The 57,671-nt window shown below is 52.6% G+C and carries 59 protein-coding genes, 1 tRNA gene and 1 other annotated feature (2 of these 61 only partly in view); of the genes, 48 read left to right on the forward strand and 12 right to left on the reverse strand.

What is annotated here, in order from left to right:
* Nucleotides 1-730, reverse strand: partial view of a DNA phosphorothioation-dependent restriction protein DptF gene (gene dptF, locus KNP02_RS07655; RefSeq protein ID WP_214708026.1) — the beginning only. Its footprint begins 1,595 nt before the window's first position; only the first 730 of its 2,325 coding nucleotides appear in the window; its start codon is at nt 728-730; its stop codon lies beyond the left edge, outside the window.
* 190 nt (nt 731-920) lie between these two features.
* Here dptF and KNP02_RS07660 point away from each other — a divergent pair, with 190 nt between their 5' ends.
* From KNP02_RS07660 to KNP02_RS07680, 5 genes are all read left to right on the forward strand, one after another.
* Nucleotides 921-1,247 carry a nucleoside triphosphate pyrophosphohydrolase gene (locus KNP02_RS07660; RefSeq protein WP_214708028.1) on the forward strand — a complete coding sequence of 109 codons (327 nt, stop codon included), beginning with the start codon at nt 921-923 and terminating at the stop codon, nt 1,245-1,247.
* On the forward strand, nt 1,240-3,597 hold the full coding sequence (locus tag KNP02_RS07665; RefSeq protein ID WP_214708030.1) for a DEAD/DEAH box helicase family protein: 2,358 nt from the start codon (nt 1,240-1,242) through the stop codon (nt 3,595-3,597). The genes KNP02_RS07660 and KNP02_RS07665 overlap by 8 nt, the downstream gene beginning before the upstream one ends.
* Nucleotides 3,598-3,610: 13 nt before the next feature.
* Complete coding sequence (locus KNP02_RS07670; RefSeq protein ID WP_214708032.1) at nt 3,611-4,054, forward strand: hypothetical protein; 444 nt, start codon at nt 3,611-3,613, stop codon at nt 4,052-4,054.
* Between the two features lie 8 nt (nt 4,055-4,062).
* Nucleotides 4,063-4,320 (forward strand): hypothetical protein, encoded by a 258-nt coding sequence (locus KNP02_RS07675; protein ID WP_214708034.1) that lies wholly within the window; start codon nt 4,063-4,065, stop codon nt 4,318-4,320.
* 127 nt (nt 4,321-4,447) lie between these two features.
* The gene (locus KNP02_RS07680; protein WP_214708036.1) at nt 4,448-5,986 is read left to right on the forward strand and encodes a hypothetical protein; all 1,539 of its coding nucleotides are present in this window, start codon (nt 4,448-4,450) and stop codon (nt 5,984-5,986) included.
* A gap of 111 nt (nt 5,987-6,097) precedes the next feature.
* On the opposite strand, the gene KNP02_RS07685 is transcribed toward KNP02_RS07680, so the two are convergent.
* From KNP02_RS07685 to KNP02_RS07705, 5 genes are all read right to left on the reverse strand, one after another.
* The gene (locus KNP02_RS07685) at nt 6,098-6,454 is read right to left on the reverse strand and encodes a DUF1304 domain-containing protein (protein ID WP_214708038.1); all 357 of its coding nucleotides are present in this window, start codon (nt 6,452-6,454) and stop codon (nt 6,098-6,100) included.
* Between the two features lies 1 nt (nt 6,455).
* Entirely contained in the window at nt 6,456-6,749 is a 294-nt protein-coding gene (locus KNP02_RS07690; protein ID WP_214708040.1) for a putative quinol monooxygenase, read from the reverse strand.
* A gap of 15 nt (nt 6,750-6,764) precedes the next feature.
* Nucleotides 6,765-7,403, reverse strand: coding sequence for a nitroreductase family protein (locus tag KNP02_RS07695; protein ID WP_214708041.1), 639 nt, complete (start codon nt 7,401-7,403; stop codon nt 6,765-6,767).
* Between the two features lie 23 nt (nt 7,404-7,426).
* Nucleotides 7,427-7,837: a MarR family winged helix-turn-helix transcriptional regulator gene (locus KNP02_RS07700; RefSeq protein WP_214708043.1), complete on the reverse strand. Its 411-nt coding sequence runs from the start codon at nt 7,835-7,837 to the stop codon at nt 7,427-7,429.
* Nucleotides 7,838-7,959: 122 nt separating this feature from the next.
* Nucleotides 7,960-8,694 carry a hypothetical protein gene (locus KNP02_RS07705; protein ID WP_214708045.1) on the reverse strand — a complete coding sequence of 245 codons (735 nt, stop codon included), beginning with the start codon at nt 8,692-8,694 and terminating at the stop codon, nt 7,960-7,962.
* 179 nt (nt 8,695-8,873) lie between these two features.
* Between KNP02_RS07705 and KNP02_RS07710 the strand changes: the two genes are divergently transcribed.
* The 16 genes from KNP02_RS07710 to mnhG all read left to right on the forward strand — a co-directional run bounded on the left by KNP02_RS07710 (nt 8,874) and on the right by mnhG (nt 22,607).
* A complete protein-coding gene (locus KNP02_RS07710; protein ID WP_214708047.1) occupies nt 8,874-9,275 on the forward strand; it encodes a GntR family transcriptional regulator in 402 nt (133 codons plus the stop codon).
* Nucleotides 9,250-10,131, forward strand: a complete 882-nt coding sequence (locus tag KNP02_RS07715; protein ID WP_214708049.1) for an ABC transporter ATP-binding protein — start codon at nt 9,250-9,252, stop codon at nt 10,129-10,131. Before KNP02_RS07710 ends, KNP02_RS07715 begins: the two co-directional genes overlap by 26 nt.
* On the forward strand, nt 10,121-11,248 hold the full coding sequence (locus tag KNP02_RS07720; protein WP_214708051.1) for an ABC transporter permease subunit: 1,128 nt from the start codon (nt 10,121-10,123) through the stop codon (nt 11,246-11,248). Before KNP02_RS07715 ends, KNP02_RS07720 begins: the two co-directional genes overlap by 11 nt.
* Nucleotides 11,249-11,261: 13 nt before the next feature.
* Nucleotides 11,262-11,729 (forward strand): DUF4825 domain-containing protein, encoded by a 468-nt coding sequence (locus tag KNP02_RS07725; RefSeq protein WP_214708053.1) that lies wholly within the window; start codon nt 11,262-11,264, stop codon nt 11,727-11,729.
* A gap of 137 nt (nt 11,730-11,866) precedes the next feature.
* Complete coding sequence (locus KNP02_RS07730; RefSeq protein ID WP_214708055.1) at nt 11,867-13,540, forward strand: AMP-binding protein; 1,674 nt, start codon at nt 11,867-11,869, stop codon at nt 13,538-13,540.
* An 80-nt stretch (nt 13,541-13,620) separates the two neighbouring features.
* Nucleotides 13,621-14,199, forward strand: coding sequence for a fatty acid metabolism transcriptional regulator FadR (locus KNP02_RS07735; protein ID WP_214708057.1), 579 nt, complete (start codon nt 13,621-13,623; stop codon nt 14,197-14,199).
* A gap of 80 nt (nt 14,200-14,279) precedes the next feature.
* On the forward strand, nt 14,280-15,053 hold the full coding sequence (locus KNP02_RS07740) for an electron transfer flavoprotein subunit beta/FixA family protein (protein WP_114165739.1): 774 nt from the start codon (nt 14,280-14,282) through the stop codon (nt 15,051-15,053).
* Between the two features lie 13 nt (nt 15,054-15,066).
* Entirely contained in the window at nt 15,067-16,032 is a 966-nt protein-coding gene (locus KNP02_RS07745; protein WP_114165740.1) for an electron transfer flavoprotein subunit alpha/FixB family protein, read from the forward strand.
* Nucleotides 16,033-16,138: 106 nt separating this feature from the next.
* The gene (gene trxA / locus KNP02_RS07750; RefSeq protein ID WP_034776769.1) at nt 16,139-16,453 is read left to right on the forward strand and encodes a thioredoxin; all 315 of its coding nucleotides are present in this window, start codon (nt 16,139-16,141) and stop codon (nt 16,451-16,453) included.
* 371 nt (nt 16,454-16,824) lie between these two features.
* On the forward strand, nt 16,825-19,254 hold the full coding sequence (locus KNP02_RS07755) for a Na+/H+ antiporter subunit A (RefSeq protein WP_214708059.1): 2,430 nt from the start codon (nt 16,825-16,827) through the stop codon (nt 19,252-19,254).
* On the forward strand, nt 19,238-19,675 hold the full coding sequence (locus KNP02_RS07760; protein WP_214708061.1) for a Na(+)/H(+) antiporter subunit B: 438 nt from the start codon (nt 19,238-19,240) through the stop codon (nt 19,673-19,675). Before KNP02_RS07755 ends, KNP02_RS07760 begins: the two co-directional genes overlap by 17 nt.
* On the forward strand, nt 19,675-20,016 hold the full coding sequence (locus KNP02_RS07765) for a Na(+)/H(+) antiporter subunit C (protein ID WP_021066825.1): 342 nt from the start codon (nt 19,675-19,677) through the stop codon (nt 20,014-20,016). The genes KNP02_RS07760 and KNP02_RS07765 overlap by 1 nt, the downstream gene beginning before the upstream one ends.
* Complete coding sequence (locus KNP02_RS07770) at nt 20,009-21,493, forward strand: Na+/H+ antiporter subunit D (RefSeq protein WP_214708063.1); 1,485 nt, start codon at nt 20,009-20,011, stop codon at nt 21,491-21,493. The genes KNP02_RS07765 and KNP02_RS07770 overlap by 8 nt, the downstream gene beginning before the upstream one ends.
* 7 nt (nt 21,494-21,500) lie before the next feature.
* Nucleotides 21,501-21,980: a Na+/H+ antiporter subunit E gene (locus tag KNP02_RS07775; RefSeq protein ID WP_114165744.1), complete on the forward strand. Its 480-nt coding sequence runs from the start codon at nt 21,501-21,503 to the stop codon at nt 21,978-21,980.
* Entirely contained in the window at nt 21,980-22,270 is a 291-nt protein-coding gene (locus KNP02_RS07780) for a Na(+)/H(+) antiporter subunit F1 (protein ID WP_114165745.1), read from the forward strand. Before KNP02_RS07775 ends, KNP02_RS07780 begins: the two co-directional genes overlap by 1 nt.
* Entirely contained in the window at nt 22,248-22,607 is a 360-nt protein-coding gene (gene mnhG / locus KNP02_RS07785; RefSeq protein ID WP_138859771.1) for a monovalent cation/H(+) antiporter subunit G, read from the forward strand. The genes KNP02_RS07780 and mnhG overlap by 23 nt, the downstream gene beginning before the upstream one ends.
* Nucleotides 22,608-22,648: 41 nt before the next feature.
* On the opposite strand, the gene KNP02_RS07790 is transcribed toward mnhG, so the two are convergent.
* Nucleotides 22,649-23,962 (reverse strand): dihydrolipoyl dehydrogenase family protein, encoded by a 1,314-nt coding sequence (locus KNP02_RS07790; protein WP_214708065.1) that lies wholly within the window; start codon nt 23,960-23,962, stop codon nt 22,649-22,651.
* Between the two features lie 73 nt (nt 23,963-24,035).
* Between KNP02_RS07790 and uvrC the strand changes: the two genes are divergently transcribed.
* Nucleotides 24,036-25,820 (forward strand): excinuclease ABC subunit UvrC, encoded by a 1,785-nt coding sequence (gene uvrC, locus KNP02_RS07795; RefSeq protein WP_214708067.1) that lies wholly within the window; start codon nt 24,036-24,038, stop codon nt 25,818-25,820.
* A gap of 41 nt (nt 25,821-25,861) precedes the next feature.
* Here the strand turns inward: uvrC and KNP02_RS07800 are convergent, their stop codons facing one another.
* Nucleotides 25,862-26,254: a YslB family protein gene (locus tag KNP02_RS07800; RefSeq protein WP_251129175.1), complete on the reverse strand. Its 393-nt coding sequence runs from the start codon at nt 26,252-26,254 to the stop codon at nt 25,862-25,864.
* Nucleotides 26,255-26,477: 223 nt separating this feature from the next.
* On the opposite strand from KNP02_RS07800, the gene KNP02_RS07805 reads away from it, so the two are divergent.
* The 24 genes from KNP02_RS07805 to KNP02_RS07920 all read left to right on the forward strand — a co-directional run bounded on the left by KNP02_RS07805 (nt 26,478) and on the right by KNP02_RS07920 (nt 51,176).
* The gene (locus tag KNP02_RS07805; protein ID WP_214708071.1) at nt 26,478-27,095 is read left to right on the forward strand and encodes a succinate dehydrogenase cytochrome b558 subunit; all 618 of its coding nucleotides are present in this window, start codon (nt 26,478-26,480) and stop codon (nt 27,093-27,095) included.
* Nucleotides 27,096-27,111: 16 nt separating this feature from the next.
* Nucleotides 27,112-28,869, forward strand: a complete 1,758-nt coding sequence (gene sdhA, locus KNP02_RS07810; protein ID WP_114165750.1) for a succinate dehydrogenase flavoprotein subunit — start codon at nt 27,112-27,114, stop codon at nt 28,867-28,869.
* Between the two features lie 8 nt (nt 28,870-28,877).
* Entirely contained in the window at nt 28,878-29,666 is a 789-nt protein-coding gene (sdhB, locus tag KNP02_RS07815) for a succinate dehydrogenase iron-sulfur subunit (protein ID WP_198662245.1), read from the forward strand.
* Between the two features lie 9 nt (nt 29,667-29,675).
* Entirely contained in the window at nt 29,676-30,116 is a 441-nt protein-coding gene (locus KNP02_RS07820; RefSeq protein ID WP_114165752.1) for an acyl-CoA thioesterase, read from the forward strand.
* A 71-nt stretch (nt 30,117-30,187) separates the two neighbouring features.
* Nucleotides 30,188-30,451, forward strand: coding sequence for a phosphocarrier protein HPr (locus KNP02_RS07825; protein WP_021066838.1), 264 nt, complete (start codon nt 30,188-30,190; stop codon nt 30,449-30,451).
* A 116-nt stretch (nt 30,452-30,567) separates the two neighbouring features.
* On the forward strand, nt 30,568-31,374 hold the full coding sequence (racE, locus tag KNP02_RS07830) for a glutamate racemase (protein ID WP_285800822.1): 807 nt from the start codon (nt 30,568-30,570) through the stop codon (nt 31,372-31,374).
* A complete protein-coding gene (rph, locus tag KNP02_RS07835; RefSeq protein WP_034776797.1) occupies nt 31,367-32,116 on the forward strand; it encodes a ribonuclease PH in 750 nt (249 codons plus the stop codon). Before racE ends, rph begins: the two co-directional genes overlap by 8 nt.
* Nucleotides 32,113-32,703: an XTP/dITP diphosphatase gene (locus tag KNP02_RS07840; protein ID WP_034776799.1), complete on the forward strand. Its 591-nt coding sequence runs from the start codon at nt 32,113-32,115 to the stop codon at nt 32,701-32,703. The genes rph and KNP02_RS07840 overlap by 4 nt, the downstream gene beginning before the upstream one ends.
* A 5-nt stretch (nt 32,704-32,708) precedes the next feature.
* A complete protein-coding gene (locus tag KNP02_RS07845; RefSeq protein ID WP_034776800.1) occupies nt 32,709-33,221 on the forward strand; it encodes a metallophosphoesterase family protein in 513 nt (170 codons plus the stop codon).
* A gap of 59 nt (nt 33,222-33,280) precedes the next feature.
* A tRNA-Arg gene (locus KNP02_RS07850) sits at nt 33,281-33,354 on the forward strand.
* Between the two features lie 122 nt (nt 33,355-33,476).
* Complete coding sequence (locus KNP02_RS07855; protein ID WP_214708073.1) at nt 33,477-34,382, forward strand: hypothetical protein; 906 nt, start codon at nt 33,477-33,479, stop codon at nt 34,380-34,382.
* Nucleotides 34,383-34,470: 88 nt separating this feature from the next.
* The gene (tig, locus tag KNP02_RS07860) at nt 34,471-35,763 is read left to right on the forward strand and encodes a trigger factor (protein ID WP_034776805.1); all 1,293 of its coding nucleotides are present in this window, start codon (nt 34,471-34,473) and stop codon (nt 35,761-35,763) included.
* A gap of 210 nt (nt 35,764-35,973) precedes the next feature.
* Complete coding sequence (gene clpX, locus KNP02_RS07865; RefSeq protein WP_034776808.1) at nt 35,974-37,242, forward strand: ATP-dependent protease ATP-binding subunit ClpX; 1,269 nt, start codon at nt 35,974-35,976, stop codon at nt 37,240-37,242.
* 70 nt (nt 37,243-37,312) lie between these two features.
* Nucleotides 37,313-39,613, forward strand: coding sequence for an endopeptidase La (gene lon, locus KNP02_RS07870; RefSeq protein ID WP_214708075.1), 2,301 nt, complete (start codon nt 37,313-37,315; stop codon nt 39,611-39,613).
* Nucleotides 39,614-39,616: 3 nt separating this feature from the next.
* Complete coding sequence (yihA, locus tag KNP02_RS07875) at nt 39,617-40,213, forward strand: ribosome biogenesis GTP-binding protein YihA/YsxC (RefSeq protein WP_214708077.1); 597 nt, start codon at nt 39,617-39,619, stop codon at nt 40,211-40,213.
* Nucleotides 40,214-40,327: 114 nt separating this feature from the next.
* Nucleotides 40,328-41,503: an AI-2E family transporter gene (locus KNP02_RS07880; protein WP_214708080.1), complete on the forward strand. Its 1,176-nt coding sequence runs from the start codon at nt 40,328-40,330 to the stop codon at nt 41,501-41,503.
* A 185-nt stretch (nt 41,504-41,688) separates the two neighbouring features.
* Complete coding sequence (hemA, locus tag KNP02_RS07885) at nt 41,689-43,032, forward strand: glutamyl-tRNA reductase (protein ID WP_214708082.1); 1,344 nt, start codon at nt 41,689-41,691, stop codon at nt 43,030-43,032.
* Between the two features lie 59 nt (nt 43,033-43,091).
* Nucleotides 43,092-44,009, forward strand: a complete 918-nt coding sequence (gene hemC / locus KNP02_RS07890; protein ID WP_214708084.1) for a hydroxymethylbilane synthase — start codon at nt 43,092-43,094, stop codon at nt 44,007-44,009.
* Nucleotides 43,966-44,667, forward strand: a complete 702-nt coding sequence (locus KNP02_RS07895; protein ID WP_251130735.1) for a uroporphyrinogen-III synthase — start codon at nt 43,966-43,968, stop codon at nt 44,665-44,667. The genes hemC and KNP02_RS07895 overlap by 44 nt, the downstream gene beginning before the upstream one ends.
* Nucleotides 44,664-45,644 (forward strand): porphobilinogen synthase, encoded by a 981-nt coding sequence (hemB, locus tag KNP02_RS07900; protein WP_214708088.1) that lies wholly within the window; start codon nt 44,664-44,666, stop codon nt 45,642-45,644. The genes KNP02_RS07895 and hemB overlap by 4 nt, the downstream gene beginning before the upstream one ends.
* The gene (gene hemL / locus KNP02_RS07905) at nt 45,641-46,945 is read left to right on the forward strand and encodes a glutamate-1-semialdehyde 2,1-aminomutase (RefSeq protein ID WP_214708090.1); all 1,305 of its coding nucleotides are present in this window, start codon (nt 45,641-45,643) and stop codon (nt 46,943-46,945) included. Before hemB ends, hemL begins: the two co-directional genes overlap by 4 nt.
* Before the next feature lie 47 nt (nt 46,946-46,992).
* Nucleotides 46,993-47,213: a binding site (T-box leader), on the forward strand.
* A gap of 55 nt (nt 47,214-47,268) precedes the next feature.
* Complete coding sequence (locus KNP02_RS07910) at nt 47,269-49,920, forward strand: valine--tRNA ligase (RefSeq protein WP_214708093.1); 2,652 nt, start codon at nt 47,269-47,271, stop codon at nt 49,918-49,920.
* Between the two features lie 94 nt (nt 49,921-50,014).
* Nucleotides 50,015-50,788, forward strand: a complete 774-nt coding sequence (locus KNP02_RS07915) for a hypothetical protein (RefSeq protein ID WP_214708095.1) — start codon at nt 50,015-50,017, stop codon at nt 50,786-50,788.
* 40 nt (nt 50,789-50,828) lie between these two features.
* The gene (locus KNP02_RS07920; protein WP_214708097.1) at nt 50,829-51,176 is read left to right on the forward strand and encodes a short-chain dehydrogenase; all 348 of its coding nucleotides are present in this window, start codon (nt 50,829-50,831) and stop codon (nt 51,174-51,176) included.
* A 200-nt stretch (nt 51,177-51,376) separates the two neighbouring features.
* On the opposite strand, the gene KNP02_RS07925 is transcribed toward KNP02_RS07920, so the two are convergent.
* From KNP02_RS07925 to KNP02_RS07935, 3 genes are all read right to left on the reverse strand, one after another.
* On the reverse strand, nt 51,377-51,577 hold the full coding sequence (locus KNP02_RS07925) for a hypothetical protein (protein WP_214751490.1): 201 nt from the start codon (nt 51,575-51,577) through the stop codon (nt 51,377-51,379).
* Nucleotides 51,574-51,750 (reverse strand): hypothetical protein, encoded by a 177-nt coding sequence (locus KNP02_RS07930; RefSeq protein WP_158001045.1) that lies wholly within the window; start codon nt 51,748-51,750, stop codon nt 51,574-51,576. The genes KNP02_RS07925 and KNP02_RS07930 overlap by 4 nt, the downstream gene beginning before the upstream one ends.
* Before the next feature lie 87 nt (nt 51,751-51,837).
* Nucleotides 51,838-53,274 (reverse strand): protein adenylyltransferase SelO, encoded by a 1,437-nt coding sequence (locus tag KNP02_RS07935; protein ID WP_214708101.1) that lies wholly within the window; start codon nt 53,272-53,274, stop codon nt 51,838-51,840.
* A 108-nt stretch (nt 53,275-53,382) separates the two neighbouring features.
* On the opposite strand from KNP02_RS07935, the gene KNP02_RS07940 reads away from it, so the two are divergent.
* Together KNP02_RS07940 and KNP02_RS07945 are read left to right on the forward strand one after the other, a co-directional pair.
* Entirely contained in the window at nt 53,383-54,627 is a 1,245-nt protein-coding gene (locus KNP02_RS07940) for a bifunctional folylpolyglutamate synthase/dihydrofolate synthase (RefSeq protein WP_214708104.1), read from the forward strand.
* A gap of 44 nt (nt 54,628-54,671) precedes the next feature.
* Complete coding sequence (locus KNP02_RS07945) at nt 54,672-56,255, forward strand: hypothetical protein (RefSeq protein ID WP_214708106.1); 1,584 nt, start codon at nt 54,672-54,674, stop codon at nt 56,253-56,255.
* 44 nt (nt 56,256-56,299) lie between these two features.
* Here KNP02_RS07945 and KNP02_RS07950 read toward each other — a convergent pair whose 3' ends face one another.
* Nucleotides 56,300-57,671 carry the 3' portion of a hypothetical protein gene (locus tag KNP02_RS07950; RefSeq protein WP_214708108.1) on the reverse strand. It continues 290 nt past the right edge of the window, so only the last 1,372 of its 1,662 coding nucleotides appear in the window; its start codon lies beyond the right edge, outside the window; it ends in the stop codon at nt 56,300-56,302.

A 57,671-nucleotide genomic window follows, 5' to 3' on the forward strand; every position in this document is an offset into this window, starting at 1 on the left:
AACTATCCGCATTGACGACTGATTCTTTCGAAGAAGATTGAAGCATCTTGAGCTTTTCGAGTAGCTTGCTAGTTGTGGTGTTACGATTGATACTTAAAGGAGAAATACCACTTCCGATGAGTATATTTTCTTTACTCGAGTGTGTCTCGCTATCAAGTGGCTCCATTACGCTGACATCATTTTCTACCGTTTCTTCCTCAGGAGTTTGTTCGTGTATTTCTTCAGTCGATGGTTCTGTTGTTATAATTAGTTCCTTCTCATTCTCTTCAACGTAATTTATCGGTGTTTCTTCTTTTGTAAGGTCATGGAGATGTGATGAGGTTGTCGTTTCATTGAGATATACCTCAGCCAAACAAATCAATTTTTCAAAAGCTTCTACCGTCTCAACCCTTAAAAGATTGCGCTTTGTATATAGATTGCTTAATTCTATGTAACGATGAGCCCATTTTAACTCTTTCATGGATGCATTTAATTCCACTTTTAGTTTTTGCCAACCGAGCTTGATAACGTGGCGCTCAAAATATCGTTCGGATAATGCCGGACGATTAGTGGAATTTGCAAGTGTATGCATGCGTTTCAGAGTGAGGGATTGGAAAATACCATCTAGGTAAACCATGGCTTCTGTAGGGGAATCGGTCATCCACTTTTTAAACTCTTCGTAAGTGAATTTCGTGTCTTCCTCAGGAACTAGGTTTGTAACTAAAAAAGACCAGATTTTTTGGGTGTTCATTGTTATTTCCCTTCCTGTATTAAAATGATATTTTACAAACATTGTAACAAACTATAGAATCATTAGCATTGATTCTGAATAATCTCTTAACGACCATAAAAAATATTCTCTAAGGTGTAAGACTTATAATGATTTTCTTCTTTTGGTTATGTAAAATAAAGGATAAATAATTATAAATGGGGGTAATACCATGATTTATAATAAATTGGTGAGGGATAAAATTCCTACAATCATTGAGCAGTCTGGGAAAACGGCAATACATAAACAACTTTCTAATGAAGAACATATTAAATTTGCAGGTTACAAACTATATGAAGAAATCAAAGAGTACGAAGAGACGAACATCGATGAAGAATCACTCGAAGAACTTGCTGACATTCTGGAACTCGTTTATACGCTTGGAAAAATGCATGGTGCGAGCTTCGAAGAGTTAAATCGCATCCGTGAGGAGAAGCGTGAGAAGCGAGGCGGCTTCGAAAAAGGTCTCTTCTTGGAAGAGGTCCTTGATCATGAGTGAGATACGTCTTCATACAAGCCATTTACGAATTCCATTACAACACCAAATCAATGCGGCGACTGAAATCTATATGGTCGTCGCGTTTGCGCAAGTATCGGGTGTTCAAGAACTCGTCGCTTCACTTAAGCAAGCAGTCCATCGCGGTGCCCAAGTCCGCATTCTGATTGGAGATTATCTCTATTTGACGAACCCGGACGCGCTTGAAATGTTAATGAACATTCAAGGCGTGGAACTACGGCTCTATCGATCGAAAGGTCAGTCATTTCACCCGAAGGCATATTTGTTCCGCACACAAGATGGAGGGACGTTCTTTGTCGGCTCGTCCAACCTGTCGCATAGCGCCTTGAATCGAGGTGTCGAATGGAACGTCGAGATACCGGCGAGCATCTCGGAGGACGTGTTTGAACAGTCGGTCGATGCGTTTCATGAGCTCTTTTATAGCGACTATGCCCAAATCATGAACGCCGTCTCGTTGCAGCCTTATCGTGAAGAGTATTTGGCTCGACAAGATCGGATGAAGGAAGCTGAGCAAATTGCAGCGCCGGGCCCGGTTTATATCGAGGACGATACAATCACTCCCAACACTGTGCAAGACGCTGCTTTGAAGGCGTTACGCGAGACGATGGACGAAGGCAGACGCAAAGCGATGCTCGTGCTCGCTACCGGACTAGGAAAGACGTACTTGAGCGCCTTCTTCGCCCGTCAATTTAAACGAGTGCTTTTCATTGCCCATCAAAAAGAAATTTTGCTTCAAGCTGAGGTATCGTATAAGAAAGTCGCGAGCGAATGGAAGACGGGATTATTGCTCGGAGGTGACTCGAGAGATGAGGAATCGGCAGATGTCTTATTCGCTTCGATACAAACGTTGGCATCGAAACATCGGATGCAACAGTTCACACCAGATCAGTTCGATTTGATTGTCGTCGACGAGTTCCATCATTCGGCGGCACCTTCCTATCGGCGTGTCCTTGACTACTTCGAGCCGAAGTTCTTGCTCGGATTAACGGCAACGCCGGATCGGTTGGACGGGGGAGACGTCTATGCTTTATGTGATGACAACGTTGCGTATCAGATGCACTTCACCGAAGCGATTGAAGAGTCGTATTTGACACCATTCCATTACGTTGGGATTTATGATGAGATTGACTATTCGCAGATTCGACTGATCAACGGTCGTCGCTATGATCAGGACGAACTGTTGGCGGAGCAGTTGAAGGAAAGCGTCGCTCAAAAAATCTTTGATGCCTGGCGGATGCATCACCAGACCAGAGCTCTTGGCTTCTGTTCGTCGGTCACTCAGGCTGAATACTTGGCCGACTATTTCCGCCTGCAAGGTGTTCAAGCCGTAGCTTTACATAGTCAGGCAGAATATGATCGTGCTGATGTGATGCGTCAATTGAAGCAAGGACATCTCGATATCATCTTCGCGGTCAACTTGTTCAATGAAGGTGTTGATATCCCGGAAATTGATACGCTATTGTTCTGCCGCCCGACCGAATCGTTGACGGTCTTCACGCAACAGATTGGTCGTGGATTACGTCTATTGAGTGGGAAGACGCACTGCACCATCATCGATTTGATTGGGAACTATAAGAACATCGATAAAAAGTTGGCGCTGTTGACGACGAAGCGGCAGCCGATTGTCAAAGCACTTCCTACAGATGTGGATTTACCAGGCGAATGTACCATCGAATTTGATTTACATGCCATCGATTTATTGAAGCGAATGGTCACTCGTTCTTCGACACGGCGACAACAGTTGGAGCGGAATTACTTCATGGTGAAAGAAGAACTCGGAAGACGGCCGAGTTATCTAGAGTTGATTCAACGAGGCGAATACTCGATGGATGCCTATCGCTCTGAATGGAAGAAAGATGGAGGGTTTTACGGGTTCCTCAATCGGATGGGGGAGCTGGATGAGGAAGAGAGTCACCTGTTTGAAGAGGCGAAGTCGCTATTGCTTGAAGTAGAATACACAGACATGACGAAGAGCTATAAGATGATTGTGTTATCCATCATGTTAAGTCGTGGGGTCGCGGGATGGCTTCAACCACTCTCAGCTAGCGAGGCGGCTCGTCCATTCTATGAGTTCATCAATGAATTCCCATATCGTCAGCAGATTGACGGACAGACGAAAGACTTCCAATCCCCGTTCCATCAACAAAAGATTGAAAAGTTACTGTTGCGGATGCCATTTGATAAAATAGCTAAAGGACCGTTCTTCGTATCAGAGGAGTCATTACACATCGAGCATAATGAAGCATTTGCTCATCCTTTAGTTTACGAATGGATCAGTCAAATCGTTGAAGTGCGGCTACATCACTACTTCAGTCGTAAGGCTTCAGAATGAGGGTGGCGTAATTATGGAAGATCGGCTTGAGCGGTTAATTCAGTACATAGATGAGTTCGATAGACAGGGACCTTACAAGATGAACGTACTGAAAATAATGTTAGAGCGAGGTTCTCAAGATTGGTATGCGCCAATTTCGATAACTGAACTCGCAAAACCTTATTATGATTTAGTGAACGAGCAACTCCGTTCTTATACCCTTAAAAATATAAGTGCGGACTTTACAACGAGCTTTTCACAAGCAAAAATGGAACGGCATTTAAGAACACTGCCATTAAAATATCTATCAACAACTTCTACTAGAGTAAGCAATATTTCTCCACCCTTTGAATTAATTGATGATATGTTTTATGTGAGGGAAGAGTACCGTATTGAAGGTCAAGCGGCTCATGATAGAATCATTAAAGCAGTGGAACAAAAGTTTGAAGAGTACTTAGAAGTATTTAGTGAAAGGTGAGGGATAATTTGAAACGCGCACTACTTCGCAAAATCCAATTCGCCCTCCAGCATCATGGCGGGACGGCTTCATTGAAAGAAATCAACGCATATATCGAGCGGTCATACTATCAACTCGAGCTCGATCGGTATAAAGATTGGAAGGCTCACGTCAATAAACAGATTCGGGCCCATTCAAGTGATTCGGCCAGCTTCGCGGGGAAAGAAGACTTGTTTTATTCCACAGGAAATAAAGGCATCTGGGGTCTTCGCCAACCGAATAATTAACCGAAAGCGGAACCATTTCAGTTGGTTCCGCTTTCAATGTTTACAAAACATCACACCCCCTTGTCACAGAATGTTCAATCCTGTAAACTTCGAAACAGTGTGAAAAAAATGTATAAGGGGTTTATCCATGGAAATCGTTCAGCAATTATCGCAAGTACAATTACTCAACCAATTCTGGTTGCTCATGGCCTTCGTCATCCCGATGGTCATTTTATCGCGGATGGTCGTGGCCGGTTCACGGTTCTCACCAATCCTCGTCATCGTCATCTTCGGTCTCGGACTTGGCTTCGCCATGGTCGAGATGGGCATCGCGACACCGGGTCTCCCTGAATTCCCGCTCGTCGACTTTATGTCACGGACGACGATCATCGCGCTCGTCGTATCGTTCTTCGTCGGTGGACAAGAACTTCGCAAGATCTTAAGCAAGCAAGAGCTCGACATGAAAGACATCGTCGTGCCATCGAAAGAAGAGATGTTCCTCGGAACAGGACGGACACAGTTCATCTTCATCCTCCGTTCATTCTTCTTGCTCGTCGGTCTCGAAGGGTTCTTCCGCATGATGATTCAACCGGGCGCGGCAGAGGGCATCATGCTCTATTACCCGATCCTCGCGTTGATCGGTCTCGCGGCATCGTTCCTGTTGATCGACCACAAGGCGCAAATCGACGACAAGAAGGTATACATGCGTAAAGGCGTCATCGAGACAGTCTTAATGCTCGTCATCTTGTTCGTGTCGTACGGCATCGCCGTGGCGGTTCAACCGATTATCGCGCTTCCGCAGATTTTCTTCGCCATGTTAATCTCGTCAGCACTCGGTGCCATCTTCCACAACTGGACGTATGGACCGACCGTCCGTGCGCTTCTGTTCGCCGGGATTCCGGTCGTCTTGGCCGCCAACTTCATGGTCGGTGGCTCGCGAATCGGTGATGCGTTCGCCATCGAAGGCATGAACTCGATTCTCGTGTACGGTTTCTTCGGTCAGTTGTTCTGGATGTTCGGTGGGATTGCGCTCCTCATGTGGTTCGCCCGCACAGGACACATCCGCAACCTCGCACCAGGTATGGCCGGCTCGCTCTCGCACAGTGGTCTCACAGGCGCATGTACGGCTGGTGACTTCGGTCAAGTGGCCGCGAAACGTGCCCCGATCATGATCAACATCCCGTTCTTCGGTCACATCTTCGTGTTCTCGATTTTGGCAGTCAGTGCCGACAACGGGGCGCTCTGGATTTGGCCGACGGCGATCATCGTCTTGGTTGGTCTCACGTTGACTGCCCTCTCGCTCAAAAATTTGCGCGGTGCCAACGGAGAAGACTTCAAAGAAGTAAAGGCGCTCATGCAGTTCTCGTTCGGTTGGCAGATGATGGCGGTCTTCGGTGGACTCGTCCTTCTCACGTTCAGCACGATCGCGTTCGACTACACGACGATGGCTCAATCGTCAGCCATCTCGCACTTCGGTCTCTTTGCAGCTGTGCAAGGTGGCATGTTCGGGACGGAAGCGTCGCTTCTCATCCCGCTCATCTTCTCGATGCCATTCCTCGTCCACCCGATCGTGTTCTACATGTTCGGGAAGGCGCTCGATAATAACGGTGAAATGCCACGCGTACCGGTTTACGCGATGGCGCTCATCGGTGTCGTCGGAGTCTCGTTCGCGATTCTCGGCGTATAACAAACAGCCGCTTCTACAAATGCGTAGAAGCGGTTTTTTTGTATGCCGAAACATCGGACCAATGAATCGATGGGATAAAAAACGGGCGACACGAGGTCGACCGCTTCAAGCTCACCACAACACGGACAACAGCGTCAAAATCGCCAATCCGCCTTGCGTGAGGATAATCTTTTTGTTGCTCGTGATACTGCCGTACAACGCGACGAGCACGATATAGATGAGAAGCATCGTGACGATTTCGATCGACTGGCTGACGAACAGACCGTACAGCAAGCCGACGCCGATCAACCCGTTATAGACGCCTTGGTTCTTGAACAGCACCGATACGGAGTCGCGTGCGAGCTCTTGTTCCGTCATGTTGAAGACACGGGCCGTCGTTCTCGAACGCGTGGCGAACGTCTCTAAATACATAATGTAGAAGAACTCGAGTGCGACGAGCGTTCCGAGGACGAGGGTGAGCCCGGACACGTTAGTTGGCCGTCGCGACTTCCGTCACATGGATAACCGGCTTCGCCGTCACGTAGTTGCCTACGCTTTGAGCGAACGCGATGAGGTCCGGGTTTTGGTTGTGTTGCTCGACGGCCGCTTGATCGGCCCAATTCTCGATCATGACGAAGCGGTTCTCCGAAGTCGTCGATTGATAGAGCTCATAGCCCAAGCAACCGGCTTCTTGTTTCGACGAATCGATGAGCTTGTTGATGTCTGCCAAGAAGTTTTCAAATTCTGTTTCTTTCACATCGAAAATGGCGTTGATTAAGATCATGTGGGTGTCCTCCGATTATTTGAATGATGTGATTTTTTCAGCGTCGAGACGTACAGATTGGTAGCCTTCTTCTGCCGCTTTACCGACCGAGAGGATCATGACCGGCACGTAACGGTTTTTGTCTAATCCGAACGCTTCCGCGAGTTGGTCTTTCTCGAAACCGCCGATTGGGTTCGTGTCGTAACCGTGGGCACGAGCGACGAGCATGAATTGCATCGCGGCGAGACTCGAGTCGATTTTGACGATGTCGTTCATTTCTTGTTTCGACAAGTTTTTGTAGTAGGGAAGGATGGCGCCGAGCTGTTGGTCGCGCACTTCTTGCGGCATTTTACCTTCCGCGACAGCTTGATCGTAAATCTCTTCACCGAGCTCGTAGCATTCCATATCACCGAAGATGAGGACCATCGCAGCCGACGTGTCGTTTTGACGGACGTTGAAGCGGATGAGCGGCTTGAGCGCCTCTTTCGCCTCTGGGCTCTCGACGACGACGAAGCGCCACGGTTGCATGTTGACTGAAGAAGGGGCTGTTGTCGCTTCCTCGATCATTTGAAGCATTTCAAGTTGTGAGATTTTGACGTTCTCGTCGTAGACGCGGATCGATTTGCGACCGAGCATCACGTCAGTGAATGTGTTGTTTTCGAATGTAGTTGCCATGGATATTACCTCTTTCTCTCTTGTTATAGTTGGTTCAGCTTTTGCAGCAGACTCGACAGCTGATTGATTTCTGACTCGGACAGCACTCTCGTAATCAAATGCTTGCCGTGGTCGTGGTCTTGTTCACAGCTCGTCAAGTCATGTTTGGCTTCGTCGGTCAAATGGACGAACACTTCACGATGGTTCGCGGTGTTCCGTTCCCGGCGGACGTAGCCTTTTTCTTCAAGGATCTTCAAATGGCGGGTGATGGCCGCATTGTCGATTTTCATCGCCTGCTGAATCTCGCTTTGAGAACAGACGCCCTTGTCATGCACAATCATGAGCATCTCGTAGCGGGTCAGGCTGAAGCCCGTCTCTTTCTCGAACGAGGTCGCGACGCGTTGGTCCGCCAGTTTGATTTGGTACAGCAGTCGGCTGATATCTCGTAATTCCATCTGTGGTGTCTCACCCCTCTCATTTGATAAGTCAATTATTGACTCGTCAAATGTAAAACATTCATGCCGTGCTGTAAAGGAGAATGCTCACACAAAAAACCATCCGCTCGTGCGAATGGCGATCAGTCTTCATATTTTGTACCGTCAAATCGGTACTCGGTGATGAACGTCGTCTCGTCAAACCCATATAGGCGATCGTGGCGGTTCAAGTCGTCAATCGTCTGGAGCGAATCGAATGACGGATCGCCGGATTGGGACGTGCGTGACACGTTCAAGTAGCGCTCGGTGAAGTCGTCATCCTCATTCGGTGTCCCGTCGAACGAGAAATGAATCGACGTGACGTCGTCCTCGAGTAGGCGGATGACGTCGAGGACGCGCTGCTTCTGAGCATTGGTGTCGTTCCATGCTTCATGCAACATGACGGAGACACCTAAAAACGTCTCTGGATTCAACTCGAAGACGGACGTCGGTTGTCGTCTGTTTACGTCTCGCATGCGTACGACGTCTACAGGCACGTTCGCCCGGACCGTCTCTGTACGTGATAAGACGTTCGCCGTGACGAGTCGGTCGTGTAGCGTCGTCTCTGCCTCTTTAACCCAGTACGTCGGCATCACGTCGTCAAGGATTGTGCCGTCACCATACGTCCGCGCGGAATACGTCCCGCGAAGTGGTTGCCTTTCGAGCTTGAACGTCGCCTTGTACCCAGTCAGTTTCCAGTCTTGTGACACGTCGACATCGACACGTTCTCCGTACGTGGCATCGATGTAGTCCGTATAGCGTTCGGTCGCTTCGCTTCTTCCGTACATCGATCCGGCGACGAGCAAGCCGACGGCCCCAAGCAACAATCTTTTTTTCATTTTTGGTTCACCTCTCGTCCAATGTACCTGAAAAACACGACGCGCGTCTCAGTCCAAAGTCGTATTCAATTTATTCCCAATTCCCTGTAAACTGAAAGTGCCCTTTAAGAACTATTGTATTTACGTGTACTAATACGTATAATACACTTATACCACGTACACAAGAGAGGGTGTGACCCATGTTATATAAAATTGATATGAAAAGCGCAGATCCGTTGTATGAACAAATCGTAAATCAGACGAAGGCGCTCGTCGTCCGCGGGATATTACGGCCGGGCGACAAGGTCATGTCGGTGCGCGAACTCGCGACCGATCTCGTCATCAATCCGAATACGGTCAGTAAGGCGTATCAGGAACTCGAGCGACTCGGCTTGCTCGAGATGCATCGCGGGCGGGGGACGTTCGTCTCCGAGGATTGGATCGATCAGGACTCGCCGCGCGCACCGATTTTAGAAGCAATCAAGAAGCTCGCCATCGATTGCCATTACGCGAACATCGCGCTCACCGAAGCGCTGACGCTATTTGAGACCGAATATAAGAAAGTAGGGGAGAACCATGCTGACAGTCCAACAACTGAGTAAGACGATCGATCGACAGCGCGTCTTAGACGACATCGACTTCACCGTCGGCGCCGGAGAAATCATCGCCCTCGTCGGACGGAACGGGGCCGGGAAGACGACGCTCTTACGCACGATGGTCGGGATCATCCGACCGGATACGGGCGACGTCCGTTACGGCCCAGCGAGCATTTTTGAGAAGTCAGAATTAAAACGTGACGTCATCTTCGTCCCAGACTCGGCCGACGCGCTCAAACATTATACAGTCAACGAGGCGGCCGCGCTCTACGAATCGATTTATCCAACGTTCAACCGGTCAACCTTCAGAGAGACGCTTACTCGTTACAACATCGACAACAAGAAGATCCGTCAGCTCTCGAAAGGACAGAAGGCGATGGTGACACTGTCGCTCGCGTTCGCCGTCCAAGCAAAGTACTATCTGCTCGACGAGCCGACGGACGGGCTCGACGTCGTCGCCAAGTCGGACGTCTTGAAATTGATGATCGCCCAAGTCGAGGCGCGCAACTGTTCGATCATCGTCTCGAGCCACCAATTACATGAGCTCGAACGCATCGCCGACCGCATCATCATGATCGAGAAGGGACGCGTCAAAGCGATCATGTCGCTCGAGGAGGCACGTGAGACGAGCGTCAAACTGCAAGTCGTCTTCAACGACCAAGTACCGGTCGAACTGCTTGAACGGAAAGATATCGAAATCATCAACGTCACAGGCCGGGTCGCCTTGTTCATGGCGAAAGAACGGACGAAGGAACTCGATACGTTCGTCGATGCGCACGACCCGATGCTCGTCGAAGAGATTCCGATGTCGCTCGAGGACATCTTCCGGGTCCAATTAGGAGGTGAGGCAAGTGTCTTTTAAAGTGCTGTTAAAGAAAGACTGGAAACAAGTGTCGTTGTTATGGATGTTGCTCGTCTTCCTTGGGATTGTCGCCTACACGCTTCCAGTATGGACGCAAATGCAGACGTTCGATGAACAAGTTCGAGAGATTCAAGCGAACCCCGAGGAGTATGCCGAATGGTATGGCGACAATGTGACGAATCCGTCGGTTGAAGAATTGTTCAGCCCGGAGTACAGCTACTTTATCGGCGATTTACAGACACTCATCCCATATGGCGGCGTCATCTTCCTCTACATCATCTTCGGCTTCTTGATGGCATCCGTCTTGATTGGCAGTGAACGCAATAGCCAAATGTCTGACTTTGCGATGTCCCTCCCGTTCAACCGCAACCAGCTCTACATATCGAAATGGTTGATTGGGACGAGTGGCATCATCGTCTCGTCTCTCCTTGGCGGGCCGCTCATGCTTTGGATCATCCATACATCACGCTATTCGTTTTTGATGGACGGACACACGTTACAAGTCGCGGGGCTTGTTGGGTTTATGTTGTTGACCGGCATTGCCGTCTTCTCATTGGCGTTATGGATGGGTTCATTCGGCGGGGAGGCTGTCTCGCAAGTGCTCTGGTCGGTCGTCGCCTTATTGTTCCCTGTCGGCATCATCCTGTTGATTCAAGGGTCGATTTACGCGGTCGCTCAAAATACGTCGGGCGTCTACGGTCTGTTCGAACGGGCTATGGAAAGTGTGTTCTTGCGAGTGATTTCACCGCTTGCGAACGTATTTAATGTCGATACGTTCAACATGTTCACGGACAATACGGTGTGGGAAGACTTTATGACGGTGGCGATGCTTAGCGCCATCTGCTTTATCATCCTCTCGTTCGTTCTCGGCTTATGGATGTTCAACCGGGCCCCACAAGAGAACAACGGCCGCTTCTTCATGTTCACGAACTGGCTTTGGCTTGTCCACGTGATCATGGTCGTCTGTTTCGCCATGCTCGGCGGGATCATTCTGGCCAACCTCTCGTACCCGACAAACAGCATCCTTTACGTTGTCGGCTTTGTCATCGGCGGTTTCCTCGCTCATTTACTTGCGAAACGCCTGCTCTATCGCTTGAACTTGAAACTAAAATCTTGATAGGAGGATTTTCATGAAACGGCTCAGTCTGCTCGTCGTCTTGCTCATCGTGCTCGCTGGATGCGGGGACACCGAACGATCGAACGCTTTCCAATACAAAGGGTCTTACGTCGGGGACAACAGCGCCGTCGCCGGCATCGCCCAGACGTTGCCGATGCACGACTGCTACAAGTCGATCGAGTTGCAGACGAAAAAACGTCCTTACGGGCTGACGATTCGTTACAGTGATCCTGAGATTGAACGGATCGAACAGGAGCGGCTCGCGATTCGGAATGCGGCGACGTACTTCACACTCGTGCAAAATACGGAGATTGTCCGCTTCGCTTTCCCGAACCGGACATATTCGTTCTCGCGCCCGGAGATGGAGGCGTGGCTCGACATCGACTTCTCGACGATCAAGTGGGAAAAAGAGTTAAAGGATCACTTAGACGAGAAAATCAGCAACCAAGAGCAGACCGAAGCCTATTTCAAGAGAATCTGAACGTGTGCGGAAACTTTCATCCGCGCACGTTTTTTCGATATTTTCTGAAAATTATCGGGTAAAGGGTAGATGAAAGCGTTTTCTTGGCATTATAATAGAGTTAACTGAATGACTATTCATTCCAAGGAGGAAAAGCGATGAACAAACCGTGGTTGCAAGATTATCCAGTTGACATGCCAGAAACGATTGATTACGAGGTGAAGCCGCTCTATGAGGCGCTATCCCGGGCCGCTTCCGATTATCCGGACCGGACCGCCGTCTCTTTCATCGGCAAAGAGTTGACGTTCGCCGAGGTAGATGACGCGGCGAAGCGACTCGCGACGATGCTCCAATCGAAAGGCCTGCAAAAAGGGGACCGCGTCAGCCTGATGCTCCCGAACTGTCCGCAATACGTCATTTCATTCTACGCCGTCTTGTACGCTGGCGGAACGGTCGTCCAGACGAACCCGCTCTACACCGAGCATGAGCTCGAGAATTTGATCACCGACTCAGGTGCGAACATCCTCATCACGCTCGACCTCCTCTATCCGAAATCGCTTCGTGTGAAACAGAAGACGGACATCAAGACGATCATCACGACGAGCATCGCCGACTATCTTCCGTTCCCGAAGAACAAGCTGTACCCGATCAAAGTGAAACGTGAGAACAACATCGTCATCGACACGACAGGTTCGGTCGCATTCAAAGACTATAAGAACTTCGGGCCGATCACCCCGATCGCAATCGATCCGAAAGAGGATGTCGCTGTCTTGCAATATACGGGCGGGACAACGGGGTTGCCAAAAGGCGTCATGCTGACCCACTTCAACTTGACGGCGAACGTCGACCAAATCTCGAACTTCTTCTATAGATATAACCGAGGCGACCTAAAGCGTGTCTTGAGCGTCGTGCCGTTCTTCCACGTCTACGGGATGACATGCTGTCTGAACTTCGGGATGGCGAACGGATATGAGCTCGTCCTCGTCCCGCGCTTTGATGTCACCGACGTCTTGAAGACGATTCACAAGAAGAAGCCACACTTCTTCCCAGGTGCACCGACGATGTATGTCGGCATCCTCAACGACCCGAAATCGAAGAAATATGACCTGTCGTCAATCGAGGCGTGTATCTCCGGGTCGGCGCCGCTCCCGGTCGAAGTGCAGGAGCAGTTCGAGAGCATCACGGGCGGTCGCATCGTCGAAGGGTACGGGTTATCGGAGACATCACCGGTCACGCACGCGAACTTCCTATGGGATAAACGGATCGTCGGCTCGATCGGCGTGCCGTTGTCGGACACATCTGCTAAAATTGTAAAGGCAGACGGGGAGACGCCAGCGGATGTCGGTGAGATTGGTGAAGTCATGCTTCATGGCCCGCAAGTCATGAAAGGATATTGGCAGAAGCCGGAAGAGACGGCTGCCGTCTTGAAGGATGGATGGCTCGCGACCGGTGACCTCGGCTATATGGGCGAGGATGGTTTCTTCTATATCGTCGACCGGAAGAAGGACATGATCATCGCCGGAGGCTTCAACGTCTATCCGCGTGAAATCGAAGAAGTACTCTATGAGCATCCGGCCGTCAAGGAAGCGGTCTGTATCGGCGTCCCGGACCCATATCGCGGCGAGACGGTCAAGGCGTTCATCGTGACGCGTGACGGCGCCAGCGTGACAGAAGAGGAGCTCGACAAACACTGTCGCGAGAAGCTCGCGGCGTACAAAGTGCCGAAGCTGTACGAGTTCCGTGAGGAGTTGCCGAAGACGTTCGTCGGTAAGATTTTACGTCGTATCCTCGTCGACGAAGAGAAGGCGAAGCAAGTGAAACAAAGCAGTTGACACAACCGTGTCACATGATAGAATAATAAATGAATGAACCATCATTCATTTTTCTGCAGCGGTAAGGAGCTTGGGTGTTTATGACAAAGAATGGATCAAAAAGTGACCGCATTATCGATGCGGCAGTGAAAGTGATTGCGGATCATGGCTATCACGGTGCAAAGGTGACGGCCATCGCCAAAGAGGCGGGTGTCGCCGACGGGACGATTTATCTGTACTTCAAAAACAAGGAACATTTGTTGATTGAATTGTTCCAGACGAAGATGGGCCTGTTTATCGACTACTCGAAGCAACAGATCGAGCAGGAGACGACGGCCGGCGACAAACTGTATCAATTGATCGAGTCGCATCTTAAACAACTGTCGGCCGATTACGACCTCGCCGTCGTAACACAAATCGAGCTCCGGCAGTCGAACTTGGCACTCCGTCAAAAAATCAGCGAAGTGCTCAAACCGTACTTGAACTTGATTGACGCGGTCGTACGACACGGAATCGACACCGGCGAATTTGATAACGAACTCGATTATCGACTCGCCCGGCAGATGATTTTCGGCACGATCGATGAAGTGGTCACGAGCTGGATGGCGAGCGGCTTTAAGTATGACTTGATGTCGACGCTGCCAAAAGTACACCATATGTTAAAAAAAGGGCTTGCTTAACCGTAAGCCCTCTCGCTAGCTCAAAAAATGAATGCTGATTCATGAATGATGGTGCGAACAACTTATAAGGGGGAACTACGATGAATATTTTTGTATTGCTGAAGCGTACGTTTGATACAGAAGAAGCGATTCAGCTCGAGAATGGGGAAATTCAAGAAGACGGCGCGGAGTTCATCATCAACCCGTATGACGAATATGCAGTCGAGGAGGCCATCCGCAAACGTGACGACCTCGGGGGAGAAGTCACGGTCGTGACGGTCGGACCGGAAGACGCGGACAAAGAACTTCGCACGGCGCTCGCGATGGGTGCGGACAAAGCGGTCCGGATTTCAATCGAGGATGACGTCGAGGACGCGGACCACGTGACGATCTCGAAAGTGCTCGCCACGTACTTGAAAGAGCAAGCGCCTGACCTCGTCTTCGCCGGGAACGTCGCGATCGATGGCGGCAGCGGTCAAGTCGCGCCGCGCGTCGCGGAACTGCTCGATATGAACTACGTGACGACGATCACGAAGCTCGACATCGATGGGACGACGGCGACGGTCACACGCGACGTCGAAGGGGACACGGAAGTAATCGAAGTGCCGCTCCCGCTCCTCGTGACGGCGCAGCAAGGATTGAACGAACCGCGCTACCCGAGCCTTCCAGGCATCATGAAGGCGAAGAAGAAGCCGCTCGAAGAACTCGAACTGTCGGACATCGACCTCGATGAGGACGAGATCGAAGCGAAGATCGAGACGATCGAACGCTTCTTGCCGGAAGAAAAGAAAGCAGGACGCATCCTTGAAGGGGACACGTCGTCACAAGTGAGCGAGCTCGTTCAATTACTTCGCACGGAAGCAAAAGTCATTTAAGGGGGACACATAGATGAAAGCTTTAGTACTCGCAGAAGCGCGTGAAGGCGCCTTACGGAACGTATCATTTGAAGCGATCGCCGCGGCGAAGCAACTGACGGACGACGTGACGGCGGTCGTCATCGGGGATGATGTCAAAGCACTCGCCAATGAACTCGGGGAATACGGTGCGGGCCGCGTCCTCGTCATCGAAGACGAGCGTCTCAAGCACTACACGCCAGACGGCTACGGGCAAGTGCTCCGCCAAGTCATCGAGCAAGAATCACCGGACATGATCGTGCTCGGCCATACGGCGCTTGGGAAAGACATCGCCCCGAAACTCGCGGCTCGTCTGGACGCGGGACTCATCAGTGACGTCGTCTCAATCGAAGGGTCTGGCAAAGATGCCGAGTTCGTCCGCCCGATTTACTCAGGGAAGGCGTTCGAGAAAGTGAAATTCAAAGACTCGGTCATGTTCTTCACGATCCGTCCGAACAACATCGACGCCCTTCCACGTACGGCTGGAGCGAGCGCATCGGTCGAGACACCGAGCGTGGAGCTCAAGGACCTTGCCATGATCGTCAAAGAAGTCGTCCGCAAGGCGACGGGGAAAGTCGATTTGACGGAAGCGAAAGTCATCGTCGCCGGTGGCCGCGGCGTCAAGAGCGAAGATGGCTTCAAACCGCTCGAAGAACTCGCCGAGCTTCTTGGCGGGGCCGTCGGTGCCTCACGTGGAGCGTGTGACGCCGACTACTGTGACTACGCCCTTCAAATCGGGCAGACCGGGAAAGTCGTCACGCCGGACTTGTATATCGCCTGCGGCATCTCGGGCGCAATCCAGCACTTGGCCGGGATGAGCAACGCCAAAGTCATCGTCGCCATCAATAAAGACCCGGAAGCGAACATCTTCAGCGTGGCCGACTACGGCATCGTCGGCGACTTGTTCGACGTCGTCCCACTGTTAACAGAAGAGTTCCGCAAACACCTCGTCAACAGCTGATATGCAGAACGTTTGGGGAAACGTACCCTCCGTGGTATACTCTGAACATGAAATGCATGAGAGTCCTTAATCGGCTCTCACATCTTACTGGGGAGGTATTTATCAAATGGCTATTAAACACGCAACGACTCAAACATTCGAACAAGAAGTAAAAGAGGGCGTCGTCCTCGTCGATTTCTGGGCAGCTTGGTGTGGACCGTGCCGCATGATCGCACCGGTACTCGAAGAGCTTGACCAAGAGATGGGCGATCAAGTCCAAATCGTGAAACTCGACGTTGATGAGAACCCAGAAGTAGCGGGCGCTTTCCAAATCCAAAGTATCCCGACACTTATGATGTTCAAAGACGGACAACCTGTCTCAAAAACAATGGGCTTCCAACCAAAAGAAGCACTCAAAGAGTTTATCGCGACAGCAAAATAATGCGTACAGCCGACCTGGAAACGGGTTGGCTGTTTTTTATTGGGCGCGATAGGGAAGAAGGAGTTTAGTCGTTTCGCATGGAATAACAACGGTTAAGGTTTGGTTTGAAGTGAGCGGGAAATGCGTGAAAAGCACCATCCGAAAGCGGATACATATCAGGCTTGATTAGAATTTTTTTTCGTCGTTTTTAGTCGTCTCCCTTCATATTTAACAGTCCAAGTTTTTTTGACGAGGCTCGAAAATACGGGAAGGTTTTATCATGGAAACGGACTGAAAATGTACGCTATACTCATGAGGAAGACATGATGGCGTCAAATGAACTTAATAATTGGCCCATCACTTGTAAGACTCTGCTCGAAGGAGGAATTTTCTTGTCGGTGTTACATTTAGCTATCTTATTGCCGCTTCTCGCGGCACCGTTCATCCCGTTCTTGTTCCGGGCGCTGAAGCGAATCCATACGGGTTGGTTCGTGTTAATCGTTCCGGTCGTCCTGTTCGTATACTTCTTCCGCTTCATCGGAATCACGAGCGCGGGAGACGTCGTGACGGAGACGGTCGAATGGATGCCATCGCTCGGCATCAACTTCACGGCCTACGTGGACGGGCTCGGACTATTGTTTGCCCTCCTCATCACAGGGATCGGGGCGCTCGTCGTCCTGTATTCGATTTACTATTTGAATAAAGACAAAGAGTCGCTCGGTCACTTCTACGTGTACTTGCTCCTCTTTATGGGTGCGATGCTCGGTGTCGTCCTCTCGGACAACATGGTCGTCATGTACATGTTCTGGGAACTCACGTCGATTTCGTCGTTCCTGTTGATCGGGTATTGGTACGAGAAAGAGCGCTCACGCTACGGGGCGCGTAAATCGATGCTCATCACCGTGTTCGGTGGTCTGTCGATGCTCGGGGGGATTGTGATTCTCGAGTCGATCATCGGTTCGTTCAGCATCCGCGACATGGTCGCCAATCAGGCGATAATCGCGGAGAGCCCGTTCTTTATCGCGGCGATGATTCTCATCTTGCTCGGCGCCTTCACGAAGTCGGCGCAATTCCCGTTCCACATCTGGTTGCCGGACGCGATGGAAGCACCGACCCCGGTCAGTGCGTACCTCCACTCGGCGACGATGGTCAAGGCCGGTCTCTATCTCGTCGCACGGATGAGCCCGGTGTTCCAAGAGTCACCGATCTGGCTATGGACGATCGCCGCTGTCGGGACGTTCACCTTGTTCTGGGGTTCGTTCAACGCGGTCAAACAGACCGATTTGAAAGGGATTCTCGCCTTCTCGACGGTCAGTCAGCTCGGTCTCATCATGTCGCTCCTCGGCCTTGGAGCCGCGGCGCTGCATTATGACGGCATGGATGACAACATCTATATGGTCGCGACGATCGCGGCAATCTTCCACTTGATTAACCATGCGACGTTCAAAGGGTCGTTGTTCATGATGGTCGGGATCGTCGACCACGAGACGGGGACACGTGACATCCGCAAACTCGGCGGTCTGATGACCGTCATGCCGATCACGTTCACGATCGCCGTCATCGGCTCGTTGTCGATGGCAGGGTTACCGCCGTTCAACGGCTTCCTCAGTAAAGAGATGTTCTTGAAGGCAACCACGAAAGTGTTCTCGATGGACTTCTTCGCGCTCGATACGATCGGCATCTTGATCCCGGTCGTCGCGTTCATCGCGAGCGTGTTCACATTCATCTACAGCTTGATCATCTTCACCCGGACGTTCATGGGCAAAGCCCAGTTCGACCAGTTGCCGAAACAGCCGCACGAGGCACCAATCGGGATGCTCATCCCACCGGCGATTCTCGCCATCCTTGTCGTCGTGCTCGGGTTCGTACCGAACGTATTGTCGAACTCGCTCATCAAGCCGGCCGTCGAGTCGATTTATCCGACGCTCGTCGCGAGCGGTCAGGATGTGAAAGTCGACATCTACTTCTGGCACGGCATCACACCTGAGTTGCTAATGACGATTGGTATCGTCTTACTCGGGACGCTCATGTTCTTCACGATCAACAAGTGGATGGGGATTTACAACCACATCCCGCATCGCTTGACCTTGAACGGGATGTACGACGGAACGCTCGTCTGGTCGAACAAGGCGGCGTACCGCTTTAAAGACAACTACATGACGGGCTTCATCCGCTCGTACTTGGTGTACATCTTCTTGTTCTTGTCAGGCATGATGTTGTTCTCGATGTATCGCTTCGACTTGTTCGACTTCTCGTTCGGCGAGATGGAAGCCGTCGCACCGTATGAATACGTCCTCGGGGCCGTCATCATCTTGGCGTCGCTCGCGATTCTGTTCATGCGTTCGCGTCTCCCGTCGATCATCTTGCTCGGTGTCGTCGGATACTCGGTCGCGTTGTTCTTCGTCTTCTTCAACGCACCGGACCTCGCCTTGACGCAACTCGTCATCGAGACGGTATCGGTCGCCTTGTTCTTGCTCGTCTTCTACCACATGCCGGAAATTAGCAAGAAAGAAGTGCGTGTCAAATTCAAGATCGAAAATGCGATCGTCTCGATTTTCGTCGGGGTGACGGTCATGCTCCTCAGCTTCATGGCACTATCGAACCGTTCGCTATCGTCGATTTCTGAGTACTATAAAGAAAATGTTTATGATTTGGCAGCCGGAAAAAACATGGTCAACGTCGTCCTTGTCGACTTCCGTGGTTTTGATACGCTGTTTGAGATCGTCGTTCTTGCCATCGCGGCCATGGGGATTTACACGATGATCAAATTTAGAACGACAGAACGTACGAAAGGAGCACGCGAACATGAACCGAAAAAATGATCAAGTCAATGACGTCATCTTGCAGACGGCCGCGGTGATCATCTTCTTCATCATCATCGTGTTCTCGATCAACCTGTTCTTTGCCGGGCACTACTCGCCTGGCGGAGGGTTCATCGGTGGGTTGATGACGGCGGCGGCGCTCGTCCTCTTGCTCCTCGCCTTTGATTCGAAGACGCTTGCTGACGTGCTCCCGTTCGATTATCGGAAGATGACGGCGCTCGGTCTCGTCATCGCGATGCTGACGTCACTCCATAGCGTCTTTTGGGACCGTCCGTTCCTAACTCACGCCTATGACAAATTCGATTTGCCGCTCTTGGGCGAACAGACGCTTCACACGGCGATCGCTTTTGACCTTGGCGTTTACCTTGTGGTCATCGGTGTGACGATGACGATCATTCAAACGATTGGAGAGAGTGAATAATGGAAATCTTCGTTAGCATCATCATCGGTGTCCTGACGATGAGCGCGGTCTATATGATTCTCTCAAAGAGTTTGTTGCGCATCATCATCGGCACCGGGTTGCTCAGCCACGCTGCCCACTTGCTCGTCTTGACGATGGGTGGACTGAAAACCGGAGCGGCACCCGTCCTCGTCGATGGGGTCACGGAATATACTGACCCGCTCCCGCAGGCGCTCGTCTTGACGGCGATCGTTATCAGCTTCGGGGTGACCGCGTTCTTCCTCGTGCTCGCGTATCGGGCCTATCAAGAGCTGAACACGGATAATATTGAGGAAATGAAAGGAACGGAATCGAATGATTAACTTACCGATCTTTCCGATTGTCATCCCGGCGCTTGCGGCCATCTTTCTTCTCTTCGCACCGAAGCAAGTTCGTCTGCAACGCGGAGTGGCACTCGGGGCTTTACTTGTAACGTTTATAGTGACGGTGTTGCTCATCTTCACCGTGTCTCAAGACGGTATCATGACCGTCGACTTAGGGAACTGGCCGGCACCGTTCGGAATCACGCTCGTTTCGGACATGCTGTCGGCACTGCTCGTCGCCACGTCGACGTTGCTCGTCTTCTTCATCGTCTGGTTTGCGACTCATTACTTCTCAGACGCCTATGAATCGAACTACGTCTACGTCGCGATGCTGTTCCTCCTCGTCGGGGTGAACGGGGCCTTCACGACAGGCGATATTTTTAACTTGTTCGTCTTCTTTGAAGTCTTCCTCATCTCGTCTTACGTGTTAATCGTGCTCGGCGGGAAAGGGGTCCAGTTGCGCGAGTCGATCAAGTATTTGCTCGTGAACATCATCGCCTCGGCGCTATTCGTCATGGCCGTCGCGCTCCTTTACGGAACGGTCGGCACGCTCAGCTTGGCGGACCTCGCGCAAAAGATTCCACTCGTTGAGAATCAGAGCGTCATCACCGTCATCGGTGTGTTCTTTGTCATCGTCTTCGGCTTGAAAGGGGCACTCGTGCCACTTCACTATTGGCTCCCGGGCTCGTATGTCGTGGCGCCGACCCCGATTCTCGCCATGTTCGGGGCGCTGTTGACGAAAGTCGGCGTCTACTCGATCCTACGGACGTATACGCTCCTGTTCGACGGAGGGAGTGCGTTCATGCAAAACTTCTTGATCATCCTTGCCGTGTTGACGATCGTCATCGGAATGATTGGGGCGATCGCTTACAACGACGTCAAGTTGATCATCATCTACAACATCATGATCGCCGTCGGCGTCATCTTGTACGGGATCGCACTCAACACGCAGACGTCGCTTGAAGGGGCGCTCTACTATTTGATTCATGACATGCTGATCAAGGCCGCCTTGTTCATGCTCGTCGGGATGATGATCGGCATCACAAAATCCGGTCAACTGCGCGACATGGGCGGTTTGATCACCCGCTTCCCATTGTTCGGTTGGACGTTCTTCATCGCAGCGTTGTCGCTCGCTGGGATTCCGCCGCTCAGCGGATTTTTCGGGAAACTGTTGATCGTCCAAGGCGGGGTCGAGGAAGGCAGCCTGTTCGGGCCGCTCCTCATCTTGCTGTCGAGTCTGTTCGTCCTCTTCTCGGTCATCAAAATCTTCTTGTACGGATTTTGGGGAGAAGAGAAACGCGTCTATGACGGCCCGCTCGTGCCGTATGTGAACCGTCTCATCGTGCCAACGTTCTTGCTCGTCGCCGTCGCCGTCGCCTACGGGTTCGGCGCTGAGGCGATGCATCCGTTCATTACCCAGGCAATCGAACCGCTCGTGCAACCCGAAATCTATATCGATGCCGTGATTAAGGAGTGATTTAGAGATGGCTTACCAACTACTCATCAACTTTTTCCTGGCGTTCATTTGGATGTTCTTCACGGGTACGTTCACGACGAGCGGATTTCTAATCGGCTATTTGCTCGGATTACTCGTCATCTTCATGATGCGCCGCTTCTTCAAAAACACGGATTTTTATTTCATCCGTGTGTTGAAACTGTTTAAACTGTTCTTGATTTTCTGTCGTGAGCTCGTCGTGGCCAACATCGAAGTGCTTCGGCTCGTCTTGAGCCCGAAACTAAAAATCCAACCAGGCATCTTTCGGTATCACACCGAACTCGATGCCGGTTGGAAAGTGAGTTGGCTATCGATGCTCATCACGCTGACACCGGGTACGCTTGTCGTCCAAGTATCAGACGACAATAAGACGCTCTATATCCATGCGCTCCATATGCCGGATAAAGAGTCGCTCAAACGAGACATTTACGATAACTTTGAGTCGAACATCAAGGAGGCGACCAGCTAATGTTAAATATTATTATTTACGTCGCCCTCGCCATCCTCGTGCTCGCCATGCTCGGTATGCTGTACCGGGTCGTCAAAGGGCCGACGACAGCGGATCGTGTCATCGCCCTCGACTCGATCGGCATCGGGTTGATCTCGGTCGTATCGTTGTTATCGATTTTGCTCGATACGACGATGTTCTTCGAGGTCATCCTCTTGCTCGGGATTTTAGCCTTCATCGGGACGGTGGCGTTCTCGAAATTCCTCGAGAAGGGAGAGATCATCCAACATGACCGCAACAATGATTTATGACATCTTGACCGGTGTCTTCACGATCATCGGTGTGTTCTTCACCGTCGTCGCGGCCATCGGTCTGATCCGGCTCCCGGACATCTATTCCCGCGCCCACGCCGCCTCGAAGAGTGCGACGCTCGGCGTCATGTTCGTCCTGTTCGCGGCGGTCTTGCACGTCTGGGTCGACCAGCGCATCTTTGACGCACGGCTTCTGCTCGGACTGTTCTTCGTCTTATTGACGGCACCGGTCGGAAGTCACTTGGTGGCCCGTGCGGCCCATTCTCAAGGTGTCCCGCTTTGGAAGAAATCGCTCCAAGATGCACTTCGAGAAGATAAGGACAAAGGAATCGAATGACGAAAGGCTCTTCCAAGTCAAATTGGAAGAGCCTTTTTGCGTCACATCAGATACGTCACGTCAGAGGCTGACGTCGGATAGGCGAACTCCAAGTGTTTGATGTGTTGATGGGTGATGTTGTTTTGTATAATAAACGAGAACAAGTTAATCAATTCCGGTGCATGTTGCCCGATCAAGTGGGCCCCGAGCACGTGGCCGTCTTTGCTGAGCAGAATGCGGGAAAACGCCGTCGTGTCGTTGATCCGTTCATACGTCAAGAAATGGGACAAGTCGTTGTCCTTACACTCGTAGTCGATGCCGCGCGCTTTCACCTCCTCGACCGTCAGTCCGACCTTGGCGATCGGCGGTGTCGTGAAGACGACCGTCGGGGCAGGGCGCTCCGGTAAAGGACGCGTGTTGTCCCGTAACAGATTGAGAGCGGCGATGCGTCCTTCCTGCCCCGCAAACGGGGTGAGGGCCGGGTTGCGGCTCTTGGCGACGTCCCCTGCTGCATATACGTTCGCATTCGTCGTCTGCAGGAACTCATTGACGAGGACGCCGCCGTGGTCGGACTCGATACCGGCTGCGTCCAAACGGAGCCGTTCGATGCTCGGAATTCGCCCGGTGGCGTTAAGGACGACGCCTTCGAGGGTAGAGTCATCTGATAACGTCAGCACGTCCCCATCTATCCGGACGGGCTCGATGCCGTCCCGGACATCGATGCCGATTCGAATCGTCTCATCGACGAGCCGTTTGACGACTTTGCGATCGAATGCCTTCAGCGCCCGCGATCGGATGAGGAGGGTCACCTCGCTCCCGAAGCGGCGGAGGATATGAGCGAACTCGAACGCGATATAGCCCGCCCCGATGATGATGACGTGTTTTGGCAAGTCGTCGAGGTCGAAAACATCGTCGCTCGTGATAGCCAAGTCACCACCCGGGATGTCGAGCGGTCGCGGAATGAGGCCTGAAGCGATTAAAAACTGATGCGCCGAGATTTCATGCCCATCAATGACAATCGAGTCTTCATCGATGAAATGGGGTTCGCCTTCGAACAAGTCGATGTGGTGCTCTTTCCAATGATGCATCTTCGTCGTCGGGATGGCGAAACGATACTCGTCGATACGCCGTTTAAAGGCGCGCCAATCGAGCGTGAGCTCGCCGTGGACACCTAGTGATTTCATTCGTTCCGCACGGGCAATGAGCTCTGCTCCTTCCGCGAGCATCTTTTTCGGGTCACATCCGCGTTGCGGGCACGTCCCGCCAAACGTCCAATTCTCGACGATGGCAATTTGTTTACCGGCGTCGCATAATACGTTAGCGGCTTGGCTCGCTGCCGAGCCACTGCCGATGATGATGACATCGTACCGTTTCATAACTAAAACCCTCCCTCTGAGACTTCATCAAATTTTTCCCGTCTGGAAGGAACTTAAACTGAGGTGATTGAATTTGAGTCATTCTGACCACATTAAACATAAATTGGCGCTGCTCCCTGACGAGCCCGGCTGTTACTTGCATAAGAACGAGTACGGCGAGATCATTTATGTCGGGAAAGCGAAAAATTTGAAAAACCGGGTTCGGTCTTATTTTACCGGGGCGCATGACATCAAGACGATGCGCCTCGTCGCTGAGATTCGCGACTTTGAGTATATCGTCACGGCGAGCGAGCTCGAGGCGCTCTTGCTCGAGATGACGCTCATCAAAAAGCACGACCCGAAATATAACATCCGTCTCAAAGATGACAAGTCGTACCCGTATATCAAAATCACGAACGAGCCGTATCCGCGGTTGCTCACGACGCGGAAGCTGAAGCGGGACGGCGGCTTCTATTTCGGCCCGTACCCGAACGCCTATGCCGCCAACGAGACGAAGCGGTTGCTCGATAAACTGTATCCGCTCCGGAAATGCCAACCGATGCCACGCAAGCTCTGCTTGTATTACCACATCGGGCAGTGCCTCGGACCGTGTGAGCTCGCCATCGACACGGACGAGCAAAAGAACATCGTCCAAGAGATTCGTCGCTTCCTGAACGGGGAGACGAGCGAGACGCTCGCCAAGCTCCAGGTCGATATGGGACGAGCGGCCGAAGACATGCAGTTCGAACGCGCTGCTGAGCTCCGTGACCAAATCCGGGCCGTCGAGTCGATTATGAACAAACAGAACATGATTACGGCCGACCCGACGGCGCGCGACGTCTTCGGCTATACGCTCGACCGCGGCTGGATGTGCGTCCAAGTGTTCTATATGCGGGGTGGCAAGATGATTGAGCGCGACGTGTCGCTGTTCCCGCTCCACGGCGAACCGTCCGAAGAGCTCGAGAGTTTCATCGTCCAGTTCTATGAGCAGAACGTGTTGCCGAAGGAAGTGCTCGTCCCAGAGATCGTCCGTATCGACCTGTTGAACGAGGCGATCGGGACGAAAGTGATACAACCGAAACGCGGGGCGAAGCGGCAACTGCTCGACTTGGCGACGAAAAACGCCAGCATCGCCTTGAACGAGAAGTTCGAGTTGCTCGCGAGGGACGAAGAGCGGACGCTCCTCGCCATGCGTGAGCTCGGTGAGGCGATCGGCATCCCGAACTTGTCGCGTGTCGACATCATCGATAACGCCAACATCCAAGGAGCTGACGCCGTCTCGGCACTCGTCGTCTTCGAAGACGGAAAGCCGCTCAAGAAAGAATATCGGAAATACAAGATTCGTACCGTCCAAGGACCGGACGACTACGAGACGATGAGAGAGGTCGTCCGTCGTCGGTTCCGTCGCCTGTTGACGGAAGAGAAACGTCTGCCGGACTTGCTGTTGATTGACGGGGGCATCGGGCAATTGAACGCCGCCCTCGACGTCCTGCAGAACGAGTTCGGGCTCGACTTGCCCGTCGGCTCGTTGAAAAAAGATGACCGTCACCGGACGAGCCAGCTCTTGTTCGGGGAGGGCGGCGGGGTCGTCGAACTGAATTCGCGCTCGAGCGCGTTCTATTTGCTCCAGCGCATGCAAGACGAGGTCCACCGCTTCGCCATCACGTTCCACCGCAGCCTGCGGACGAAGAAGATGACGAAGTCGGTGCTCGACGACATCCCGGGCGTCGGGCCGAAGCGGCGTCAGCAGTTGATCCGTCATTTCGGGTCGATGAAACAAATCCGCCTCGCCTCGCTCGAACAGTTGAAGGAAGCAGGGCTACCGAAGAAGCTGGCCGAGACCGTTTTGCAATACGTCCATGAGGAGACGGACGAATGAAGATAAAACAAGAGCCGGTGCACTCACGCATCGGCTCTTCGTTATTCATACGTATCTTTTCGGTCTAGTTGGACGGTGATCTGGACAGCCTGGCGCGTCACATCGGCGTAGCCCTCGGCGACACATTGGAAACGACCGGCAATCTGTTCGGCTAAGAAACCAGCTTCGAGCTGGTGGTAGCCGGTTGCCTTTTCTTGGGTCGAAGGCGGAGGGACGAGTTCGAACAAGAATTTATTCCCTTTTTCTTTTAAGAGCGTCAATTGCCCCCATCCGGCCTCGATAAAGAACGCACTCAGTTCCTCGTTTGTCATGACTGGGAACTTGCGGGCAACGCGTTTACCCGACCAATAAATGATTTGGGCGTAGTCGTCCCCGAGCAAATCCGTCAACACATAATCGCGAAGCAGTTCAATCGCGAAAGTGGGTTGGCTCATCGTTTCCATTTTCTTCCATCACTCCATTCTCTCTATACCATTATAACGACGAAACGGCTTTTGGTCACCGGGTATTTTACAAAAGAATGTGTCACAAATCGGTCAGGTTGTCTTGTCATACAAATTTCACAAGAGTAGAATAGGAGACAGAAAGCTATATTTGCATTTGAAAACGCTTTTATTTACAAAACGAGCCAAGGGCTCGTACAAAGGGGGAACTAGAATGGCAACGCGTCGTGACTATTTCAGTCGTAAAGTCCATTCGCTACTTGGGGTCATCCCAATCGGCTTGTTTTTGATCGTCCACTTGTCGGTCAACTACTATATCGTCGATGGGGTGGAATCGTTCAACAAGGCAGCAAAATTTATGCAGAGCTTACCTTACTTGTACTTCCTTGAAGTGACGGTCATCGCCTTGCCGATGATTTTCCACGGGGTATACGGCGTGTATTACGCGTTTCTCGGTTCGATCAACACGAACCGTTACTCGTACGCCCGTAACTGGATGTACATGCTCCAACGCTTCACGGGTGTCTTCCTCGTCATCTTCATCGCATGGCACGTTTGGGAAACGCGCTTGGCGAAGTTGCGTGGCGTCGAGGTGAATGCGGAGATGATGCAAAACATCGTCGACAATCCGCTCATGCTCATCTTCTACATAGTCGGGATCCTCTCGGCTACGTTCCACTTCGCGAACGGTCTCTGGTCGTTTGCCATCACGTGGGGGATCACACAGTCGCCTCGTTCACAGCGCTTCATGAGCTATGTCTCAGGCGTCGTCTTCTTGGCACTATCTTTTGTCGGCATCCGTTCAATCTTGACGTTCGCGGGCATCTTGTAATTAGGGGGAAAAGTTCATGGCAAATCAAAGTTTGATCGTCATCGGTGGCGGTCTGGCTGGACTCATGGCGACAATCAAGTCGGCTGAGATGGGTGTTCCGGTAAAACTATTCTCGCTTGTACCGGTCAAGCGTTCACATTCAGTTTGTGCACAAGGCGGCATCAACGGTGCCGTCAACACGAAAGGGGAAGGGGATTCTCCTTGGCAACACTTTGATGACACGGTCTATGGGGGTGACTTCCTCGCCAACCAACCGCCGGTCCAAAAGATGGCGGAAGCGGCACCGAAAATCATCCACATGTTCGACCGGATGGGCGTCATGTTCAACCGGACACCGGAAGGTCTGCTCGACTTCCGTCGCTTCGGCGGCACGCTCCATCACCGCACGGCTTATGCCGGTGCGACGACAGGGCAACAGCTCCTTTATGCGTTAGACGAGCAAGTCCGTCGCTATGAGGCGCAAGGACTCGTCGAGAAGTATGAAGGCTGGGAGTTCCTCCGGGCCATCATCGACGAAGCCGGTGTCTGCCGTGGTGCGGTCTGTCAGGATTTACGCTCGATGGAAATTAAAGCGTTCCCATCGGATGCGGTCATCCTCGCAACAGGCGGTCCTGGGGTCATCTTCGGTAAATCGACGAACTCGGTCATCAACACCGGCCAAGCGGCTGGAGCGGTCTACCGTCAAGGCGCAGTCTATGCGAACGGCGAATTCATCCAAATCCATCCGACGGCAATCCCAGGGGACGACAAGCTTCGTCTCATGAGTGAGTCGGCACGCGGTGAGGGTGGACGTGTTTGGACGTACAAAGACGGCAAGCCATGGTATTTCCTTGAAGAGAAGTATCCGGCTTACGGGAACCTCGTGCCGCGTGATATCGCGACGCGTGAGATTTTCGACGTCTGTGTCAACCAGAAACTCGGCGTCAACGGCGAGAACATGGTGTACCTCGATTTGTCGCATAAAGACTCGAAAGAACTCGATATCAAACTCGGCGGCATCCTCGAGATTTACGAGAAGTTCGTCGGTGACGATCCACGGAAAGTCCCGATGAAAATCTTCCCGGCGGTCCACTATTCGATGGGCGGACTCTGGGTCGACTACGATCAGATGACAAACATTCCAGGACTGTTCGCAGCCGGTGAGTGCGATTACTCGATGCACGGGGCGAACCGTCTCGGGGCCAACTCGCTCCTCTCAGCCGTTTACGGCGGGATGGAAGCCGGTCCATCGGCCGTTCACTACATGCGCGGTCTCGACCAAGCGACGGAGAGCGTGCCAGAAGCGCTCTTCAACTTCAACGAACGTGAAGAAATCGAGCGGTTCAACGATATCCTCGCGATGGACGGTACGGAAAACGCGTATCAAATCCACCGTGAGCTCGGCGAACTCATGACCGACAACGTCACGGTCGTTCGTTACAACGATAAACTCGAAGCGACGGATCTCAAACTCCGTGAGCTTCGTGAACGCTATCACAACATCTCCGCGACCGATACGGCCCGCTGGAGCAACCAAGGAGCATCGTTCATCCGACAACTCGACCACATGCTCGACCTCGCGCGCGTCATCACGCTTGGCGCTTTGAAACGCGACGAGAGCCGTGGCGCTCATTACAAACCGGACTTCCCGGAACGTGATGACGACAAGTTCATGAAGACGACGATGGCACGTTATGACAATGGGGAAGTCGATATCTCGTACGAAGAGATCGACGTTTCGTTAATCCCGCCACGTAAACGGGATTACTCGAAGAAAGGGGCGAAGACGAAATGACGACGCCGATGCAAGCAGATCAAAAAGACATTCGTTTTATCATTGAACGTCAGGACGGTCCGGATCAACCGACCTACACGGAAGAGTTCACCGTCCCGTACCGTCCGAATATGAACGTCATCTCGGCGCTGATGGAAATCCGCCGGAACCCGGTCAATGCGAACGGGGACAAGACGACACCGATCAACTGGGATATGAACTGTCTCGAGGAAGTGTGTGGTGCTTGTTCGATGATCATCAACGGCAAGCCGCGCCAGTCGTGTACGGCGCTCGTCGACAAGCTCGAGCAACCGATCCGACTGGCTCCAATGAAGACGTTCCCGGTCATTCGCGACCTTCAAGTCGACCGTCAGCGTATGTTCGACGCGTTGAAAAAAGTGAAGGCATGGGTCCCGATTGACGGGACGTACGATCTCGGACCAGGACCACGGATGCCAGAGAACAAACGTCAATGGGCGTATGAACTATCGAAATGTATGACGTGTGGTGTCTGCCTCGAGGCGTGCCCGAACGTCAACGACAAGTCGAGCTTCATCGGACCGGCCGCAATCTCACAAGTCCGCCTCTTCAATTCGCATCCGACTGGCGCCTTCCACGCAGAAGACCGTCTCGAAGCGCTCATGGAAGACGGCGGCCTCGCACAGTGCGGAAACGCACAAAACTGTGTCGAGGTTTGTCCGAAAGGCATCCCGCTCACGACGTCAATCGCCGCGATGAACCGTCAAACGACGCTTCACTCGTTCAAATCGTTCTTCGGTAGCGACAAAGGCCGCACCGGTTCTGCGGTCGAGGCGTAAGGGCTGCAGATGACGAAGTACTTCCGGGAAGCCGATTGGGAAACACGTGTCAGAGCAGGGGTCGCGCTAGATGTCAAAGTCCGGTTCTCGGAGTGCGACCCGTACGGTCATATGAACAATACGATTCCGTTCATCTATTTCGAGGACGCGCGAATCGAGTTGCTTGAAGCGACAGGATTTTCGTTGAAAGACGGGTTCGTCGTCGTGGCGGATGCCCAGTGTGACTACGTCCGCCAGGTGATGCCGCGCCAATCGATCAAGGTGTATGCCAATGTCTTGACGGTCGGAAACACTTCATGTGATATTCATTACGGGGCATATGATGGAGACCAGCTTATGTTCGCGGGGCGCACGAGCCTCGTGCACTTGTCAAAAACCGGTCGTCCGACCGAATGGACTCCAGAATATAAAAATCGCTTGCAGAATTATTGCGAATCCGCTATCATTTGATAATGAGTTCACAAACAATTATTCGGCAGGTCCGCCTGTAGAATTGAAATTTGAAGGGAGACTATCACGTCATGGAAAAAACGTTCACAGTCGTTGCAGATTCAGGAATTCACGCTCGTCCAGCTACACAGTTGGTTAACACAGCTTCTAAGTTCCAATCAGATATCAACCTTGAGTACAACGGTAAGACAGTAAACCTCAAGTCAATCATGGGTGTACTTTCACTCGGAATCGCTAAAGATTCTACAATCAAAATCACTGCAGCTGGTGACGATGCAGAAGAAGCGGTTAACACGCTTTCTGACATGCTCACAAGCGAAGGTCTTGCTCAGTAATTGAGCGACGGACGAGGCGGCCAATCGGCTACCTCGTCTTTTTTGTTTGTCACGAGACCGTTTCTTTTTCAGAATCGGCTTTTTTGGTAAGATAGATGGGAATGGAAGTGATGATCATGAAACGAGCGATTGGAGTACTCGATTCAGGAGTTGGCGGCTTGACGGTGGTCAAAGAACTGATGCGCCAACTACCGAAAGAAGAAATCATCTACATCGGCGACACGGAACGGTGCCCGTATGGCCCGCGTCCGCACGATGAGATTGAAGCCTATACGTGGGAACTGATCGAGTTCCTGTTAAGTAAAAATGTGAAGATGATCGTCATCGCCTGCAACACGGCGACGGCGGTCGTCTTGAAAGAAGCTCGCAAACGCCTCAATATCCCGGTCATCGGTGTCATCGATCCGGGGGCACGAGCGGCCGTCAAAGGCACGCGCAATAAACATATCGGCGTCATCGGTACGAAGATGACGATTGAAAGCAACTCGTACGAGACGGCACTCCGGCACGTGGCCGGCGAGATCGATGTATATTCGCTCGCCTGTCCGCCGTTCGTCCCGCTCGTCGAAGCCGGCGAACTTGATGGGGACCGCGTCCGCGACATCGTCGCTGAGACGATTCGTCCGCTTCAGTCTTCCGAGATGGACACGCTCATCCTCGGCTGTACGCACTATCCGCTGCTCGCACCGGTCATTCAAGACGTCGTCGGACCTGACGTCCATTTGATCTCGTCCGGTGACGAGACGGCGCTCGAAGTAGCGGCCATCCTTGACTTTAAAGAGCTCGAGAACGATTTGGATTCGGTCCCGGTGCACCAGTTTTATGCGACCGGGGATGTCGTCATCTTTGACCGTTTGGCGACAGAATGGCTCGGTCAACCCGTGAGAGCGGAGAAAGTAGAGGTGTCCGGTGTCGATGCGTAACGAAAGACAACATGACGAGCTCCGGCCCGTCGAAATCGTTCCCCATGTGAATAAACATGCGGAAGGGTCGGTCCTCATCTCGATCGGGGACACGAAAGTCATCTGCACGGCGACCGTCGAAGAACGCGTCCCGAACTTCTTGCGCGGCAAGAAGCAAGGCTGGATCAACGCCGAGTACGCCATGCTTCCGCGTGCGACCGGCAACCGCACGGTCCGCGAATCGGTCCGCGGCAAACAGTCGGGCCGGACGATGGAGATTCAACGGTTGATTTCGCGGTCGCTCCGCTCGGTCGTCGATTTAGAACGGCTCGGTGAACGGACGATTTGGATCGACTGTGACGTCATCCAAGCCGACGGGGGCACCCGTACGGCCTCGATCACAGGCGGCTTCTGCGCGCTCGTCCTCGCGGTCGACGCGCTCATCCGTCAAGGCAAGCTCGACGACACGCCGATCAAAGAAGGCGTCGCTGCCATCTCGGTCGGACGGACCGACGAATTGCTTCTCGACTTGAACTACGAAGAAGATGCCGCGGCCGAGGTCGACATGAACGTCGTCATGACGGCGAGCGGACGTTTCGTCGAAGTGCAAGGGACAGGGGAAGAAGCGACATTCACGTTGCTCGAGATGAACGAGATGCTCCACATGGCCCAAAGCGGAATCGAGACGCTGTTCAAAGCGGCCGAAGACGCGCTCGGTGCCTCGTGGTGGTATGTCGGGGAACAATTGGAGGAAACAACATGAAACTGATCGTCGCAACACGCAATAAAGGAAAAGTCGCAGAAATCGAAGGGATGCTCACGCCGCTCGGATTCGAAGTCGAATCACTTCTTGATTATCCGGACGCACCAGAGACGGACGAAACTGGGACGACGTTTGAAGCGAACGCCGAGTTGAAGGCGACGGAGGCGGCCCGCTATTTCGGTCACGCCGTCCTCGCGGATGACTCTGGACTCGAAGTCGATGCGCTCGACGGGGCACCCGGTGTCCATTCGGCCCGTTTCGCCGGACCGGAGAAGTCGGATGAAGCGAACAACGCGCTTCTTCTCGAGAAGTTGAACGGAGCGACCGACCGAACGGCTCGCTTCATCTGTGCCCTCTGTCTCGCCAAACCAACAGGGGAGACATTGACGGTACGCGGCACGATCGAAGGGACGATCGGCTACGCGCCTCATGGGGAGAACGGTTTCGGTTACGACCCGCTCTTCATCGTTCCGTCACTTCACAAGACGGCAGCAGAACTTGAACGCGACGAAAAGGCGGCGGTCAGTCACCGCGGTCAAGCACTACGAAAGTTAGAGGCAGAAATTATTCCGTTTATGGAGGGGTGACCTGTATGCGTTTTCTCGTAGTCAGTGACAGTCACGGATTGACAGAAGAACTATCGATCATCTTCAACCGGCACGAACAAGAAATCGATGACGCGTTCCATTGTGGGGATTCCCAGCTCGCGCTCGTCGATGAACATCTGCTCCCGTATCGTACGGTGCGCGGTAATTGCGACTTCGGCGGCGACCTTCCGCTCGAGCGAATCGAGGAGACGGCTGAAGGGACGATTCTCATCGTCCACGGCCATCACCACGACGTGAAGTACGACTTGAACCGGTTGCGTTACCGGGCTGAAGAGGTCGGGGCGAACGTCGTCTTGTTCGGCCACTCGCACGTCGCCGGAGCTGTGATTGAGGACGGGGTGCTTTACGTGAACCCGGGTTCGATTCGCATGCCGCGCGGACGGAGTGACAAGACGTATGTACTGATGGATCTCGAGAACGGACAGGCAACGGTCCGCTTTTATCGGTCAGAGGACGGTTCGGCCGTCGAAGATCTCGATGTGAGCGGAAAGCTGTGACGGAATGAAAAGAAGGAATTGACAGCAAACCATTTTTCTATTATAGTTTTCTTGTCAATGTCCCAATAGCTCAGCTGGATAGAGCAACGCCCTTCTAAGGCGTCGGTCGGGGGTTCGAATCCCTCTTGGGACACTTCCATTTAAAATAGAGATAGCCTCCACGGAGGTTGTCTCTTTTTTCGTTTTTCGGGGTATTGATTGACAACGAATCGATTCCTAAAGGAAGATGGAGATGAATGGAAAGGGTGTGGGGAGATGGCAAAAGAGCAAGCGTACCCGTTTCCAGGGAACTGGTCGCGGCTTCAGAAGATGATTCAAGAGGCAGACGCGGCCGGGGAACGGAAACGGGTCGAACCGATTCTGTGGGATTGGTACGAGGCAGTGCCCGGCGATCCATTTATTTTCATGGAAATATTCCAATGTCTGATGGAACGACCGGAAGAACCGGAGACGCTCGAGAAACTCGAAGAGCTCGTCACGACACAGATGACGGTGGCAGAAGAACCTGCAGCCGGCGGGCTTCAAATCGCCCAGTATTACATCATGCGTGACCAACCGTTCGAGGCGGCCCATTGGATCAACCTGTATCTTGAGTGGCAAGAAAAGACCGATCACGTCAACACGCAAGCACACCAAGTGCTCCAAGTGCTGAAGTTGACCGAGTTCCCGGCCGCGATCGCCAAAGTGAAGCGAATCCTTAACCGGGGCGGGATCGGCGAACAAATCGAGACGCTCGAACACGTCCATTTCAATATCGATGACGTCCTCGACAACGTCTTGAAAGAGCTTCTCGTCGCGGAACGGCCGAAGTTGATGAAGTTGATCGTGCTCCAAAAGGGGTTCGACGAGCTGCCGGTCATCGAATGGACCGACCTCGGGACGCGGCACCGATTGACGCATGACGAAGCGAAAATCCACACGGAAGCGTGGGAGACGATGGTCAACGGGTTGCAGCGAGCGGTATATGGTGACGAGATCGCGACGCAGCTGCTCATGAACTACATGTATACGCACTACCCGTTCACGCCTGAGGAAGCGTCTGCCGTGGAGACGGCGATTGTTCAAGCGAAAACGGCCATCCTGCAACATGAGGAAACGGACGGCCTCGCCGCCGAAATTCTTGAGGCGGACATGCGTTTCACCGAGGCGTTTCTAGACTAAATCCTTGTGTGCAGTCGTCGGATTTATGCTATAATACGGATTGTTGTACATTTTTGTACGTATAAACGAATTGTTGGAGGGACTTAGCATGACAGCAAAATGGGAAAAAACATCAGGTAGCCAAGGCGTACTCACGTACGAAGCACCTGCAGAAGCTTTTGATAAAGCAGTCGACGCCGCATTCAAAGATGTCGTCAAAACTTTGAACGTGCCTGGCTTCCGTAAAGGGAAATTGCCACGCCCAATGTTCAACAAAATGTACGGAGAAGAAGCACTCTATCAAGATGCGCTCGATATCCTCTACCGTGACACAGTTCAAGGTGCGGTCGAAGAAGCTGGTTTCGAACCAATCGCTCTCGAAAACATCGATGTAGACGGCACGCTCGAAAAAGGCCAACCTGTAACGTTCAAAGTAACGTTCGTTGTTGAGCCAGAAGCTGAGCTTGGCGAATACAAAGGTCTCGAGTACGAAGCTGTTGAAACAACAGTCACTGACGAAGAAGTTACAGCTGAACTTGACGCGCTTCAACAGCAAGGCGCAGAGCTTGCTGTCAAAGAAGGCGCAATCGAAAACGGCGATACAGCTGTCTTTGATTTCGCAGGTTTCGCTGACGGAGAGCAATTCGAAGGCGGCACGGCTGAAAACTACACACTCGAAATCGGTTCAGGCCAATTCATCCCTGGATTCGAAGAGCAAATGGTCGGCATGACGGCTGGCGAAGAAAAAGACGTTGAAGTAACATTCCCTGAAGAGTACCACGCTGACAACTTGGCGGGTAAACCAGCGACATTCAAAGTCAAACTTCACGAAGTCAAAGCGAAGCAAGTTCCTGAGCTCGACGACGAGTTCGCAAAAGACATCGACGAGTCAGTTTCATCACTCGACGAGTTGAAAGCGAAAATCCGTGAGCGCTTAGAAACTGCGAAGAAACAAGAAGCGGAAGGCACAATGCGCGACCAACTCGTCGAGCAAGCAACAGCTAACGCAACAATCGACGTACCTGCAGTACTCGTTGACCAAGAAGTAGACCGCATGGTTCAAGAGTTCGGCACACGTGTTTCTTCACAAGGAATCGACCTCAACATGTACTTCGAACTCACTGGTACTTCTGAAGAAGCGATGCGCGAAGAGATGAAAGAGCAAGCTGAAGAGCGCGTTAAAGCTCGTCTCGTCTTGAAAGCAATCGCTGAGAAAGAAGCGATCGAAGTGTCTGACGAAGATGCTGAGAAAGAACTCGAAGAAATGTCTAAACTTTACAACATTGCACCGGATCAACTCCGTACAATGCTCGCGCCACAAGGCGGAATCGAGACACTTAAAGGTGACCTCAAATTCCGTAAAGCGATCGACGTTCTCGTTGAAAACGGGAAAGCAAAGTAATCGGATGACAGAAGGACGGCTGCTCAGCAGTCGTCCTTTTTTTCGTCACGACACTTTGCATGTGTTTATCTTTGATGAAGTGATTTGTTCATGCTACAATTATTGCAACGCAGAGATGTAAATGTTTTTTCGAGAGTGCTTAGCACCTGAAAATACAAATAGGCGATTTATCGCACTTACATCCATTTTCATTCAGAAGGGGTGTACCGAATGTTCAAATTTAACGAGGAAAAGGGACAACTTAAATGCTCGTTTTGCGGGAAATCGCAAGAACAAGTCCGTAAACTAGTCGCCGGTCCTGGCGTATACATTTGTGACGAATGTATCGAGCTTTGCAATGAAATCGTTGAGGAAGAGCTCGGTGTCGAAGAAGAAGTAGAATTCAAAGACATTCCAAAACCACAAGAGATCCGTAACATCTTAGACGAGTATGTTATCGGTCAAGACCGGGCGAAACGTGCGCTTTCGGTAGCCGTCTACAACCACTATAAACGCATCAACGCCGGTGGCCGTTCTGATGATGTCGAACTTTCGAAATCGAACATCGTCATGATTGGACCAACTGGTAGCGGTAAGACGCTTCTCGCTCAAACGATGGCCCGCGTCTTGAACGTCCCATTCGCAATCGCGGATGCGACGAGCTTGACGGAAGCCGGTTACGTCGGGGAAGACGTTGAGAACATCTTGCTCAAGCTGATCCAATCGGCGGACTACGATGTCGAGAAGGCTGAAAAAGGGATCATCTATATCGATGAGATCGATAAGATTGCCCGTAAGTCGGAAAACCCATCGATCACGCGTGACGTATCTGGTGAAGGTGTCCAACAAGCACTTCTCAAAATCTTGGAAGGTACGGTCGCAAGCGTACCGCCGCAAGGTGGACGGAAGCATCCGCATCAAGAGTTCATCCAAATCGATACGACGAACATCTTGTTCATCGTCGGCGGCGCGTTCGCTGGCATCGAAGCGGTCGTCAAACGCCGTATCGGGAAAAAAGTTATCGGATTTGGGAACGACCAAGAAAACCGCGAGATGACGCAAGAAGACTTGCTCGCCCGCGCACTTCCGGAAGACCTTCAGAAATTCGGATTGATTCCGGAGTTCATTGGTCGTCTACCGGTCATGGCGACGCTCACGACGCTTGACGAGGAAGCACTCGTCGAGATCTTGACGAAGCCGAAGAACGCCCTCGTTCGTCAGTACGAGAAAATGCTCGAACTAGACGATGTCGAACTCACGTTCACAGACGAGGCGTTGGTTGAAATCGCCAAGCTTGCGATCAAACGTAAGACAGGCGCACGCGGTCTCCGCTCGATTATCGAAGAAATGATGCTCGATGTGATGTTCACTGTCCCATCGCGCGACGATATCGAGAAAGTCATCATCACGGATGAAACGATTACGGGTCTTGCCGGTCCGAAATACGTGCTTCGCGATGGTACTGTCGAACAGACAGGCGACAATAAAGAGACAGCATAATTTTTAACGAAAAAGGCTCAAACACTCGGCACATCCGAGTTTTGGGCCTTTTTGCACAGGAGGCGTTGTAATGGAACAGTTACCTATCCTTCCTTTGCGTGGAGTCGTCGTGTATCCGCTCATCGGCGTGACGATCGACGTAGGGCGTCCGCTCTCTCTGCGGGCACTCCTTGCCGCAAAGGAACACGAGACAGATTTGATTGTCGTGACACAAAAAGAGACAGGCAAAGAATCACCTGAACCGGAAGACTTATATGCGATTGGGACACGCGTCCATATCGCCAAGATGAGCGAGCTGTCGAACGAGACGGTCCGTGTTCGTCTTGTCGGGAAAGAGCGCGTCAAGATCAACTCGATTGAAGAGACGAAAGAAGGCTGGTTCGCCGACGTCGAGACGCTTGACCTCGTCGAAGGGGAAGAAGTCGAACGGACGGCACTCGTGCGCCTATTGAAAGAACAGTTTGGCAAACTCGTCGGGACGATCAAAGGGTTGTCTCCGGACGAACGGCGCCGCTTTGAGATGTATGAGCGACTCGAGTCGTTGACCGATTATATCTCTTCGAAACTTGATGTCGACGTCGACATTCGCCAAGCGATGCTCGAAGAAGCCGATGCGGTCAAACGCGGGCTCGAACTGCTCGAGATCATGACGCATGAAGTCGAAATCATCGAGCTGGAGCAAGAGTTGCGCGAACGGACGAAAAAGACGATTGAGCAGGCGCAGAAAGAGTATTATTTGCGCGAACAGATGAAAACGATTCAGCAAGAGCTCGGCGACCAGTCGCAAGAGTCTGAACCGAACCGTCTCCGTGAGAAGCTCGAGGCGCTCGATTTGCCTGAGACGACACGGAAGAACGTCATGCGCGAAGCCGAACGGTTGAACGTCGTCCCGGCGACGTCACCGGAGTACGCAGTCATCCGCAACTATCTCGACTGGATCGCTTCGCTCCCATGGGGCATCGAGACGGAAGATAAACTCGACGTCAAGCATGCGGCCGACGTCCTAGACGACGACCACTACGGCCTCGAGTCGGTGAAAGATCGAATCCTTGAGTACTTGGCTGTCCGCCAATTGACGAACTCGCTCCGTGGACCGATCCTTTGTCTCGCCGGACCTCCAGGGGTCGGGAAGACGTCGCTTGCCCGGTCGATCGCGTCGGCACTTGAACGTCACTTTGTCCGCGTCTCGCTCGGCGGGGTGCGCGATGAAGCTGAGATTCGAGGACACCGTCGCACGTACATCGGGGCGATGCCAGGGCGTATCATCCGCGGCTTGAAGCAGGCCGAAAGCAAAAACCCGGTCTTCTTGCTCGACGAGATCGACAAGATGGCGTCAGACTTCCGGGGCGACCCGGCGTCGGCCATGCTCGAAGTACTCGACCCGGAACAAAACGTCTCGTTCTCGGACCACTATATTGAAGAACCGTTCGACTTATCGAACGTGCTCTTCATCGCGACGGCGAACGACGTCTCGCAAATCCCGGCTCCGCTGCTCGACCGGATGGAACTCATCCAAATCGGCGGTTACACGGAACTCGAGAAAGTCGAGATCGCCAAACGTCACTTGGTGCCGAAACAGTATAAAGAGCACGGCTTGAAAAAGAGCCAGCTCACAATCAAAGATGACGCGCTTTACGAGGTCGTCCGCCGTTACACGCGTGAGGCCGGTGTCCGTAACTTGGAACGCGTCATCGGCTCGCTTTGCCGGAAAGCGGCGAAGCAAATCGCGATCGGCGAGAAGAAACGCGTCACCGTCTCGTTGAAGAGCCTCGGCGACTACCTCGGGAAACCGAAGTACCGCTACGGCAAAGGCGAGACGGAAGACTCGATCGGAGCCGTCACTGGACTCGCCTACACAGCGTTCGGAGGCGACACGCTCACGATCGAAGTGGCGCTCGCGCCTGGCAAGGGCAAGCTCCAGTTGACGGGGAAACTTGGTGACGTCATGCAAGAGTCGGCGCAGACGGCGTATAGCTACGTCCGCTCGAACGCGGAACGGTTCGGGATTGACCCGACGTTCTACGAGCGCCAAGACGTGCATATCCACGTCCCGGAAGGTGCCGTTCCGAAAGACGGTCCATCGGCCGGCATCACCATCGCGACGGCGCTCATCTCGGCATTGACCGGTAAGAAAGTCCGTCGTGATATCGGCATGACCGGAGAGATCACGCTCCGAGGCCGCGTCCTGCCAATCGGCGGATTGAAAGAGAAAGCGCTCGCCGCACACCGCGCCGGTTTGACGACCATCGTCATCCCGAAAGACAATGAGCGGGACATCGATGACATTCAAGACACCGTCCGTGAGAAATTGACGTTCGTCCCGGTCACGACGCTCGATCAAGTATTAGAAGTAGCATTTGGAGGAAATTAAATAATGAAAATCACTAAAGCAGAATTTGTCACGAGTGCCGTCGCACCGGACCATTATCCGATTCACGAGTTGCCGGAAGTCGCACTCGCCGGACGTTCGAACGTCGGGAAATCGTCGTTCATCAACAAGATTTGTCAGCGCAAAGCACTCGCACGGACGTCTTCGAAGCCAGGGAAGACGCAGACGCTGAACTTCTTCAACATCAACGATGAGATCATGTTCGTCGACGTTCCAGGCTACGGCTACGCGAAAGTTTCGAAGACGGAGCGTGAGAAGTGGGGCGTCATGATGGAGCAGTACTTGACGTCGCAAAGCGCCCTCCGTGGCGTCGTCCTCTTGGTCGACATCCGTCATGAACCGTCAAGTGACGACGTGACGATGTACAACTTCTTGAAGCATTACGAGATTCCGGTCATCGTCGTGGCGACGAAGCTCGATAAAATCAAGAAAGCGCAACGTCAAAAACATGAGGCGGCCGTCAAACGGAAGCTGCAGTTCGAATCGACGGACCGGTTCGTCGCCTTCTCGGCTGAGACAGCCGAAGGGAAAGACGAGGCGTGGAAAGCGATTTACGATTTGTTGACGCAAGACGAAGATTGAGCGAAGACGAGGGAACCCCCTCGTCTTTTTTGTTTTCAGGGTTACGCGAGCGGGTAATTATCGTATAATTGTCCTAATTACATAAGACAAGAGAATAGAGAACGAGGTGGAAAGATGCAAATCATGTTTCAGAACAAATGGTACCGCTTTTTATTTTGGACGCTGACGATTTTCTTGGTCATCTGGGTCGGGACGGAAATTTCATTCGTGTTCCAACCAGTCCAAGTCATTTTGGCGCTCGTCACGGTACCGCTCATCATTGCCGGACTTTTTTATTATTTTTTGGTCGGAATCGTCGACTTTTTAGAGAAGCGGATGGAAGGCAAACGTCCGCTTGCCGTCGGCATCACACTTGGAGGACTCGTGCTGATTTTTACGCTCGTCTTCAGCGTTCTCGGACCTGTATTAGGCGAACAAATCTCATCACTCGTCAATGCGTTGCCGAGCATCGCTAAAGAGTTTCAGGTGCAGGCGTTCGCGGTCCGGGACTCGCTCATGCAAAACGAGTTCTTGTCACGCTTCGTCGCCGAGAACGACGACATGTTCACCGAATTCACGAACAATGTCACGACGTACCTCGGAGATATCTTTGGGAATATCGCCTCATCGCTCGGCCAATTCGTCGGCTTTATCACCTCGGCCGTCATCACCATCGTCGTCATCCCGTTCATGCTTTTGTATATGCTCTTGGACGGAAAACGACTTCCAGACTCAATTGTGAAGCTGTTGCCGTCAAGCTATGAGACGGAAACACGTAAAATCTTGCATGATATGCACATGACGGTTCAAAACTATGTGCACGCGCAGTTGATTGTGGCGTTCTTCATCGGAATCACATCGCTCATCGGGTTATGGATTATCGGGCTGGACTACGCGATTTTGCTCGCGCTGTTCATGATGGTGACGAACATCATCCCGTACGTCGGACCGTTCCTCGGTGCGGCACCGGCCGTCGTCGTCGCCTTCATCCAAGATCCGATTAAAGTACTCTGGGTCATCGTTGTCATCATTATCGTCCAACAGATCGAATCGAACGTGATTTCACCGCTCATCCAAGGCAAGTCGCTCAAGGTACACCCGCTGACGATCATCATCGTCTTGCTCGTCGCCGGGAACTTGGCCGGGATTATCGGGATGCTCATTGCGGTTCCGTTCTATGCGGTGGCTAAAGTCGTCATTCAAAACATCGTCCGCATTTACAAGCTGAGGGAGCGAAAACATTACCTCGAAGCGGAAGAAGAAGAGAAACATGAGAGTCCAATCATCACCGATCCGTCGTCTCTGAAATGATTAAACAAGTAGAAATGGTCTCCATGTCCGTTTCTACTTTTTTCTGTCACAAAAAGTTCTTAAATTATTTCACAAAAATCGAACAGAAGATTATAGTTCCTAAATAAAAATTGTTATAATGTACGGTAGAGATGTGAAAAAGAAGAGACAACCGTCGGTGGATTTTGGATGAGGGGAAGAGGTACATGCATATTGTCGTCGTTGGACTAAATAACAAGACAGCCCCTGTCGCGATTCGGGAGCAGTTCTCGTTTGGGGAGCAAGAAATCGTGGATGCGATGATTGCACTTCGCGAAGAGAAGAGCATATTTGAATCGGTTATTTTGTCGACTTGTAACCGTACGGAGCTATACGTCGTTACAGACCAGCTCCATACGGGTCGTTATTATACAAAACGTTTTTTAGCGAATTGGTTTGATTTAGAGATGGACCAATTCACCCCTTATTTGTCGATTCGTGAAGGAGAAGAGGCGATTCGCCACTTGTTCCGTGTCACGTCTGGACTCGATTCGATGATCATCGGGGAAACACAGATTTTAGGACAAGTGAAATCGAGCTTCTTCCGTGCCCAAGAGAACGGGACGACGGGAACGGTGTTCAACAAGCTGTTCAAAGAAGCCGTGACGCTCGCCAAACGTGCCCATACTGACACGCAAATTGGGGAAATGTCGGTATCGGTCAGCGCGGCAGCGGTCACGCTCGCTCAAGAGATGTATACGTCGCTCGATGACAAACAAGTCGTCGTCGTCGGGGCGGGGGAGACAGGCGAGTTGACGACGCTCAACTTGTTCGAGGCCGGTGCAAAACAGATTGCCGTCTTTAACCGGACCGAGAGCAAAGCGAAAGCGGTCGCCGACAAGTTCAAAGGTAGGGCCCACTCGATTCGTGAGATTGCTTGTGGCTTGCTCGACGCCGATATTTTAATCAGCTCGACCGGTGCGAAAGAAGCGGTCATCGGCTATGACGATGTCGCCGCCGCACAACTGCTTCGCCGCGAACGTCCACTTTTGTTAATCGACATTGCCGTGCCGCGAGATATCGATCCAGCGGTCCGGGCGCTTCCGGGCGTCCATTTGTTCGATGTGGATGACTTGAACGGGATCGTCAACAAAAACTTGGCGGCCCGTCTCGTCGAAGCGGAGAAGATTGAAATCAAAATCGACGAAGCGATTCAAGAGTTCCAAACGTGGCTCGTCACACTCGGTGTCGTCCCGATCATGAACGAGTTGCGCGCCCGCGCCCTCACTGTTCAAGAAGAGACGATGGAAAGCCTCGAGCGTAAGCTTGACCATCTATCGGACCGGGATAAAAAAGTCATCGGCAAACATATGAAGTCGATCATCAACCAGATGCTTCGTGAACCGATCGACTACATCAAAGACGCCGCGGCGCAACCGGATGCGAACACACGTATCAACCAGTTCGTCGAGACGTTCGGCCTTGATGTCGACGTCCCTGACGTCGAGCCGGAAATGGAAGAGACAGAAGCGATGTCAGCGAAAGCACCACTCCGCGCTTTGATGCGCTAATACAAAACAAAAAAAGGCGGCGGATCTCGTCGCCTTTTTTGATGAAGGGGATATGGACTATGCGTAAAATTATCGTCGGCTCACGCCGCTCACAACTTGCGATGACACAGACGAAATGGGTCATCGAGCAATTGAAGAAAGCCGGGGCTCAAAACGAGTTCGAGATCAAGGAAATCGTGACGAAAGGCGACCAAATCGTCGATGTCCAGTTATCGAAAGTCGGCGGCAAAGGGTTGTTCGTCAAAGAGATTCAGCAACAAATGATTGCCGGGGACATCGATTTCGCGGTCCACAGCATGAAAGACGTCCCGGCCGAGTTGCCGGAAGAGCTCTATATCAGCTGCATGCCGAAACGCGTCGACGCCCGTGATGTGCTCATTTGCGAGAACGGCTACACGCTCGAAACGCTCCCGGAAGGTGCCGTCATCGGGACGAGCTCACTGCGCCGTGGTGCCCAAATGCTCGCCGCTCGCCCGGACTTCGAGATTCAATGGATTCGGGGCAACATCGACACGCGCCTCAAAAAACTCGAGACAGAAAACTTCAACGCCATCTTGCTCGCCAAAGCCGGGCTCGAGCGCATGGGTTGGACGGACCGCGTCGACTTCGAAGCGCTTGACGCCGATATGATGGTCCCGGCCGTCGGTCAAGGCGTTCTCGCCATCGAAAGCCGGAAAGACGACGCTGAAGTGACGAACGTCTTGCAACTCCTGCATGACGACGTGACGGCGAAAGCGGCGACGGCGGAGCGGACGTTCCTCAAGGCGATCGAAGGCAGCTGCCACGTTCCGGTCGGCGGTTATGCGACGGTCGACGGGGACGACGTGACACTGACGGGCCTCATCGCCTCGGTCGACGGGAAAGAAGTGCTCCGTGTGACGAAGACGTCGACTGACGCGGTCGCACTCGGGAACGAGGTAGCAGACGATCTTCTTGGACGCGGCGGGCGCGAAATTCTCGCCTCGGTCAATGCGTGACGTCTGGTACACAGGGACAAAACGACTGACCGCTACGCAACGAGCCCGGCTCGCCGCGAGCGGTCTTTCCGTGCATCACGTCCCGCTCATCGAGACGAGATTGACACATCGCGAGATACCGATTCACACATTCGATTGGCTTGTCGTGACGAGCCAGACGGCGGTGCCGGCGCTCCGTGACGTCCCGCGCGACGTCCAGGTCGCGGCCGTCGGGGAAAAGACGAAACAAGCACTCGAGGCCGAGGGATTCACCGTCGCACTCATGCCGAAGACGTATACGGGCGAGGCGCTGTTCCGCGACCTCGCGGACGTCGTAACAGCAGACGAGGTCGTCTTGTTCGCCCGGGGCGACTTGGCGAACACGGCGCATATGACGCAACTCGCAAACGTCCACGACTGGGTCGTCTATGAGACGATCGGCCGTGAACTGACAGAGACGGAAGTCGAGGAGCTCGAAGGAATCGAGGCGCTCCTCGTCCTCAGCCCATCCGCCGTTCGAGCGCTCACGCCGTACCTCGAGCATTTCCATGGGACGTGGTACGCCATCGGTGAAGTGACCGAGCGCGCCGTCCGGGAAGTGTCGACGTTACCGGTCCGAGTGCCTGAGTGTTATACTATGGATGCATTAATACAGTGTATAGGGGAGGATTTTTCATGAACCAGTTCGACCGTCACCGTCGCCTTCGTTCATCGAAGTCAATGCGTGCACTCGTACGTGAAAACCATGTTCGGAAAGAAGATTTGATTTACCCGCTCTTCGTCATCGAAGGGACAGACATTAAACGTGAAGTCAGCTCGATGCCTGGCGTCTTCAACTTCTCGCTCGACCGTCTCGAGGACGAGATTAAGGAAATCGTCGACCTCGGCATTCAATCGGTGCTCTTGTTCGGCGTGCCGGAACATAAAGACCCGGAAGGTACGGAAGCGTATCATGACCACGGCATCGTCCAAGAAGCGATCCGTAAAGTGAAAGAGTGGGCGCCACAGCTCACGGTCATCGCCGACACGTGCTTATGTGAATACACGTCGACGGGCCACTGCGGTATCGTGAAGAATGGTGACGTCGATAACGACGCGTCACTACCACTTCACGTCCAGACGGCCATCACGCAAGCGCAAGCAGGTGCTGACATCATCGCACCGAGTTCGATGATGGACGGCTTCGTCGCCGCCATCCGTGAAGGGCTCGACCAAAACGGGTTCAACCATATCCCAATCATGAGTTACGGCGTCAAGTACGCATCGGCGTACTACGGACCGTTCCGTGACGCAGCGCAATCGGCACCTGGTGAAGGCGACCGCAAAGGCTATCAGATGGACCCGGCCAACCGCCGTGAAGCGTTCCGTGAATCACAATCGGACGTCGAGCAAGGCGCCGACTTCATGATCGTCAAACCAGCGCTCGCGTTCATGGACATCATCCGTGACATGCGCGATTCGCTCGATATGCCGATCGTGGCGTATAACGTGAGCGGAGAGTACGCCATGGTCAAAGCGGCTGCTTTAAACGACTGGGTCGATGAGCAACGCATCGTCATGGAGACGATGGTCGGCTTCAAACGGGCCGGTGCGGACCTCATCGTCACGTATTTCGCAAAAGATGTCTGTCGCTATTTGGAAGGAGACTACGCATGACCTACAAACAAACACGCTCAGAAGCGGCGTTCGAACAAGCACGTCCGCTCATGCCGGGCGGGGTGAACAGCCCGGTCCGTGCCTATAAATCAGTCGGCATGACGCCAATCTTCGCTGAACGCGGTGAAGGCTCACGCGTCTACGATATCGATGGCAACGAATATATCGACTACGTCCTCTCATGGGGACCACTCATCCTCGGCCACCGTGACCCGGTCGTCACGAAGGCGATTCAAGAGCAAGCCGAGAAAGGCTGGACGTTCGGGACACCGACTGAGCTGGAGACGAAAATGGCCGAGCTCGTCATCGAGCGCGTCCCATCGATCGAGATGGTGCGCATGGTCAACTCGGGTACGGAAGCGACGATGGCGGCACTCCGCCTCGCACGCGGGTACACGGGCAAGACGAAAATCTTGAAGTTCGAAGGCTGCTACCACGGTCACGGCGACTCGCTCCTCATCAAGGCCGGTTCGGGCGTCGCGACGCTCGGTCTCCCGGACTCACCGGGCGTGCCGAAAGACTTGGCGAGCCAGACGCTCACGGTGCCGTACAACGACTTGGATGCCCTTCGCGTCGCGTTCGAGAAGTTCGGTGACGACATCGCTGGGGTCATCGTCGAACCGGCGGCCGGCAACATGGGCTTCGTGCCACCGCAACCTGGATTCCTTGAAGGACTCCGCGAAATCACTGAACAATACGGCGCGCTCCTCATCTTTGACGAGGTCATGACCGGGTTCCGGGTCGGCTACAACTGTGCCCAAGGTTACTTCGGCGTGACGCCGGATTTGACGTGCCTCGGAAAAGTCATCGGCGGCGGCCTTCCGGTCGGTGCCTATGGCGGGAAACGCGAGATCATGGAACAAATCGCGCCCCAAGGACCGATTTACCAGGCGGGGACGCTCTCAGGGAACCCGCTCGCGATGATCGCCGGCTACACGACGCTGTCGCAACTTAAGCCTGAGCACTACGCCGAGTTCGAACGCAAAGCGGATCGTCTCGCCGAAGGCTACACGAAAGCGGCCGAAAAGTATAACATCCCGCACGACACAAACCGGGCCGGATCGATGTTCGGATTCTTCTTCACGAACGAGAAAGTGACGAACTTCGAGAAGGCGAAGACGGCGAACCTCGACCTGTTCCGCGCCTACTATCAGAAGATGGCGGGGCGCGGCGTGTTCTTGCCACCGTCACAGTTCGAAGGATTGTTCCTCTCGACCGTGCACACAGACGAAGATATCGACTTGACGCTCGCAGCGGTCGAGGCGACGTTCAAAGAGCTGCAACAAGAGTTTTCACTGTAATCTTGACGGAAACAGCTTCTGTCGCTACAATTGTTTAACAGATACGAACAAAAGCTACGATGAGGAATAGTACGCCAACAACATCCTTTTTCAGAGACGCGGCCGCTTGGTGCGAGGCCGCGAAGGATGGTGCGGAAGTCGCCTCGGAGCTGACCTTTTGAACGAAGTAGGAAGGTCCGGTCCATCGACCGTTATTCGATTTTGAGGGCGCCACCTGTTGGCGAACTAAGGTGGTACCGCGGAAGATACGGCTTCTTTCGTCCTTAGCGTTAAGGACGAGAGTAGCCGTTTTTTTGTCCACATTATTAGAGGAGGTTGGGCATATGGCCAACGAGACAAACGAAATCACCATGCCGACGAAGTACGATCCAAGTGCGACGGAAGCGAAATGGTATGACTACTGGTTAGAGAACGACGTATTTAAAGCAGACGAGGATGATTCAAAACAGCCGTACACGATCGTCATCCCGCCACCGAACGTCACGGGGAAACTTCACCTCGGACACGCGTGGGACACGACGCTCCAAGATTTATTGACGCGCCTCAAGCGCATGCAAGGCTATGACGTCCTCTGGCTCCCAGGGATGGACCACGCCGGTATCGCGACACAAGCGAAAGTCGAACAGAAACTCCGTGAGGACGGCATCATGCGTTACGACCTCGGACGCGAGAAGTTCCTCGAGAAGACGTGGGAATGGAAAGACGAGTACGCGGACACAATCCGTGCCCAGTGGTCAAAACTTGGTCTCGGTCTCGACTACTCACGTGAGCGTTTCACGCTCGACGAAGGACTTTCGAAAGCGGTCCAGGAAGTGTTCGTCCGTCTCTATGAGAAGGGCTTGATTTACCGCGGCGAGTATATCGTCAACTGGGACCCGGCGCAAAAGACGGCCGTCTCGGATATCGAAGTCATCTATCAAGAAGTCGAAGGCGCATTCTACCACATGAAGTATCCGCTCGCTGATGGCTCAGGCCACATCGAGATCGCGACGACGCGTCCGGAGACGATGCTCGGCGATACAGCCGTTGCCGTCAACCCGAAAGACGAGCGCTACGCGCACCTCATCGGCAAGACGATCATGCTTCCGGTCATGAACCGTGAGATCCCGATCGTCGCTGACGACTACGTCGACATGGAGTTCGGTACAGGTTGCGTCAAGATCACACCGGCGCACGACCCGAACGACTTCGAGATCGGGAACCGCCACGAGCTCCCACGCATCCTCGTCATGGACGAAGGCGGCAAGATGAACGAGAACGCCGGCAAGTACGAAGGGCTCGACCGCTTCGAATGCCGCAAGCAACTCGTGAAAGATTTGGAAGCAGACGGCACGCTCGTCAAGATTGAGCCACACACGCACTCGGTCGGTCACTCGGAACGTTCAGGCGCAGTCATCGAGCCGTATCTTTCGAAACAGTGGTTCGTCGACATGGAGCCGCTCGCGAAAGCAGCGCTCGAAGCGCAAGGACATGACGATACGAAAGTCAACTTCGTCCCAGAGCGGTTCGAAGGCACATACCTCCGTTGGATGGAGAACATCCGTGATTGGTGTATCAGCCGCCAACTCTGGTGGGGTCACCGCATCCCGGCTTGGTACCACAATGAGACAGGTGAGATTTATGTAGGTAAAGAAGCACCGGCGGACAGTGAGAACTGGCATCAAGATGAAGACGTGCTCGACACATGGTTCTCGTCAGCGCTTTGGCCGTTCTCGACGATGGGCTGGCCGGATACGGACTCGGCAGACTTCAAACGTTACTTCCCGACGAGCGCGCTCGTCACGGGTTACGACATCATCTTCTTCTGGGTATCTCGCATGATTTTCCAATCGCTCGAGTTCACTGGGAAGCAGCCGTTCAACGACGTGCTCATCCACGGTCTCATCCGCGACTCGGAAGGCCGCAAAATGTCGAAGTCGCTCGGTAACGGCGTCGACCCAATGGAAGTCATCGACCAATACGGCGCGGACTCGCTCCGCTGGTTCCTCCTTACGGGATCGACACCAGGGAACGACCTTCGTTTCTATTGGGAGAAAATCGAATCGACATGGAACTTCGCGAACAAGATTTGGAACGCGAGCCGTTTCGCCCTTATGAACATGGACGGCATGAAGTATGAGGATATCGATTTGTCAGGTGAGAAGACGCTCGCCGACAAGTGGATTCTCACACGCTTGAACGACACGATCGACCAAGTGACGCGTCTCGTCGACAAGTATGAGTTCGGCGAAGCCGGCCGTTACTTGTACAACTTCATCTGGGAAGAGTTCTGTAACTGGTACATCGAGATGGCGAAACTCACGCTCTACGGTGAGGACGAGGCGGCGAAAGCGACGACACGTTCAGTGCTCGCCTACACGCTCGACTCGATCATGCGTCTCATGCATCCGTTCATGCCGTTCCTCACAGAGGAAATCTGGCAGCACTTGCCGCACGAAGGCGACTCGATCGTCCGTGCGAGCTACCCGACACGTCGCGACGAGCTCCACTTCGCGGACTCGGTACCAGCGTTCGAAGCGGTCATGAACGTCATCCGTTCGGTCCGTAACATTCGTTCGGAAGTGAACGCCCCGATGTCGAAACCGATTCAGCTCTTCATCGCGACGAGTGACGACACGACACAAGGTTACTTGAGCGAAAACGAAGCGACAATCGGCAAGTTCACGAACGCGACCGAGCTCGAAATCGGACGCGGCTTGGCGGCTCCAGACAAGTCGATGTCGGCCATCATGACGGGTGCGGAACTGTTCATCCCGCTCGCCGACCTCATCAACTTCGAAGAAGAGATCGCCCGTCTTGAGAAAGAAGTGGCGAAGTACGAGAAGGAAGTCGAGCGCGTTCAGAAGAAACTCGGCAACCCAGGCTTCACTGGCAAGGCACCGGCTCACGTCATCGACGAAGAGAAGGCGAAAGAGAAAGACTACCTCGACAAACGTGACGCAGTCCGCGCCCGTTTGGAAGAGTTGCGTAAATAATGAATCAACCTTCTTTGGAGACTTGTTCTCCGAAGAAGGTTTTTTTGTCGTTTGGTGGAATTTAGGAGAGGAGACGATATAAAGGTGGTGTGACATGAGACGAATCGGAATGATGTTAAGTTTGGCTGTGATGGGATTGAGTGGGTGTGTGGCGGAACGAGCTGAACCGATCGAACCGATGGAATCAGGAGTGACAATTAATGAAAGTGCAGAAGAGACGTCTTCCAAGGATATTCCCGTAACGACGGACAAAGAAGTGTTCGGCTCGATGATTGAAGACGTGCCGAAAGGGACCGTTCGACTAGTCGATGCGGTCACGTCCCAATACACGCTTCAATATACAGATGGCACGTCCGAGCGACCATCGAAAGACGGTGTGATTTATGAAACCGTCATCGATGATCTCGGGCTCATTGCCATTAAGTTACCAAACCGCGACGATTCGTTCGGCGTATTCAACTATTCACGGGGCGAGGAGTGGAGGTTGCACGGGATTCAAAACTTTACGATTCCCGAGGCGGCCGAAAAAGTCCGACACGGGTTGGACTTGCCTGAAGAAGAGCTGTTTGTCGACAACTTCGAGATGAGTCAGCTCGAGCGGCCGGTGGAGATGTGGACGTTGTATGATGAGACGCAATGCATCACGATTTTAGTGACCGATGCTTTCAGTGTGGCTGACGGAGAATTGATTGAACGGCGTGACGTTTCGAATGAGCGGTATCGCTTGAATCAACCGGAAGGGAACGGCTTGTTTTATGTAGACCAAGGCAAGCTCATTGTCGTGACGGGCAATGTGTCGGAAGAGGTGTTGCTCGACCTCTCGGACTCGCTACCGGAGGCGTGGTCGGTGAATTTTCCGATGAACTGATCATACTTGTGACATCAATTATTCAAGAGGAGGGAATGCCATGCCATACACACACGAATTCGGTGTATTGGATTCAACAAATCGTCAATCATCATATGAAACGTATACACCTGAACACTTCGATTGTGTCTCGGTGGATGGGGAGTGGGTGGATGAGTTTATCGAGGAGCTGAACGAGATGCGCACGTATTTTCACTCCTATGACCGTCCTGGATTCGGATTAGACGAATGCGGGATTACGCTCATTCCATATGAGTCACTGGCGCTGTTCTATCAAGTCGTCAAAGCGATGATGTACACGCATGAGTCGGAACAACTGAATCGACTTATTTCCAAAATCACACAAGCCCAAGTAGACAAGAAGGACATGATTCATTTCGGACTATAAGTCTATAGAAAAGAACAACCCCGAGCATCGTCATCGATGTTCGGGGTTTCGTTTGCGTTCGATGTAGATTATGCCAAATACAGTGGCGGCAAACAAAGCATGCAAGAGGAGCGGTTGAGGATAACCAAAGCGGAATAGGTGCATGGCATAGACGACATAAAGGATGCTTCCGAATCCTACCAAGACGGAATAAAGAACTTTCATACGTCTTCTTCCTCCGGTTCTGTCCAAAATGGAAGACGACCGGTTGTCACGAAATACGAGGACGTGAGCAGGACGCCGATTGCGAGTCCAGTTACTTGCGGCTGAATCGGCTGACCCGTAAATGACAGATAAAAACTGTAGATGAGATAGGACGTGGATAAGACGATGATTGCCATGAGCAAGAGTGTCATCTTCATTTCGATTCATTCCATTCAAGGTTATTCAAATGTCTCATCAAGGTGGAAAAGGAAACAGCAAAGAAAAAGGCAGGCATTAGCCAGGCCCAGTCATCTATGAATGGGCCTTGCAATAGCTCGATTGACATCAAGCAGGCAAACCCTAACGCAATGAGTGAAGTGAGTAGAAGCATGTTGAACCTCCTAAAAGTGATGTTATCCACTTTACGCTCGAAAATGAAAAAGGTTCCAAAAAAACCATCCCGCGAAAGCGAGACGGTTCATGTGCCACAAAACGTCTGATATGGATACGTCCGTGGCGGTCCAGGTGAGACATAGCGTCCATAGTCGGCTTCGTAATCGTACGGCTTCCGCAATACGTCGAGCAGTGCGTGGGTCGGCTTGAAGTCACCGCGTTCGGCTGCCATGAGGGCGGCCTCGACGTGATGGTTGCGCGGGATGACGGCCGGGTTGTGCTGACGCATGAGGCGGATGACGTCCTCATCCGGGAGACCTTGTTCCCCGAGTCGTTTCCGCCAAGCTGCGAGCCACGCCTTGCCGTCGTCCTGGTTGGCGAAGGCGAGTGCTTCGGTGTCGCCGAGCGTGAGGGCGCGGAACGTGTTCGTGAAGTCGGCCTCGGTTTCCATCATGAGCCGGAGCAATTCGTCCGTTAATGCGTCGTCTCCGTCTTTTCGCACGTAGAGTCCGATTTTATGGGCGAGCCCTGTGAAGTAGGCGTCTTTATACGTTTCCGTATAGTCGTTCAACAGCTTGTTGGCGATATCGACGGCCTTTTCTTGTGTGTCAGCGAGGAGCGGGAGCAACGTCTCGGCGAGGCGGGCCAAGTTCCATGACCCGATATACGGCTGATTCGCATAGGCGTAGCGTCCCTCGCGGTCGATTGAGCTGAAGACGGTATTCGGGTGATACGTATCCATGAACGCACACGGGCCATAATCGATCCCTTCACCGCTGATGAACGTGTTGTCCGTGTTCATGACGCCGTGGATGAATCCGACGAGTTGCCAATCCGCAATGAGCTTCGCTTGGCGGGTGATGACGCGGCCGAGGAACTGTTCATAGCGATTCGGCTGTCCTTCAAGGTCAGGGTCGTGACGATGAATCGCATAGTCGGCGAGAGCGATGACGTCATCAATCGAGCCGGCCGCAGTGGCATATTGGAACGTACCGACGCGTAAGTGGCTCGTCGCGACGCGCGTCAAGATGGCACCATGCTTCGGGCCTTGACGCATGATCGGCTCACCGGTCGTGACGACGGCGAGCGCCCGGTTCGTCGGGATGCCGAGCGCGTGCATCGCCTCACTGATGAGGAATTCACGCACCATCGGACCGACGGCGGCCCGTCCATCACCGCCACGCGAATACTCGGTCGGACCTGATCCTTTCAATTGAACATCGAAACGCTTTCCGTTCGGGGCGACATGTTCCCCGAGCACGAGTGCTCGTCCGTCACCGAGCATCGTGAAATGGCCGAACTGGTGGCCGGCATACGCTTGCGAGAACGACGTATCCGTCTGGCGATTACCGGCAAAGAGTGCGACGTCTTGACGTGCTTCGGAGTCGAGTCCGAGCGTCTTGGCGAGTGCTTCGTTCCACAGGACGAGTTCGGGCTTGTCGACCGGATGGACCGGTCCTCGGTCGTAAAAAATATCACGGAGATCGAGGTAGGTCGCCTCGAAGTTCCAATTGGTTGTCATGGTGATTCCCCCTTCTTCGCCTCGAGTATAGCACAGCCGATTCCTTGCGTAGCGCTTCGCGAATTTTGGTAAGATGAGGGGGAAGTGTGAAAACAGGAGTGATGGAAGATGGAGACGAGACTAGACGTATTGGAATGGCTGAACGGGCAGCTGCGGTTCGGGATTAAGCCGGGATTGAAACGAATCAAGTGGATGCTGAACGCGCTACAAATCAAGGAGTTACCGTCGATTCACGTGGCGGGGACGAACGGGAAAGGGTCGACGGTCGCCTTCTTGCGGGCCATGGCGATGAAACAGGGCTTGAACGTCGGGACGTTCATCTCGCCATACATCATCCAGTTCGAGGAGCGAATCATGTTGAACGGGGAACCGATTCGAGAAGAGGACCTCGTCCAAATCGCCAACCGGGTCCGTGACTGTGCGAGCTCGTCACCGGAGACGTTGACGGAGTTCGAGCTGCTGACCGTCATGGCGTGGCTCTATTTCCACGAGCAACAACCTGACCTCGTCATTTGGGAAGTCGGTCTCGGCGGTCGCCTTGATTCGACGAACGTGTTGACGCGACCGCTCGCGACGGTCGTGACGTCGATCGGGCACGACCATCAAGGGATTCTCGGCGACACGCTCGAAGAGATCGCGCTTGAGAAGTTTGGCATCATGAAGCTGGGCGTGCCGATGTTCCATAGTTTGACGGATGAACGGCTGATCACGTTGCTCAAGCGACAAGGAGAGGCGATGGACGCGCCGATTCACGACGTCACACCACTCGTCACGTCAATCGAGGACGGGACCGACACGGTCGTCACTTATGACGAGATGAAGTCGGTGACGCTCGGATTGACCGGACACCATCAAGCGTATAACGGGGCGTGCGCCGTCGCCGTCGCGCGCCACCTCGGCTGGAAGGCGGAAGCGATTCGAGCGGGGCTCGAGGCGGCACAACACCCGGGTCGCTATGAGCTCATCTCGAGACAGCCCCGCATCGTGCTCGATGGGGCACATAATGCGGAAGGGGTCGCCGCGCTCGTTGAACAGTTGAAGCTCGAGCGTGACGTGACCGTCCTCGCGGCCATTCTTGCCGACAAGGACCGAGAAGCGATGATCGCGTCGCTCCAGATGGTGGCGGGCGTCTATGAGACGACGTTCGATTTTCCGCGTGCCCGGACGAAAGACAGTCTGATTGCGGACGGTGCTCGTTACGTGGACTGGCAGGATTGGTTGGCTGCGTGGTTCGAAGCACCGAAATCCGAGACGCTCGTCGTGACCGGGTCGCTCTACTTTATCAGTGAAGTCAGAACCTATTTCCAAAGTTTGAAAAAAACCGCTTGTGAACAGGAAGAAAAAGGGGTATGAATTAACTGAAGAAGTGTGATGACAAACCGACTGGAGGCACAACGATGAAGAGGCAGCTAAGATCCAAGTACGGGTTCCTCATAGTAATAGGGATGGTCTTATTGTTGTTCGCGTATACATCAACGTTTGCGAATAACGGGAACGGAAGAGGAAATGGGAACAATAACGGCAATAATGGTAACGGTAATGGAAACAAACAGGGCATTGTTTTTCAAGCGGATATTAAAGATGAGACAATTCGAACAGTTACACCAGAAGCTGTGCTCATAGGAGACAGTTTTGATTTGACGTATGACTTGTCATTGAATAACATTCTTGATTTTACAAACGGTCCGAACATCAATTCTTACAAGTATGTAGAATGGGCTGTGACAATTGAAGAGACAATTCCAGAAGGATTATCTGCAGTCGTAACTCCTTCAACAGCTCACAATTTAAATTTTGATCCTAAAACACGTCTCTTAACGGGAACAATCAATGTACTCTGTGGAAAGAAAAACTCCGGACTTGAATCTTGTAATGATTATAAGAATGCAGCATTCTCTGACCTCATCACCGTCAAATTGATTGCAGAAAAACCGGGTAGTTATACGTTCGAAAACGGACGGTATGCCTATTCGTTGGAAGCTGACCATTCTGGGAATGGGAGCGGTGCGCAAAAACATAATCGTTCGTTCACTGATGCTGGGAGTGGCTTCACAAAAACGACGGTGACGGTAGAAGAACTGAAAATCAACGTTCCAAGTGAAACGACGATTTATTTGGGGAATTCAAAAACGGTAGAAGCTAACTTATCGACTGTGAAAGCGGCGATTCCACCAAATGCGAAACTCACATGGGAAATTGATAAGTCCAGTTTCGTAAATCAAACGAATTCAACGAATCAAAGCGTTACGTTAAAAGCGTTGGATGCCGGTGAGGCGACTGTGAAAGCCGTTTATGAATACGCGAACGGTCAAAAAGTTAAATCAAATGATATGAAGGTTGTCGTAAAACTACCGGATTTATCATTAACTACAAATGATCAAGAACTTTGGGTGTACAAAAATGAAGCAGGAACATTGGTTAAGCAACAGACTTTATTGACATTGGAACAATTGGTGGAAGATAAACAAGCTCTTGCCAATCCGCTTGCTGTAAAATGGAACGCTGATTCGTCCGCCTTGAAAATTCTCTCAAGTCAAAACACGTCTGCTACCGTACAAGCCGAGCATGGGAGTACGAGCAACGTTTCGGTCGTTGCGAAATTAAAGGATTATATCGGACAGACGATGCCTGTCTTGATTAACGTGAAAGAGTATCCACAAAAAGTCTCGACACCGAACGTCATTCTCTACATGACAGACAGCCCATATAGCTATCCGGTCAAATTCTGGCCGGAGACGGCAAACGTGACGGGTTACGGTTTGACTGTACTCGAAGGAACGGATGTCATGACCGCAAAAGATGGCGTATTGACACTCTTGAAGCCGGGTATCGCGAAAATCGGTCTGGTCACAGAGGACGTCAGTGCATCATTTAAAGCAGGAGAAGGTCCGAAAATCATCAGCCAAACGTTCTACGTCCGCGTCAAAGCAGGTACGGATCCGAACCCAGGAACCGAAGATCCGTCTGGCGATTTCTATTAATCTCAATCATAGAAAAGAGGCTACTCGTGAGAGCAGCCTCTTTTTCATTTCTTCAATTGTTGACCGACGAACAGTTGGAGCTGGTTTGTGACCGGGAGCGTGTCGATTTGGCGGAATACACCTTCATTATATTCCATGACGAGACGTGAATCGTCGACGTCTGGAGAGGCAATCACATTCCCAGGAGCGAAATAAGCTTGTTTATTCGCCTGTTGCGGTAATGATTTAAACGAACCGCGGAATGTGTTTACTTCGAGCGGCCCTTTACTATACAGACCGCCTTTCATGTTGACAATGGAGCCGACAGAATAGAGTCGAGTCGGTTCAGTCGAAGCGCTGTACATAAATGCTTGGAGCGTCGAAGAACTGTCCTGGAATTCATTGATTCGATTCAATAAAATTTTTCCTTCGGCGAGCAGGACGAGTGAACTGTCATTCGCACCAGAAGCGACCGGCAATAAATCCGCGCGATCAATGAACGCGTCTCCTAATGTATAAACGGTCGTATTGAACGCGACTTTCCCACGAATCGTCAAATCCCCATTAATGATTAGTGGGCGGCTAATGGTGATGGTGTCTAATGCGTCGATGGTGACATCTCCGTTTAAGAGAAGCGGGACGGTGCTGTTCGTAATCGACTTGGTGATGACCATCGGACCTGTCACACCTACTGGAAGATTGACGAGTTGTAACGTTTGGATCGAATTGAGCTGGCTGGAATCGATAAACTCGGTCGGTCGTTCACGTGGCGTTGTCTCTCCATCGACGACGTAAGTTTGCTTGAGAAAGGGTGAAATCGTCGATGTCGGGATTAACGTTGATTGAAACAGCGTTTGCTTCGGTGAATTGGTATAAGGCAATTTACCGGCAGTGGCACGGTGTCGGTTCGCGAACTGGATGACCGAGTAGTTCAAGTTAAAGCGAGAAAACGTACTCTCAACCGGACCAATCTCAGGTTCATGGTTCACACCTGGAGTAGTCGAGTTCGTGAAATAGTTCGGCGTTCCACAGCCGTCGCACGTCGCCCCGTCTCCAAGATCGATGCGGCCATCGAGATAAAACCGGCTCGAAGCGCTATTGTTCAGCGTGTTGACTTGGTTTTTCAGTTGGTACTTCGCGTCGCGTTCGAGTGAGAGCCTTGTCCCCGCAAACAAGTTCCCTTCAATCTTCGGTGGACCGTTGACCGTCAACGTGTCGTCCGACCCGAGGACGTAATAGAGGAATGACGGCAGCGCCGTCACATATACTTCTTGGCTATACGAGCTTGTCTGCATCGGCTGTTCCGGTTTCGCTTTCGTCGTCCCGGTCGCGGTCAACGTGAGCACCGTCGTGAACGGGGCGTTCGCCTGGTCCGCTGTCGAGCGGGTAATTGAGTAGCGGATATCGTTATCACCCGATTGGCGCGTCCCTGCATAC

Origin of the sequence: Exiguobacterium sp. s40 (genome assembly GCF_018617905.1) — a bacterium.
GTDB lineage: Bacteria > Bacillota > Bacilli > Exiguobacteriales > Exiguobacteriaceae > Exiguobacterium > Exiguobacterium mexicanum_A.

Bases quoted from the DNA above. Each gene is read 5' to 3' on its own strand.
- trxA (WP_034776769.1), top strand. From the start codon at position 16,139: ATGGCTATTAAACACGCAACGACTCAAACATTCGAACAAGAAGTAAAA.
- KNP02_RS07690 (WP_214708040.1), bottom strand. From the start codon at position 6,749: ATGATCTTAATCAACGCCATTTTCGATGTGAAAGAAACAGAATTTGAA.
- KNP02_RS07760 (WP_214708061.1), top strand. From the start codon at position 19,238: ATGAACCGAAAAAATGATCAAGTCAATGACGTCATCTTGCAGACGGCC.
- KNP02_RS07920 (WP_214708097.1), top strand. From the start codon at position 50,829: ATGCCATACACACACGAATTCGGTGTATTGGATTCAACAAATCGTCAA.
- KNP02_RS07780 (WP_114165745.1), top strand. From the start codon at position 21,980: ATGTTAAATATTATTATTTACGTCGCCCTCGCCATCCTCGTGCTCGCC.
- hemL (WP_214708090.1), top strand. From the start codon at position 45,641: ATGACCTACAAACAAACACGCTCAGAAGCGGCGTTCGAACAAGCACGT.
- KNP02_RS07705 (WP_214708045.1), bottom strand. From the start codon at position 8,694: ATGAAAAAAAGATTGTTGCTTGGGGCCGTCGGCTTGCTCGTCGCCGGA.
- hemA (WP_214708082.1), top strand. From the start codon at position 41,689: ATGCATATTGTCGTCGTTGGACTAAATAACAAGACAGCCCCTGTCGCG.
- KNP02_RS07680 (WP_214708036.1), top strand. From the start codon at position 4,448: ATGGAAATCGTTCAGCAATTATCGCAAGTACAATTACTCAACCAATTC.
- KNP02_RS07715 (WP_214708049.1), top strand. From the start codon at position 9,250: ATGCTGACAGTCCAACAACTGAGTAAGACGATCGATCGACAGCGCGTC.
- KNP02_RS07800 (WP_251129175.1), bottom strand. From the start codon at position 26,254: ATGAGCCAACCCACTTTCGCGATTGAACTGCTTCGCGATTATGTGTTG.
- mnhG (WP_138859771.1), top strand. From the start codon at position 22,248: ATGACCGCAACAATGATTTATGACATCTTGACCGGTGTCTTCACGATC.
- KNP02_RS07915 (WP_214708095.1), top strand. From the start codon at position 50,015: ATGAGACGAATCGGAATGATGTTAAGTTTGGCTGTGATGGGATTGAGT.
- KNP02_RS07735 (WP_214708057.1), top strand. From the start codon at position 13,621: ATGACAAAGAATGGATCAAAAAGTGACCGCATTATCGATGCGGCAGTG.
- KNP02_RS07930 (WP_158001045.1), bottom strand. From the start codon at position 51,750: ATGCTTCTACTCACTTCACTCATTGCGTTAGGGTTTGCCTGCTTGATG.
- lon (WP_214708075.1), top strand. From the start codon at position 37,313: ATGGAACAGTTACCTATCCTTCCTTTGCGTGGAGTCGTCGTGTATCCG.
- hemB (WP_214708088.1), top strand. From the start codon at position 44,664: ATGAACCAGTTCGACCGTCACCGTCGCCTTCGTTCATCGAAGTCAATG.
- yihA (WP_214708077.1), top strand. From the start codon at position 39,617: ATGAAAATCACTAAAGCAGAATTTGTCACGAGTGCCGTCGCACCGGAC.
- tig (WP_034776805.1), top strand. From the start codon at position 34,471: ATGACAGCAAAATGGGAAAAAACATCAGGTAGCCAAGGCGTACTCACG.
- rph (WP_034776797.1), top strand. From the start codon at position 31,367: ATGCGTAACGAAAGACAACATGACGAGCTCCGGCCCGTCGAAATCGTT.
- KNP02_RS07825 (WP_021066838.1), top strand. From the start codon at position 30,188: ATGGAAAAAACGTTCACAGTCGTTGCAGATTCAGGAATTCACGCTCGT.
- KNP02_RS07725 (WP_214708053.1), top strand. From the start codon at position 11,262: ATGAAACGGCTCAGTCTGCTCGTCGTCTTGCTCATCGTGCTCGCTGGA.
- KNP02_RS07775 (WP_114165744.1), top strand. From the start codon at position 21,501: ATGGCTTACCAACTACTCATCAACTTTTTCCTGGCGTTCATTTGGATG.
- racE (WP_285800822.1), top strand. From the start codon at position 30,568: ATGAAACGAGCGATTGGAGTACTCGATTCAGGAGTTGGCGGCTTGACG.
- hemC (WP_214708084.1), top strand. From the start codon at position 43,092: ATGCGTAAAATTATCGTCGGCTCACGCCGCTCACAACTTGCGATGACA.
- KNP02_RS07855 (WP_214708073.1), top strand. From the start codon at position 33,477: ATGGCAAAAGAGCAAGCGTACCCGTTTCCAGGGAACTGGTCGCGGCTT.
- KNP02_RS07935 (WP_214708101.1), bottom strand. From the start codon at position 53,274: ATGACAACCAATTGGAACTTCGAGGCGACCTACCTCGATCTCCGTGAT.
- KNP02_RS07840 (WP_034776799.1), top strand. From the start codon at position 32,113: ATGAAACTGATCGTCGCAACACGCAATAAAGGAAAAGTCGCAGAAATC.
- KNP02_RS07940 (WP_214708104.1), top strand. From the start codon at position 53,383: ATGGAGACGAGACTAGACGTATTGGAATGGCTGAACGGGCAGCTGCGG.
- KNP02_RS07730 (WP_214708055.1), top strand. From the start codon at position 11,867: ATGAACAAACCGTGGTTGCAAGATTATCCAGTTGACATGCCAGAAACG.
- KNP02_RS07670 (WP_214708032.1), top strand. From the start codon at position 3,611: ATGGAAGATCGGCTTGAGCGGTTAATTCAGTACATAGATGAGTTCGAT.
- sdhB (WP_198662245.1), top strand. From the start codon at position 28,878: ATGCAAGCAGATCAAAAAGACATTCGTTTTATCATTGAACGTCAGGAC.
- KNP02_RS07805 (WP_214708071.1), top strand. From the start codon at position 26,478: ATGGCAACGCGTCGTGACTATTTCAGTCGTAAAGTCCATTCGCTACTT.
- KNP02_RS07880 (WP_214708080.1), top strand. From the start codon at position 40,328: ATGCAAATCATGTTTCAGAACAAATGGTACCGCTTTTTATTTTGGACG.
- KNP02_RS07665 (WP_214708030.1), top strand. From the start codon at position 1,240: ATGAGTGAGATACGTCTTCATACAAGCCATTTACGAATTCCATTACAA.
- clpX (WP_034776808.1), top strand. From the start codon at position 35,974: ATGTTCAAATTTAACGAGGAAAAGGGACAACTTAAATGCTCGTTTTGC.
- KNP02_RS07765 (WP_021066825.1), top strand. From the start codon at position 19,675: ATGGAAATCTTCGTTAGCATCATCATCGGTGTCCTGACGATGAGCGCG.
- KNP02_RS07745 (WP_114165740.1), top strand. From the start codon at position 15,067: ATGAAAGCTTTAGTACTCGCAGAAGCGCGTGAAGGCGCCTTACGGAAC.
- KNP02_RS07910 (WP_214708093.1), top strand. From the start codon at position 47,269: ATGGCCAACGAGACAAACGAAATCACCATGCCGACGAAGTACGATCCA.
- KNP02_RS07660 (WP_214708028.1), top strand. From the start codon at position 921: ATGATTTATAATAAATTGGTGAGGGATAAAATTCCTACAATCATTGAG.
- KNP02_RS07740 (WP_114165739.1), top strand. From the start codon at position 14,280: ATGAATATTTTTGTATTGCTGAAGCGTACGTTTGATACAGAAGAAGCG.
- sdhA (WP_114165750.1), top strand. From the start codon at position 27,112: ATGGCAAATCAAAGTTTGATCGTCATCGGTGGCGGTCTGGCTGGACTC.
- KNP02_RS07925 (WP_214751490.1), bottom strand. From the start codon at position 51,577: ATGAAGATGACACTCTTGCTCATGGCAATCATCGTCTTATCCACGTCC.
- KNP02_RS07695 (WP_214708041.1), bottom strand. From the start codon at position 7,403: ATGGCAACTACATTCGAAAACAACACATTCACTGACGTGATGCTCGGT.
- KNP02_RS07945 (WP_214708106.1), top strand. From the start codon at position 54,672: ATGAAGAGGCAGCTAAGATCCAAGTACGGGTTCCTCATAGTAATAGGG.
- KNP02_RS07700 (WP_214708043.1), bottom strand. From the start codon at position 7,837: ATGGAATTACGAGATATCAGCCGACTGCTGTACCAAATCAAACTGGCG.
- KNP02_RS07790 (WP_214708065.1), bottom strand. From the start codon at position 23,962: ATGAAACGGTACGATGTCATCATCATCGGCAGTGGCTCGGCAGCGAGC.
- KNP02_RS07820 (WP_114165752.1), top strand. From the start codon at position 29,676: ATGACGAAGTACTTCCGGGAAGCCGATTGGGAAACACGTGTCAGAGCA.
- KNP02_RS07770 (WP_214708063.1), top strand. From the start codon at position 20,009: ATGATTAACTTACCGATCTTTCCGATTGTCATCCCGGCGCTTGCGGCC.
- KNP02_RS07845 (WP_034776800.1), top strand. From the start codon at position 32,709: ATGCGTTTTCTCGTAGTCAGTGACAGTCACGGATTGACAGAAGAACTA.
- KNP02_RS07710 (WP_214708047.1), top strand. From the start codon at position 8,874: ATGTTATATAAAATTGATATGAAAAGCGCAGATCCGTTGTATGAACAA.